The 56,086-nt window shown below is 51.6% G+C and carries 57 protein-coding genes and 3 tRNA genes (2 of these 60 cut by a window edge); 44 read left to right on the top strand and 16 right to left on the bottom strand.

Annotation, left to right across the window (positions count from 1 at the left end; all coding sequences use genetic code 11):
- Positions 1-867 carry the beginning of a transcription-repair coupling factor gene (mfd, locus tag FHS30_RS08320; protein WP_183909986.1) on the bottom strand. The gene continues 2,574 nt to the left of window position 1, outside the view, so the window shows 867 of its 3,441 coding nt (coding positions 1-867); the start codon lies at positions 865-867; its stop codon lies off the left edge, out of view.
- Between the two features lie 346 nt (positions 868-1,213).
- Between mfd and FHS30_RS08315 the strand changes: the two genes are divergently transcribed.
- The 10 genes from FHS30_RS08315 to sthA all read left to right on the top strand — a co-directional run bounded on the left by FHS30_RS08315 (position 1,214) and on the right by sthA (position 11,630).
- A complete protein-coding gene (locus tag FHS30_RS08315; RefSeq protein WP_221197238.1) occupies positions 1,214-2,602 on the top strand; it encodes a glyceraldehyde-3-phosphate dehydrogenase in 1,389 nt (462 codons plus the stop codon).
- A 458-nt stretch (positions 2,603-3,060) separates the two neighbouring features.
- Positions 3,061-4,407 (top strand): Na(+)-translocating NADH-quinone reductase subunit A, encoded by a 1,347-nt coding sequence (locus tag FHS30_RS08310; RefSeq protein WP_183909984.1) that lies wholly within the window; start codon positions 3,061-3,063, stop codon positions 4,405-4,407.
- A gap of 3 nt (positions 4,408-4,410) precedes the next feature.
- Complete coding sequence (locus FHS30_RS08305; RefSeq protein ID WP_183909983.1) at positions 4,411-5,616, top strand: NADH:ubiquinone reductase (Na(+)-transporting) subunit B; 1,206 nt, start codon at positions 4,411-4,413, stop codon at positions 5,614-5,616.
- On the top strand, positions 5,609-6,370 hold the full coding sequence (locus tag FHS30_RS08300) for a Na(+)-translocating NADH-quinone reductase subunit C (protein ID WP_183909982.1): 762 nt from the start codon (positions 5,609-5,611) through the stop codon (positions 6,368-6,370). The genes FHS30_RS08305 and FHS30_RS08300 overlap by 8 nt, the downstream gene beginning before the upstream one ends.
- Positions 6,371-6,373: 3 nt before the next feature.
- Positions 6,374-7,030 (top strand): NADH:ubiquinone reductase (Na(+)-transporting) subunit D, encoded by a 657-nt coding sequence (locus tag FHS30_RS08295; RefSeq protein ID WP_183909981.1) that lies wholly within the window; start codon positions 6,374-6,376, stop codon positions 7,028-7,030.
- Positions 7,031-7,033: 3 nt separating this feature from the next.
- Positions 7,034-7,648 (top strand): NADH:ubiquinone reductase (Na(+)-transporting) subunit E, encoded by a 615-nt coding sequence (nqrE, locus tag FHS30_RS08290; protein WP_183909980.1) that lies wholly within the window; start codon positions 7,034-7,036, stop codon positions 7,646-7,648.
- An 18-nt stretch (positions 7,649-7,666) separates the two neighbouring features.
- Entirely contained in the window at positions 7,667-8,890 is a 1,224-nt protein-coding gene (gene nqrF / locus FHS30_RS08285; RefSeq protein WP_183909979.1) for an NADH:ubiquinone reductase (Na(+)-transporting) subunit F, read from the top strand.
- 133 nt (positions 8,891-9,023) lie between these two features.
- Positions 9,024-9,932 (top strand): FAD:protein FMN transferase, encoded by a 909-nt coding sequence (locus tag FHS30_RS08280; RefSeq protein ID WP_246341222.1) that lies wholly within the window; start codon positions 9,024-9,026, stop codon positions 9,930-9,932.
- A 30-nt stretch (positions 9,933-9,962) separates the two neighbouring features.
- Positions 9,963-10,190, top strand: a complete 228-nt coding sequence (gene nqrM / locus FHS30_RS08275) for a (Na+)-NQR maturation NqrM (RefSeq protein ID WP_183909977.1) — start codon at positions 9,963-9,965, stop codon at positions 10,188-10,190.
- 39 nt (positions 10,191-10,229) lie between these two features.
- Positions 10,230-11,630 carry a Si-specific NAD(P)(+) transhydrogenase gene (sthA, locus tag FHS30_RS08270; RefSeq protein ID WP_183910276.1) on the top strand — a complete coding sequence of 467 codons (1,401 nt, stop codon included), beginning with the start codon at positions 10,230-10,232 and terminating at the stop codon, positions 11,628-11,630.
- A gap of 75 nt (positions 11,631-11,705) precedes the next feature.
- On the opposite strand, the gene FHS30_RS08265 is transcribed toward sthA, so the two are convergent.
- Positions 11,706-12,008, bottom strand: coding sequence for a phosphodiesterase (locus FHS30_RS08265; RefSeq protein ID WP_183909976.1), 303 nt, complete (start codon positions 12,006-12,008; stop codon positions 11,706-11,708).
- A gap of 10 nt (positions 12,009-12,018) precedes the next feature.
- On the bottom strand, positions 12,019-12,597 hold the full coding sequence (locus FHS30_RS08260; protein WP_183909975.1) for a PilZ domain-containing protein: 579 nt from the start codon (positions 12,595-12,597) through the stop codon (positions 12,019-12,021).
- A gap of 96 nt (positions 12,598-12,693) precedes the next feature.
- Here FHS30_RS08260 and FHS30_RS08255 point away from each other — a divergent pair, with 96 nt between their 5' ends.
- The 3 genes from FHS30_RS08255 to FHS30_RS08245 are packed head-to-tail and all read left to right on the top strand — an operon-like array spanning position 12,694 to position 15,842.
- On the top strand, positions 12,694-13,932 hold the full coding sequence (locus tag FHS30_RS08255; protein ID WP_183909974.1) for a lipoprotein-releasing ABC transporter permease subunit: 1,239 nt from the start codon (positions 12,694-12,696) through the stop codon (positions 13,930-13,932).
- Positions 13,925-14,620: a lipoprotein-releasing ABC transporter ATP-binding protein LolD gene (gene lolD / locus FHS30_RS08250; protein ID WP_183909973.1), complete on the top strand. Its 696-nt coding sequence runs from the start codon at positions 13,925-13,927 to the stop codon at positions 14,618-14,620. The genes FHS30_RS08255 and lolD overlap by 8 nt, the downstream gene beginning before the upstream one ends.
- Positions 14,613-15,842, top strand: coding sequence for a lipoprotein-releasing ABC transporter permease subunit (locus FHS30_RS08245; RefSeq protein ID WP_183909972.1), 1,230 nt, complete (start codon positions 14,613-14,615; stop codon positions 15,840-15,842). Before lolD ends, FHS30_RS08245 begins: the two co-directional genes overlap by 8 nt.
- Here the strand turns inward: FHS30_RS08245 and FHS30_RS08240 are convergent, their stop codons facing one another.
- Positions 15,843-16,382 carry a DUF2062 domain-containing protein gene (locus tag FHS30_RS08240; protein ID WP_183909971.1) on the bottom strand — a complete coding sequence of 180 codons (540 nt, stop codon included), beginning with the start codon at positions 16,380-16,382 and terminating at the stop codon, positions 15,843-15,845.
- 96 nt (positions 16,383-16,478) lie between these two features.
- Complete coding sequence (locus tag FHS30_RS08235; protein ID WP_183909970.1) at positions 16,479-17,066, bottom strand: hypothetical protein; 588 nt, start codon at positions 17,064-17,066, stop codon at positions 16,479-16,481.
- A gap of 395 nt (positions 17,067-17,461) precedes the next feature.
- On the opposite strand from FHS30_RS08235, the gene adk reads away from it, so the two are divergent.
- From adk to FHS30_RS08180, 11 genes are all read left to right on the top strand, one after another.
- Positions 17,462-18,106, top strand: a complete 645-nt coding sequence (gene adk, locus FHS30_RS08230; RefSeq protein ID WP_183909969.1) for an adenylate kinase — start codon at positions 17,462-17,464, stop codon at positions 18,104-18,106.
- 73 nt (positions 18,107-18,179) lie between these two features.
- On the top strand, positions 18,180-19,157 hold the full coding sequence (gene hemH, locus FHS30_RS08225; protein WP_183909968.1) for a ferrochelatase: 978 nt from the start codon (positions 18,180-18,182) through the stop codon (positions 19,155-19,157).
- Between the two features lie 238 nt (positions 19,158-19,395).
- Positions 19,396-20,235: a hypothetical protein gene (locus FHS30_RS08220; protein ID WP_183909967.1), complete on the top strand. Its 840-nt coding sequence runs from the start codon at positions 19,396-19,398 to the stop codon at positions 20,233-20,235.
- 93 nt (positions 20,236-20,328) lie between these two features.
- Positions 20,329-21,018 carry a tRNA (adenosine(37)-N6)-threonylcarbamoyltransferase complex dimerization subunit type 1 TsaB gene (gene tsaB, locus FHS30_RS08215; protein ID WP_183909966.1) on the top strand — a complete coding sequence of 230 codons (690 nt, stop codon included), beginning with the start codon at positions 20,329-20,331 and terminating at the stop codon, positions 21,016-21,018.
- A gap of 27 nt (positions 21,019-21,045) precedes the next feature.
- Positions 21,046-21,840 carry an undecaprenyl-diphosphate phosphatase gene (locus tag FHS30_RS08210; RefSeq protein ID WP_183909965.1) on the top strand — a complete coding sequence of 265 codons (795 nt, stop codon included), beginning with the start codon at positions 21,046-21,048 and terminating at the stop codon, positions 21,838-21,840.
- A 40-nt stretch (positions 21,841-21,880) separates the two neighbouring features.
- Positions 21,881-22,759 carry an NAD(P)-dependent oxidoreductase gene (locus FHS30_RS08205; RefSeq protein ID WP_183909964.1) on the top strand — a complete coding sequence of 293 codons (879 nt, stop codon included), beginning with the start codon at positions 21,881-21,883 and terminating at the stop codon, positions 22,757-22,759.
- Between the two features lie 11 nt (positions 22,760-22,770).
- On the top strand, positions 22,771-23,145 hold the full coding sequence (locus tag FHS30_RS08200) for a VOC family protein (RefSeq protein WP_183909963.1): 375 nt from the start codon (positions 22,771-22,773) through the stop codon (positions 23,143-23,145).
- Positions 23,146-23,170: 25 nt separating this feature from the next.
- Positions 23,171-24,457 carry a M18 family aminopeptidase gene (locus FHS30_RS08195; RefSeq protein WP_183909962.1) on the top strand — a complete coding sequence of 429 codons (1,287 nt, stop codon included), beginning with the start codon at positions 23,171-23,173 and terminating at the stop codon, positions 24,455-24,457.
- Between the two features lie 23 nt (positions 24,458-24,480).
- Positions 24,481-25,491 (top strand): cyclic nucleotide-binding domain-containing protein, encoded by a 1,011-nt coding sequence (locus tag FHS30_RS08190; protein ID WP_183909961.1) that lies wholly within the window; start codon positions 24,481-24,483, stop codon positions 25,489-25,491.
- Between the two features lie 14 nt (positions 25,492-25,505).
- Positions 25,506-26,630, top strand: coding sequence for a tRNA-queuosine alpha-mannosyltransferase domain-containing protein (locus FHS30_RS08185; RefSeq protein ID WP_183909960.1), 1,125 nt, complete (start codon positions 25,506-25,508; stop codon positions 26,628-26,630).
- A gap of 71 nt (positions 26,631-26,701) precedes the next feature.
- Positions 26,702-27,709: a tryptophan--tRNA ligase gene (locus FHS30_RS08180; RefSeq protein WP_183909959.1), complete on the top strand. Its 1,008-nt coding sequence runs from the start codon at positions 26,702-26,704 to the stop codon at positions 27,707-27,709.
- Positions 27,710-27,776: 67 nt separating this feature from the next.
- Here the strand turns inward: FHS30_RS08180 and bioA are convergent, their stop codons facing one another.
- On the bottom strand, positions 27,777-29,057 hold the full coding sequence (gene bioA, locus FHS30_RS08175) for an adenosylmethionine--8-amino-7-oxononanoate transaminase (protein WP_183909958.1): 1,281 nt from the start codon (positions 29,055-29,057) through the stop codon (positions 27,777-27,779).
- A gap of 12 nt (positions 29,058-29,069) precedes the next feature.
- Between bioA and FHS30_RS08170 the strand changes: the two genes are divergently transcribed.
- Complete coding sequence (locus FHS30_RS08170; protein WP_183909957.1) at positions 29,070-29,891, top strand: DUF547 domain-containing protein; 822 nt, start codon at positions 29,070-29,072, stop codon at positions 29,889-29,891.
- Here FHS30_RS08170 and FHS30_RS08165 read toward each other — a convergent pair.
- Positions 29,876-30,634 (bottom strand): flagellar brake protein, encoded by a 759-nt coding sequence (locus tag FHS30_RS08165; RefSeq protein ID WP_183909956.1) that lies wholly within the window; start codon positions 30,632-30,634, stop codon positions 29,876-29,878. The two genes, FHS30_RS08170 and FHS30_RS08165, sit on opposite strands and share 16 nt — an antisense overlap.
- Positions 30,635-30,872: 238 nt before the next feature.
- Between FHS30_RS08165 and ttcA the strand changes: the two genes are divergently transcribed.
- Entirely contained in the window at positions 30,873-31,796 is a 924-nt protein-coding gene (gene ttcA, locus FHS30_RS08160) for a tRNA 2-thiocytidine(32) synthetase TtcA (RefSeq protein ID WP_183909955.1), read from the top strand.
- On the opposite strand, the gene FHS30_RS08155 is transcribed toward ttcA, so the two are convergent.
- The gene (locus FHS30_RS08155; RefSeq protein WP_183909954.1) at positions 31,793-32,221 is read right to left on the bottom strand and encodes a hypothetical protein; all 429 of its coding nucleotides are present in this window, start codon (positions 32,219-32,221) and stop codon (positions 31,793-31,795) included. The genes ttcA and FHS30_RS08155 overlap by 4 nt on opposite strands.
- 263 nt (positions 32,222-32,484) lie before the next feature.
- On the bottom strand, positions 32,485-32,973 hold the full coding sequence (locus tag FHS30_RS08150; protein WP_183909953.1) for an Lrp/AsnC ligand binding domain-containing protein: 489 nt from the start codon (positions 32,971-32,973) through the stop codon (positions 32,485-32,487).
- Between the two features lie 206 nt (positions 32,974-33,179).
- On the opposite strand from FHS30_RS08150, the gene ald reads away from it, so the two are divergent.
- Both ald and FHS30_RS08140 read left to right on the top strand, forming a co-directional pair.
- Positions 33,180-34,298, top strand: coding sequence for an alanine dehydrogenase (gene ald / locus FHS30_RS08145; protein WP_183909952.1), 1,119 nt, complete (start codon positions 33,180-33,182; stop codon positions 34,296-34,298).
- A 271-nt stretch (positions 34,299-34,569) separates the two neighbouring features.
- On the top strand, positions 34,570-36,927 hold the full coding sequence (locus FHS30_RS08140) for a putative bifunctional diguanylate cyclase/phosphodiesterase (protein WP_246341221.1): 2,358 nt from the start codon (positions 34,570-34,572) through the stop codon (positions 36,925-36,927).
- Between the two features lie 12 nt (positions 36,928-36,939).
- Here the strand turns inward: FHS30_RS08140 and FHS30_RS08135 are convergent, their stop codons facing one another.
- Together FHS30_RS08135 and FHS30_RS08130 are read right to left on the bottom strand one after the other, a co-directional pair.
- Entirely contained in the window at positions 36,940-37,656 is a 717-nt protein-coding gene (locus FHS30_RS08135; protein WP_183909951.1) for a 16S rRNA (uracil(1498)-N(3))-methyltransferase, read from the bottom strand.
- A gap of 21 nt (positions 37,657-37,677) precedes the next feature.
- Positions 37,678-37,754 (bottom strand) — tRNA-Arg (locus FHS30_RS08130).
- A 68-nt stretch (positions 37,755-37,822) separates the two neighbouring features.
- Here FHS30_RS08130 and arsS point away from each other — a divergent pair.
- From arsS to FHS30_RS08115, 3 genes are read left to right on the top strand one after another with little or no spacing between them, the layout of a single operon-like run.
- Positions 37,823-38,803: an arsenosugar biosynthesis radical SAM (seleno)protein ArsS gene (gene arsS / locus FHS30_RS08125; RefSeq protein ID WP_183909950.1), complete on the top strand. Its 981-nt coding sequence runs from the start codon at positions 37,823-37,825 to the stop codon at positions 38,801-38,803.
- Positions 38,796-39,602, top strand: coding sequence for a TIGR04283 family arsenosugar biosynthesis glycosyltransferase (locus FHS30_RS08120; RefSeq protein ID WP_183909949.1), 807 nt, complete (start codon positions 38,796-38,798; stop codon positions 39,600-39,602). Before arsS ends, FHS30_RS08120 begins: the two co-directional genes overlap by 8 nt.
- Entirely contained in the window at positions 39,602-40,243 is a 642-nt protein-coding gene (locus FHS30_RS08115) for a TIGR04282 family arsenosugar biosynthesis glycosyltransferase (protein ID WP_183909948.1), read from the top strand. Before FHS30_RS08120 ends, FHS30_RS08115 begins: the two co-directional genes overlap by 1 nt.
- 314 nt (positions 40,244-40,557) lie before the next feature.
- Here the strand turns inward: FHS30_RS08115 and FHS30_RS08110 are convergent, their stop codons facing one another.
- Positions 40,558-41,019, bottom strand: coding sequence for a flavodoxin family protein (locus tag FHS30_RS08110; protein ID WP_183909947.1), 462 nt, complete (start codon positions 41,017-41,019; stop codon positions 40,558-40,560).
- 77 nt (positions 41,020-41,096) lie between these two features.
- On the opposite strand from FHS30_RS08110, the gene FHS30_RS08105 reads away from it, so the two are divergent.
- The 13 genes from FHS30_RS08105 to FHS30_RS08045 all read left to right on the top strand — a co-directional run bounded on the left by FHS30_RS08105 (position 41,097) and on the right by FHS30_RS08045 (position 52,485).
- The gene (locus FHS30_RS08105; RefSeq protein ID WP_183909946.1) at positions 41,097-43,598 is read left to right on the top strand and encodes a DNA internalization-related competence protein ComEC/Rec2; all 2,502 of its coding nucleotides are present in this window, start codon (positions 41,097-41,099) and stop codon (positions 43,596-43,598) included.
- A 99-nt stretch (positions 43,599-43,697) separates the two neighbouring features.
- Entirely contained in the window at positions 43,698-44,324 is a 627-nt protein-coding gene (locus FHS30_RS08100) for a MotA/TolQ/ExbB proton channel family protein (RefSeq protein ID WP_183909945.1), read from the top strand.
- The gene (locus tag FHS30_RS08095; protein ID WP_183909944.1) at positions 44,325-44,762 is read left to right on the top strand and encodes an ExbD/TolR family protein; all 438 of its coding nucleotides are present in this window, start codon (positions 44,325-44,327) and stop codon (positions 44,760-44,762) included.
- A gap of 4 nt (positions 44,763-44,766) precedes the next feature.
- Positions 44,767-45,783, top strand: a complete 1,017-nt coding sequence (gene lpxK / locus FHS30_RS08090; RefSeq protein WP_183909943.1) for a tetraacyldisaccharide 4'-kinase — start codon at positions 44,767-44,769, stop codon at positions 45,781-45,783.
- A 38-nt stretch (positions 45,784-45,821) separates the two neighbouring features.
- Positions 45,822-46,586: a 3-deoxy-manno-octulosonate cytidylyltransferase gene (kdsB, locus tag FHS30_RS08085; protein WP_183909942.1), complete on the top strand. Its 765-nt coding sequence runs from the start codon at positions 45,822-45,824 to the stop codon at positions 46,584-46,586.
- Positions 46,587-46,638: 52 nt separating this feature from the next.
- Complete coding sequence (locus FHS30_RS08080; protein WP_343048950.1) at positions 46,639-47,136, top strand: low molecular weight protein-tyrosine-phosphatase; 498 nt, start codon at positions 46,639-46,641, stop codon at positions 47,134-47,136.
- A 38-nt stretch (positions 47,137-47,174) separates the two neighbouring features.
- Complete coding sequence (gene murB, locus FHS30_RS08075) at positions 47,175-48,143, top strand: UDP-N-acetylmuramate dehydrogenase (protein ID WP_183909941.1); 969 nt, start codon at positions 47,175-47,177, stop codon at positions 48,141-48,143.
- The gene (locus FHS30_RS08070) at positions 48,121-48,735 is read left to right on the top strand and encodes an alpha-ketoglutarate-dependent dioxygenase AlkB family protein (RefSeq protein WP_183909940.1); all 615 of its coding nucleotides are present in this window, start codon (positions 48,121-48,123) and stop codon (positions 48,733-48,735) included. The genes murB and FHS30_RS08070 overlap by 23 nt, the downstream gene beginning before the upstream one ends.
- Before the next feature lie 188 nt (positions 48,736-48,923).
- Positions 48,924-49,577, top strand: a complete 654-nt coding sequence (locus tag FHS30_RS08065) for a response regulator (RefSeq protein ID WP_183909939.1) — start codon at positions 48,924-48,926, stop codon at positions 49,575-49,577.
- A gap of 72 nt (positions 49,578-49,649) precedes the next feature.
- Positions 49,650-51,521, top strand: coding sequence for an excinuclease ABC subunit UvrC (gene uvrC, locus FHS30_RS08060; protein ID WP_183909938.1), 1,872 nt, complete (start codon positions 49,650-49,652; stop codon positions 51,519-51,521).
- A 46-nt stretch (positions 51,522-51,567) separates the two neighbouring features.
- The gene (gene pgsA, locus FHS30_RS08055; RefSeq protein WP_183909937.1) at positions 51,568-52,128 is read left to right on the top strand and encodes a CDP-diacylglycerol--glycerol-3-phosphate 3-phosphatidyltransferase; all 561 of its coding nucleotides are present in this window, start codon (positions 51,568-51,570) and stop codon (positions 52,126-52,128) included.
- A gap of 136 nt (positions 52,129-52,264) precedes the next feature.
- Positions 52,265-52,338 (top strand) — tRNA-Cys (locus FHS30_RS08050).
- Between the two features lie 60 nt (positions 52,339-52,398).
- Positions 52,399-52,485: transfer RNA gene (locus tag FHS30_RS08045), tRNA-Leu, on the top strand.
- A gap of 733 nt (positions 52,486-53,218) precedes the next feature.
- On the opposite strand, the gene FHS30_RS08040 is transcribed toward FHS30_RS08045, so the two are convergent.
- From FHS30_RS08040 to flgM, 4 genes are all read right to left on the bottom strand, one after another.
- Complete coding sequence (locus FHS30_RS08040; protein ID WP_183909936.1) at positions 53,219-54,166, bottom strand: hypothetical protein; 948 nt, start codon at positions 54,164-54,166, stop codon at positions 53,219-53,221.
- Between the two features lie 308 nt (positions 54,167-54,474).
- Positions 54,475-55,230, bottom strand: a complete 756-nt coding sequence (locus tag FHS30_RS08035; RefSeq protein WP_183909935.1) for a flagellar brake protein — start codon at positions 55,228-55,230, stop codon at positions 54,475-54,477.
- 2 nt (positions 55,231-55,232) lie between these two features.
- Entirely contained in the window at positions 55,233-55,709 is a 477-nt protein-coding gene (locus FHS30_RS08030) for a flagella synthesis protein FlgN (RefSeq protein ID WP_183909934.1), read from the bottom strand.
- 82 nt (positions 55,710-55,791) lie between these two features.
- A protein-coding gene (flgM, locus tag FHS30_RS08025) for a flagellar biosynthesis anti-sigma factor FlgM (RefSeq protein ID WP_183909933.1) crosses the window boundary here: on the bottom strand, positions 55,792-56,086 show its 3' portion. It continues 8 nt past the right edge of the window; the window shows 295 of its 303 coding nt (coding positions 9-303); the start codon falls outside the window, past its right edge; its stop codon occupies positions 55,792-55,794.

Below are 56,086 nucleotides of genomic sequence, written 5' to 3'. Positions count from 1 at the left end.
TATGAGCCTGGTGTTGCGCGGCAGGTAATCAAACAGAGTTGCGCATTGATCAAAAAAAAGCGGTAGATAGTACTCAATGCCGGAGGGTGCTAGACCGTCGCAAATGTCTCGGTAGAGTGGGCAGGCTTTGTGGTCCACCTCAAAGCGTTCGTGCCAGCGCAATCGAAAGTCGCTAATGGCGGTTTTGGTGAGTGGAAACTCTCGAGCGGGTAGCAGTTCGATGGCGTCGATCTGGGTTTCAGTGCGCTGGGTTTCGGGGTCAAACGTACGCAGGCTCTCGATTTCGTCGTCGAAGAGGTCTATTCGTAGCGGCCAATCACTGCCCGAGGGGTAGATGTCCATGAGTGAGCCGCGAATCGCAAATTCGCCATGTTCAAATACGGTATCTACCCGTCGGTAGCCAGTTGCCTCTAGTAAGCGAGCCTGCTCATTGAGGTCGAAGGTTTGGCCTTTTTTCAATACCAATGCATTGCCGGTTACGAAGGACACGGGCGCTAGTCGATAGAGCAGGGTGGTAATCGGGGCGACTAAGATGCCTTCGGAGGTTGTGGGCAGTTGATACAGCGCCCGCATGCGGTCTGAAATGATGTCTTGGTGTGGGCTAAAGGTGTCGTAGGGCAGGGTTTCCCAGTCGGGAAGCGTCAAAATTTGGGTGCCGGGAGCTGCGAAGAACACGAGTTCGTCTTTGAGCTGCTGTGCCGAGGCGGAGTTGGGTGTGACCACCAGTGTTAAGCCCCGATGCTTGGCTGCGCCCTGGGCAATGGCTAAGGCCGCGGCGGCGCCGGGCAGCTGCCCCCAGCGTTGATTAAATTTGGTTGAGTCTGAAAGGTCTGGGGAGAGGGCTTTAAGTGCGCTTGAGATATCCATGAATACCCGAAATACGACGTTGGCCGGGGCCAGTCAGTAGCAAAAAAGGGGGGACATTGTACCGGCTTGGGACTGCTCCGCCAGCCCCGTAGCGTAAATAGTGACTATGGGGGGTATTTTGTTCGTGCTTGTCTTGCGTGGTCCGGAGCGAGAAAGGATAATAGCCGGCCTCTCTACATAGAGATAAGTGATTTCAACAAGCCTGCCAGTAGAGCCGGCGTAGCGGTAGGGCGACTGTCTTACTGAAACTTTACTTAGACTTTATTAAAGGTGCATCCCCGTGAATCGTCCAAAGCCCGTCGACTTTTTCAAAGACTGGAAAGAGCGTGAAGCCCTCGCCGAAGCCATGATCCCCATGGTTGGCAAGCTTAATCGCGAGCAAAACGTAGGTATTTATATCTATGGCCGCTCGCTGGTAAACAGCTCGGTCATCGACATTATGAAAATCCACCGCTTTGTGCGTCAGGTGGAATCTAATGAGCTGTCTGAATTTGAAACCTTTCCCGTATTGAAGGCGGTTTGCGAATTGGATTTGGGGCGTGCCCATATCGATATTGGCCAGATCACCGTCAAGTACATGAAGGACTCGCGAGGCCTATCGGTACAGGACTTCGTCAAAGAAGAGCTGCGCGACGCCATTGGCTCTGAATTTAAGCCTTTGCCCCAGTCTCAGGACGTCGTCTTATACGGTTTTGGTCGTATCGGCCGTTTGGTGGCTCGCCTGCTTATTGAAAAAGCGGGGAGTGGCGATGTGCTGCGTTTGCGTGCCATTGTCGTGCGTAAAAGTGGCCTGGATAACGATTTGGAAAAGCGTGCCTGCCTGCTGCGTCGCGATTCAGTACACGGCCAGTTCAAGGGCACAATTCGCGTGGATGAAGAGACCCAGAGCCTGGTGTGCAATGGCAACGTGGTCAAGGTCATTTACGCCAACAATCCCGCCGAAGTGGATTACACGGCCTACGGTATCAATAATGCTCTGCTGGTGGACAATACCGGTGTATGGCGGGATGAGGCCGGCCTCAGTCAGCACTTGAAGGCCAAAGGTGTGGCCAAGGTCATGCTGACTGCGCCTGGCAAGGGCGATATCAAGAATGTTGTGTATGGCATCAACAATGAAGTCATAAAGCCGGAAGATACGATTATATCTGCTGCCTCCTGCACCACCAATGCCATCGTACCGGTCTTGAAGGCAGTGATGGATAAGTACGGTGTGCAGCACGGGCATGTCGAAACTGTCCATTCCTACACCAATGACCAAAACCTCATTGATAATTTCCACAAGGGCGAGCGTCGTGGCCGCAGTGCCCCGCTAAATATGGTGTTGACAGAGACGGGTGCCGCTAAAGCAGTGGCCAAGGCGCTGCCCGAGCTGGCAGGCAAGCTGACGGGTAACGCTATTCGTGTCCCAACGCCTAATGTGTCCATGGCCATCCTGAACTTGGTGTTGGATCAGGACGTCACTAAGGACGATCTTAATCAGTACATGCGCGACGTAGCGCTCCACTCGCCACTGCAGCAGCAGATCGATTACACCAATTCCTCTGAAGTGGTGTCATGTGATTTTGTGGGCTCCCGTCACGCCTGTGTTTACGACAGCGTTGCCACCATTGCCGATGGCAACAATGTGGTTATTTACTGCTGGTACGACAACGAATTTGGCTACAGCTGTCAGGTGGTGCGTTGTTTGGAAGATATGGCAGGGGTTAAGTACGACTTTTATCCAAAGATTGGCTAGGCCTTTCGCTGCCTATGAAAAACCCGCTTCGGCGGGTTTTTTTATGGGCATGATCGGCGTTTGGCTAAAAAATGAACTATTCTCGAGGCTTTGGTCGTAACAGTCTGAGATATCAGGGTTTTTTACCCCCAAATAGATGTAGAAAAGCGCCAGATCGCTGGCATGTGGGCGGGTGCCTCTTTATAATTGCCGCCGTTTGCCCAGAGCCGAATGCGTTTCTAGTGCTTTCGACTAAACTAGAACAAGTTTTTGGTGCTTGAATTTAGCGGGTTGCAAGCCCGCTGCGTCAACCCGTTCTGGCAGTACAGCGATTATCGCATAAGCATTTTTGGGGGGTCGGATTCCCGGCGCTCAAGTAGATTTTGTGTTTACAAATGTAAATTTTTAAAACTACCAAGTAACTATTTTAAAACTACCAAGTAACTATCTTTAAACTACCAAGTAACTAGGCAGGACGTATGATTAAGATCCGTCGGGGATTGGATTTACCTATATCCGGTGCTCCCGAGCAGACCATTCATGACGCCCCTAAAGCCAGGTCGGTTGCAGTTATTGGCGTGGATTACCACGGCATGAAACCAACCATGGCTGTAAAGGAAGGCGATAAGGTCAAGCTAGGGCAGCTGCTGTTTACTGACAAAAAGACTGAAGGTGTCCGCTACACAGCGCCCGCCGCCGGTACGATTGCCGCCATTAACCGTGGTGAAAAGCGTATGCTGCAGTCCGTTGTCATTGATGTCGAGGGCGACGAGGCAGAGCAGTTTGCCAGTTTCGCTCCGGCCGAATTTGCCACGCTGGCGCGTCAGCAAGTAGTGGACAACCTCGTGAATTCTGGGTTGTGGACTGCACTGCGCACCCGTCCTTACAGCAAAGTACCTGCAATTGATGCCACGCCACATGCAATTTTTGTGACCGCAATGGACACCAATCCGCTGGCGTTAGACCCCGCGTTGGTCATTGGCGAACAGGTGGAATCGTTTAATCAGGGCCTGCAGTTGCTGACCCGGTTGACCGAGGGACAGGTGCATGTGTGTAAGGCAGCAGGTAGTGCATTGGACGTGCAAACCGCTGACCGAGTCGCTGTGCACGAGTTTGGTGGGGTTCACCCTGCGGGCAACGCCGGTACACATATCCACTTCATTGAGCCCGTTAGCGCGAGCAAGGTCGTTTGGACTATCGGCTATCAAGATGTCATCGCCGTGGCAAAACTGTTTGCCACGGGTCAGCTGGCTACCGAGCGCGTTGTAGCCTTGGCTGGACCACAGGTCGCTAACCCGCGCTTGTTGCGTACTCGACTGGGCGCGAGTCTTGACGAGCTGACTGCTGGAGAGCTGAAGGACGGTGAAAACCGCGTCGTTTCAGGTTCGGTTTTCGGCGGTCGCAAAGCGCATGGTGCCTACGCCTATTTAGGCCGTTACCACAATCAAGTCACTGTATTGGCAGAGGGGCGAGACCGCCCGTTCCTGCACTACATGAGAGCCGGCTTCAACTTGTTCTCTACGACGGGCATCTATATCTCTAAGCTGATTGGTGGTGGTAAGAAATATGATTTCACCACGACTACCGCGGGTAGTGAGCGCGCAATGGTGCCGATCGGCACCTACGAGCGCATTATGCCGTTGGATATATTGCCCACACACCTGCTGCGTGCATTGATTGTTGGTGACACCGACATGGCACAAAAGCTGGGCGCACTGGAATTGGACGAGGAAGATTTGGCGTTGTGTACCTATGTTTGCCCCGGCAAATACGAATACGGCCCAATTCTCCGCGATAACCTTACCCGTATTGAGAAGGAGGGCTAAGGCATGAAAGCATTACGCAATTGGTTCGATAGCCTCGAGCCCCACTTCCACAAGGGTGGAAAATACGAAAATTGGTATGCCCTTTACGAAGCCATCGATACCGGCTTGTTCCGTCCAGCCGATGTGACTAAGACCACGGCGCACGTGCGCGACGGTATCGACCTCAAGCGCATTATGATTACTGTGTGGGCCTGTACTTTTCCTGCGATGTTCTACGGTATGTACAACCTCGGTTGGCAGGCAAATACCGCCATGGCCGACATGGGTATCGCGGCAGTTGAAGGTTGGCGCGGTGGCTTGATTGAGTTGTTTGCCGGCTACTCTGCTGACAGTATTTGGGACAACTTGATCCACGGTGCGGCTTATTTTCTGCCCATCTACATGACTGTGTTTATCGTGGGCGGCTTCTGGGAAGTGCTGTTTGCCATGAAGCGGGGCCACGAGGTCAACGAAGGATTCTTTGTTACTTCAATCCTTTTTGCACTGATCTGCCCTCCAGACATTCCATTGTGGATGGCGGCGATGGGTATCTCCTTTGGTGTCGTCATTGCCAAAGAAGTCTTCGGTGGTACGGGTAAAAACTTCCTCAACCCAGCACTCGCGGGTCGTGCGTTTTTGTTCTTCGCCTATCCCGTTGAGATGTCTGGTGACCAGGTTTGGACCGCCGTTGACGGCTTCTCTGGCGCCACGGCCTTGTCCGTTGCCTATTCCGACGGCATGTCGGTACTGACCAGCCAAATGACCTGGTTCGATGCCTTCTTCGGCAAGATGCAGGGCTCGATCGGCGAGGTGTCCACCTTGGCAATTTTGATCGGTGGTGTCGTGTTGGTGGCCTGCAAAATAGCGTCCTTGCGCATTATTATCGGCGTGATGGCAGGCATGATGGCAACATCCTTCCTGTTTAATCTGACCGGAAATCCTGACACCAACCCCATGATGGCTATGCCTTGGTATTGGCATCTCGTGGTAGGTGGTTTTGCGTTTGGCATGGTGTTCATGGCAACTGACCCAGTGTCCGCGGCAATGACAGAAACTGGCAAGCTTTGGTTTGGTTTCTTGATCGGCTTTATGGTGGTGGTGATTCGCGTGGCAAACCCGGCATTCCCGGAAGGTATGATGTTGGCCATTCTATTTGCCAACCTCTTTGCGCCTTTGATCGACCATTTCGTGGTTCAGGCAAACGTTAAGCGGAGGCTGGCACGTGGCTAATAACGATACTATCAAAAAGACAATTATCGTCGCCTTATCCCTGTGTATTGTGTGCTCTGTGGTGGTGTCTACCGCTGCAGTGTTACTCAAGCCAATGCAGATTGAAAATAAGGAATTGGACTTCAAGCGCAACATCTTGATGGCTGCCGGTCTGATGGAAGACGGTAAAACAGTTGACGAGTTATTCGCGCAAATCAATACCCGTATGGTCGATCTCAATACCGGTAAATTTACGGATGCCGTAAAAGCCGAAAGTTACGATCAGCGCAAAGCGTCAAAAGATCCAAAGCGCTCTACCGAGCTGTCTGCGCAAGAAGATGTCGCAAAAATTGGACGTCGTGAAGATATTGCCAAGGTATACCTGCTCAAAAAAGACGGTGTGATTGAGAAGGTAATTTTACCCATTAAAGGCTACGGTCTTTGGTCAACTTTGTACGGTTTTATCGCGTTGGAATCTGATTTCAACACTGTAGTGGGGCTGGGTTTTTACGAGCACGGAGAAACCCCTGGACTCGGTGGTGAGGTAGATAACCCGAAGTGGAAAGCTTATTGGGTTGGTAAAGAAGTTTACGCAAACGGCGATGTCGCTATCGATGTGGTTAAGGGCTCTGCCCCCGCAGGCGATAAGCACAAGGTTGATGGCTTGTCTGGTGCAACATTGACCAGTGTAGGTGTTGAGAACTTGGTGAAATTCTGGATGGGCGAAAATGGCTACGCCAATTTCCTCGACAACCTGAAAAATGGGGAGGCTTAAATCATGAAGGCAAAAGAGCTTCTGTTTAAACCCGTTATTGAGAACAACCCAATTGCCTTGCAAATTTTGGGTATTTGTTCGGCTTTGGCGGTAACCACCTCACTGAAGGTGACCTTGGTAATGTGCGTGGCGTTGACGCTAGTGACAGCGTTCTCGAACCTGTTTGTGGCGCTGGTACGTAATCATATACCAAACAATATTCGTATCATCGTTCAGATGACGATTATTGCCTCTCTGGTAATTGTGGTTGATCAAGTTCTGAAAGCGGTGGCTTACGATATCAGTAAGCAGCTGTCTGTTTTCGTAGGTTTGATCATTACCAACTGTATTGTTATGGGGCGTGCGGAAGCGTTCGCTATGAAGAATCCGCCAATGCCAAGCTTTTTAGATGGTATTGGCAATGGCCTTGGATACAGTGCATTGCTCATTGTGCTCGGCGTTATTCGCGAACTGTTTGGTTCCGGTTCTTTGCTCGGTTACAAGATACTGCCTTTGGTTACTGAAGGTGGCTGGTATGTTTCTAACGGTTTGCTGCTACTTGCACCTTCTGCATTCTTCTTGATTGGTCTGATTATTTGGGCGATTCGCGCCTATAAGCCAGATCAGGTAGAAGTCGAAGAGTTCAAGATTTGCGCCAATACCAAAGCGCAGGAGGCTTAAGTAATGGAAGCATTATTAAGTTTGTTCGTTAAGTCGATCTTCATCCAAAACATGGCGTTAGCCTTCTTCTTAGGTATGTGTACTTTTTTGGCAATCTCCAAAAAAGTTGAGGCAGCACTGGGTTTAGGTATCGCCGTTGTTGTGGTTTTGGCCATTACCGTGCCAGTGAACAACCTACTGTACACCTACTTGCTGAAAGACGGTGCTTTAGTCTGGCTGGGCGCTGACTTCGCTGAAGTGGATCTGAGCTTTTTGGGCTTGATCACCTATATCGGTGTGATTGCAGCGCTGGTTCAGATCATGGAGATGGTGCTCGATAAATATGTGCCTTCGCTCTACAACGCGCTGGGCGTTTTCTTGCCGTTGATTACCGTTAACTGCGCCATTATGGGTGCTTCGCTGTTCATGGTAGAGCGCGATTACAACTTCTCAGAGAGTGTTGTTTTTGGAATCGGCTCTGGTGTTGGTTGGGCGCTGGCGATTACGGCTTTGGCCGGTATTCGCGAGAAGATGAAGTACAGTGATGTGCCGGCTGGTTTGCGTGGTTTGGGCATTACATTTATCACCGTTGGCTTGATGTCGTTAGGCTTCATGTCATTCGGCGGCATTGATCTGTAATCGAGGTAAGGACAGAACATGGACATTACTATTGTAGCGGGTGTTGTCATGTTCACGGTGATCGTGCTTTTGCTCGTCGCCGTGATCCTGAGTGCTCGCGCGAAATTGGTCAATTCCGGCGATGTAACCATCATCGTCAATGACGAAAAAGAAATTACCGTACCTGCCGGTGGTAAGTTACTGCAGACTTTGGCGAATAGCGGTCTGTTTTTGCCTTCTGCCTGTGGCGGCGGTGGTAGCTGCGCACAATGCAAATGCATTGTAAATGAAGGTGGCGGAGAAATGCTGCCAACGGAAGAGTCGCATTTCACCAAGCGTGAAGCGAAAGAGGGCTGGCGTTTATCTTGTCAAACGCCAGTTAAGCAAAATATGAAGGTGCACGTTGAAGAAGACGTGTTTGGCGTTAAGCAGTGGGAGTGTGTGGTTGAATCCAACCCCAATGTGGCGACTTTCATTAAGGAGTTGACTCTGCGTCTGCCTGAAGGTGAGAACGTTGACTTCCGTGCCGGTGGTTATGTTCAGCTGGAAGCGCCTGCGCATCACGTGAAATTCAAAGATTTCGATATCGAAGAAAAATTCCGTGGTGACTGGGAGCACTTTGGGTTCTTCAAGCTTGAATCTAAAGTTACCGAACCGGTTATTCGTGCCTATTCCATGGCTAACTACCCTGAAGAGCGCGGTATTGTTAAGTTCAATATTCGTATTGCTACGCCGCCGCCACGTACACAGGGCTTGCCGCCAGGGCAAATGTCTTCCTACGTGTTTAGCTTGAAGCCAGGTGACACAATTACTGTTTACGGTCCCTTTGGCGAGTTCTTTGCCAAGGACACCGACGCAGAAATGGTGTTCATTGGTGGTGGTGCAGGAATGGCGCCGATGCGCTCGCACATCTTCGATCAGCTGCGCCGCTTAAAAAGCAAGCGCAAGATGTCGTTCTGGTACGGCGCTCGCTCATTGCGCGAGTTGTTCTACAAAGAAGACTACGACATGTTGGCCTCTGAGAATGAAAATTTTGATTGGCATATCGCATTGTCAGACCCGCAGCCCGAAGATGATTGGACCGGGTTGACTGGCTTCATTCACAACGTGTTGTACGAGCAATATCTGAAGGATCATGAAGCGCCTGAAGATTGCGAGTTTTACATGTGTGGGCCGCCAATGATGAATGCGGCAGTGATCAAAATGTTGAAGGATCTAGGCGTTGAAGACGAAAACATCATGCTTGATGACTTCGGTGGTTGATCGGATCTTTGCAATGTTTTCAAAAGCGAGGGCGCGCAAGCGCACCTCGTTTTTGTTTTTGTGGGTCTCCGTTTTTATACTGGCCGGATGTGCTTCAGATCGCGCTGAGCATTACCAATTGTCGGGATCGACAATGGGGACCACCTATCACGTAACCGTAGTCGGTAATGTGGTCGATCCAGAAGCGCTCAAAGCGAAGATTGATGCCGTATTGGTACAAGTTAATCGTGAGATGTCTACTTACGATCCACACTCTGAGTTGATGGCGCTGAATGGTTCGCCCATTGGCGTAGAATTCGATCTGTCCGAGGCGCTTGCGTTTTTATTGCAAGAGTCAGCAGCGATTCATCGTGATACAGGGGGCGCCTTTGATATCACCGTTGGGCCGTTGGTGAATCGGTGGGGCTTCGGCCCAGATGCAGATCAGGCGCCGCCGCGTCCACAAGAGGTAAAGGCACTGATGGCGCGGGTGGGGTTTCAGCACCTGCAATTCAATGACGATGGAACCCGAGTGACGCGAAAGCGCGATGTATTCGTGGATCTCTCCGCCATTGCTAAAGGTTACGGGGTCGATCAGGTTGCGCTCCTACTGGCCGGCGAGGGTTACCGCGATTACCTTGTGGAAATTGGCGGTGAACTGCGTTTGGCGGGAAACAACCCTCTGGGAAAACCCTGGCGGATTGCTGTGGAGCGGCCTCAATTAGTGCCCGGCAGCATGCAGGCAGCCATCAACGTGACTGAGGCTGCCGTAGCGACATCTGGCAGCTATCGCAATTTCAAGTGGGTGGATGGCAAGCAGTTATCGCATACGATCGATCCGGCCACTGGCTGGCCGGTAGATCATCAGTTGGTGTCGGTCACAGTCATTGCAAAAACCTGCGCGAGGGCGGATGCTTTAGCGACCGCGTTTAGTGTAATGGGGCCTGAAAAAACCTTAGCATTTGCAGAGCAACATGCACTGCCGGTATTTATGTTGGAACAGCAAGGGGGTGAGCTAGTCGAGCGCTGGTCCACTTCCTTTGCTTCCTATATCGACGATTAGGCAGCTATTTCGCTGCCAAGAGAGGATAAAATGGGAACGTTATTGATTACGTTCATTGTATTGGGTTTGGTTATTGTTGCTATGTCAGTAGGCGTATTACTGGGGCGTAAACCTATTAGTGGTTCCTGTGGCGGCATGAGCGCGCTGGGTATGGAAGTGGCGTGTGATATCTGCGGTGGTGACAAGGGCAAGTGTGAAAAAGAAACCAGTAAATCAGAGGCGCAGGCGCCTGATTTATCTTACGACGCCACTAAGTAAAAGCCGGTCGTCGACATTGATTTGATTGGAGTGAAATGCATGGCGAGAAAGTATCACTATGATGTATTGGTGATTGGCGCAGGCCCGGGCGGTGAGGGCGCAGCGATGGCTGCGGCGAAGGCTGGTAAGCGGGTAGGCGTGATAGAGAATCGGCAGGGGGTGGGTGGCGCCTGTGTACATAAAGGTACTATTCCCTCCAAGTCGCTGCGCCATGTTGTAAAGCAAATCATTCGGCATAAGATCAGTTCGCTGTTTCGCACTACCGGCGACGCACATATCTTTAGCTATCCCAAGGTGCTGGCTGAAGCATTGCGAGTCGTGCCGCGCTATGTGGATTTGCACACGGATTTTTATACACGCAACCGTGCCACCATTATTGTGGGTGAGGCGTGTTTTGTGGATGCCCATACGGTATCAGTGAAGCTCGTCGACGGAGCGAAGGAGCAAATTACTGCTGAGCACATCGTTGTTGCAACCGGCTCTAGACCATACCACCCGGCAGATATTGATTTTGATCACGCGCGAGTCTACGACAGCGATACCATCCTAGATATGAAGCACACACCGCGGCATATTATTATTTACGGCGCGGGTGTCATCGGCTGTGAATATGCCTCCATATTTTCAGGGCTGGGTATCAAAGTTGATTTGATCAATAGTCGAGAGCATCTACTGACTTTCCTTGATGATGAAATCTGCGATGCACTGAGTTACCACCTGCGCGATATGGGAGTTACTGTTCGACACGGTGAAGAGTATGAATCCTTAGAGGCGACCGATCGTGGCGTAACGTTACGCCTGAAATCCGGTAAACGAATTCACGGCGATGCTTTGCTTTGGTCAAACGGTCGCACTGGTAATACCGACAGCTTAAAACTTGATGCAATAGGTTTAGAGGCGGACGGCCGCGGACAAATTCACGTGAATGATCGCTACCAAACAAGTGTTGAAAATATCTACGCAGTAGGTGATGTCATAGGTTGGCCGTCTCTCGCTAGTGCCTCTTATGATCAAGGGCGTGCGGCGGCAACAAACATTCTTGGTCAGGAAAGTCGCTTCGTGTCTGATGCGCCGACCGGTATTTATACATTGCCCGAAATTAGTTCAATTGGACAAACTGAGAATGAATTGACGGCCGCTAAGATTCCCTATGAAGTGGGGCGTGCATTCTTTAAAAACACAGCGCGAGCCCAAATTTCAGGTGAAAAGGTGGGTGTGCTCAAGATACTTTTTCACGCTGACTCGCTGGAGATATTGGGGATCCACTGTTTTGGTGCAGAAGCCGCAGAGATTATTCACATTGGTCAGGCAATTATGAACCAGGCGGGGGAGGCGAATAGTATTGCCTACTTCGTAAATACGACGTTTAACTACCCCACCATGGCTGAAGCTTATCGGACGGCTGCATTGGATGGTTTAAATCGCGTCAAACGAATTTAATTCTGCATGCGAAAAAGCCCTGCGGACGAAGGTTTGCAGGGCTTTTTATTGATTCGCGGTAATGTTTTGTGACGATTAATTCGTTGTAGGTGTTTGAAATTCTGCTCGAGGTTTGTGGCGCAATACTGAATGGATTACGTGCTCGCCCTCAAAGTAGACCATGAAGTTGCTGTATTCCCAGCGGGTGATTGGCGGTTGCCCCCGTGCAGGGTGGCGCTTTGGGGCTTCGCCAAAGGCTGTTTCTACCTGCGCCATGGTCATACCTTTCGATGGCAATTCTAGGCCATCTATTCCTTGTTGGCCGACGGGTATCTGCAATTCGTCGGCAAAGGTGCAACAGGATATTGCAATAAAAACTATGCAGGTAAGCAGTTTCATATAGATTCTCCTAGCTCCGTGGTTCGCGTTGCGATGTGCTCGCCTGGCGAAATGCCGGTTTGCGCTGTGCGGCCAGAATGTGTCTCGCTATTAGCTGTTGATCCGCTTCTGGCAGCGAAATAAATTTACAAGCCAAGCGCCAGCCATCACTCAGTTTTTCACACCGTATCACCTGAGCGTAGCAAAATAGCGAAAAACCACTCGCTAAAAACGTGAGCGACATCGCTAGGGTATCCGATACGTTGTGTTGACTTGTCGAGATAAATGCCAGACCGCCTTCACTCAGGTTAACGGATTGTTGACTCGTCTGGCAATGGTCGGAGAATAGGAGGTTGGCGAGCAGGTCTAGTCGCTTTTCTTGGAGTTTAAGCGCTTGGTGGATTGACGGGTCCAAATTGGCCAGCAGGCCATTTAATTCATGGCCGAGCTTCTTATATTCTGAAAATAACTGCAGTGGCGCCTGATCGGGAAAGTGTTGCTCAGCTGGTGTGTCGGTATTGTTCACGGCGCGAAAGTGTAGCGCCAGGGTATCACTGATCCGAAAGGCATCGCGCTGGTCTTGCTGTAGAGGGTCCCTACCGGTGGTCATGTTGCTTCTCCAGACTGTGTTTTCTGTTATATCACGAATTGGGCGCCTGTGCGTGCGGGGCTTGTGTGCCGCGGGCTGCTCAGGTTTAATGCGCCCATGAAATCCATGCCTTTATTTATCGGTCTGCGCTATATCCGCGCTCGACGCCGCAATCAATTTATCTCGTTTTTGAGCGGCTTTGCCATGCTTGGCATGTTGCTGGGTGTGGGGGCTCTAATCATTGTGCTGTCGGTGATGAATGGTTTTGATCGAGAGCTAAAAGGGCGACTTTTATCGGCCATCCCACACGCGAGTATTTTAGATGCCCAAGGCATGGATGACTGGCTGCCACTTGCCAGTCAATTAGCTAATCGCCCGGAAATTGTTGCACAAGCGCCGTTTGTAGAGGGTTTTGCCATGCTGGGCTACGGCCGAGCGCTTCAGGCTGTGGCATTTAAGGGCGTTCAACCCGACCTTGAAAAAGAAGTTTCAGAGATTGCCGAGCACATGGTCTTAGGATCTTTAGAGGCATTGACTCCCGGCGAATACGGCATCGTGATGGGGCGATTGCTTGCGCGCCAGCTGGGTGTGATGCCCGGCGATAAAATAATGATGACGCTGCCCCAGCTCAATGTCACTCCCGCGGGAATATTTCCGCGCGTTAAGCGGTTTACGGTGGCTGGGGTTTTTGAGGTTGGCGCCCAAGTGGATCAGTCTTTGGTGCTGCTACACATTAGTGATGCCCAAAGGTTGCTGCGAAGGGGTGGCAAAGTCGACGGAGTACACCTGCGTCTGGTAGATATGTTCGCTGCTGATCAAGTGGCACATTCCATAGCGGCGAGCCTGCCAAGCACATTAACTGTCCGCAGTTGGTCGCAAACGCAGGGGAGTTTGTTTCAAGCTATAAAAATGGAAAAAACGGTCATTACGGTGTTGTTGCTGATTATTGTATTAGTTGCAGCCTTTAATATTGTTACCAGTTTGGTGCTTATGGTTGCGGATAAACGTGCCGATATTGCGGTATTACGCACCTTGGGTTTGACTGCCAAAGAGGTAATGGCAATTTTCGTCGTGCAGGGGAGTGCGGTTGGTGCCATCGGCATTGTGCTAGGTGCCATCTTGGGCTCGATTGTAGGGATTTATGTCGGTCCAATTGTGCAGCAGCTAGAGGCCCTGACAGGGCTCTACATGTTTGATCCATCCGTCTATTTTATCAGTCACTTGCCCTCCTATTGGTTGTGGCAGGATGTCGCCTTGGTGTCTGGTGTAGGGCTGCTGTTAAGCCTCGTCGCCAGTCTCTATCCGGCCTATCGTGCAGCCAAAATTGAACCCGCTGAGACACTTCGCTATGAGTAAACCAGAACAAGTGTTGAGCTGTTCAGCACTTAACAAATCCTATAATCAGGGACCATCCCACGTTGAAGTGTTGAAATCTATTGATTTTCAATTGTATGCAGGGGAGCGTGTGGCGATTGTTGGTGCTTCGGGTTCGGGTAAGTCGACGTTGCTCAATTTGTTGGGTGGTTTAGATACGCCGACTGCTGGCGGGGTAGTGCTAGCTGGGCAGCCATTGTCTGATTTGTCGGACAACGAGCGCGGCCGTCTGCGCAATCGCCATATGGGATTCGTGTATCAATTTCACCATTTATTGCCGGAATTTAGCGCGCAAGAGAATGTTGAAATTCCGATGCGTATTGCCAAGCTGCCGAATTCTGAATACACGCAGCGCGCCAAAGCGCTGTTAACGCAAGTTGGGCTTGACCACAGGTGCGACCACAAACCCTCCGAATTGTCCGGTGGTGAGCGTCAGCGAGTCGCCATCGCGCGTGCATTGGCCATGCAACCAGCCTGTGTGTTGATGGACGAGCCCACAGGTAACTTGGACAGTGACAACGCGGAAGCAGTACAGGCCTTGATGTTGTCGTTGAGTCGTGAGCATCACATTGCGTTTGTGGTGGTGACACACGATATGACCTTGGCCAATCGTATGGATCATGTCTATCTGTTAGAGAAAGGGCATTTGCGGGCACATAGTCATGGCTAATTTGCCGCTCTGGATAGGTTTACGCTACACGGGTAGCAAGCGACGCGATCAACTGGTGAGTTTCATTTCACTGATCTCTATTGCAGGCCTGGTGATGGGCGTTGGCCTGTTAATTATCGTAATGTCGGTGATGAATGGTTTTGATCGCGAGTTGCGTGAACGGATTCTTGGTGTCATGCCGCAAGCCACAGTATTGCATCGCCATGGCATCGAAGCGTGGCCGGCTTATGTGGCAGAGTTTCAACAGCACGCTAACGTGATCGGTGCTGCGCCGTTTGTCCAATTACAGGGGATGGTGAGTGTGGGCAATCGCGTCGCGCCGGTCAGTATTTACGGTATTGAACCTGAACTGGAGCGCAAGGTTTCACGACTGCACGAGTTTATTCAAACTTTGGCGCTATCGGAATTGCCTCCTCAAGGCATGTTGCTAGGCGCCGGTGTAGCACGGACATTGGGCGCAGATGTGGGGGATGCGCTGACGGTGATAATTCCCGACAAAGAAAATGCTACTCGCCTGCCGCATATTGCCACCTTTACCTTGGCGGCCATCGTCGACACCGGCACCGAAGTGGATAACGCGCTAGCGATTACGCGATTAGAGACTGCTTCCGAATTGTCAGAGTTTCCTGGGCGTGTTTCAGGCATTCGGTTGAAATTGAATGATTTATTTGCTGCTCGGCAGGTGGTTCGCGATCTAATGGATCAGTTGAGCTATGGCTTCTATGGCTCTGACTGGACGCGCAGCCACGGCAATCTTTTTCAGGCAGTGCAAATGTCTCGTCAGTTGGTTGGCCTGTTATTGTTTTTAATTATCGCAATAGCCGCCTTTAACGTGGTATCGACTTTAATCATGGTGGTCGTTGATAAGCAAAGTCAGATTGCGATATTGCGTAGCCTGGGTGCTAGCCGGTGGCACATTATGGGGATATTTATGGTGCAGGGCGCGCTAATCGGTGTGATAGGGACTTCGGTTGGGCTGCTGCTGGGCGCCATTGGCGCGCACTATGTAACTGATTGGGTGGCGGCGCTGGAAAATCTAATAGGCATGCAATTTCTTGCCTCTGATGTGTATCCCATCAATTATTTACCTAGCGATTTTCGCGTGTCCGATTGCCTTATGGTGGGTTCAATTTCATTGCTAATGAGTTGGCTTGCGACGTTATATCCCGCCTGGCGGGCAAGCCGAGTTGAACCAGCACAGGCGTTACAGCTTGATCACTAGCTAGGCGTCATTGTTGCGCTTACGAGCGAGGCGTTCAGCGCTGCGCTTGTGCCATACTCGACTGACATTCCAGCGCCAGAGTTGATTGATCGTGAGAAATGCCACGCAGGAAAAAAACAGAGCACACACCAATGTCCCGGTGAGCAGGGGCGGTAGCAAAAAGCCCAGCTCTGCCATTATCCATTCGATGCTCAATTCATAGTGAAACGGTCTTTGTGGTGCGTTTAGCAGCCAGAGACCGAGCTGATAGCAGGCGTAAAACATCGCCGGCATTGTAACGGGATTGCTAATCCAGACGAGCGCAACGCTGATCGGTAGATTTCCCCGTAGCCAGAGTGCACCTAGCGCCGCCACGGCCATCTGGCCTGGCATGGGCAGAAAGCACACAAAAATGCCCACTAAAAAGGCGCGCGAGACAGAGTGGCGGTTGAGGTGAAATAGATTGGGATCGTGCAGCAAAGTGCCCAGAAACTGCAGAGATGCGTGGCCTCTGATTTTGGCTGGATCGGGCATCCAGCGTTTCAGGAACTTCTTTGCCATCGACGTCGACCTTAATGCTTGATGGCGCGCATTATGCCCAAAATACAGAAGCTGAGCCAGCGTTGTTGCTGTTCAGCCTCTGCTGTTGGTATGCGGTTAGTGTGCGAGCGGGTTGTTGCCGCTAGGTTCCGTGGTTGGCGTGGCGGTCTCGGGTTTGGCTGCCGCGGGCATGGGGCTGGCGGGTTTTACAGGGGTCTTTTGGGCCTCAAGTGGCGGCTTCTTTGGCGCGGTCAGCTTGTTGGCCAGCTGTAATTGCTCGCGCACGCTGACGGTCTCTTTGTGGTCGGCCAGCAACTGGGAGATATGCTTATTGCGCGCAGCAATCTGTGCTTGAAGCTCTTTGATCTCTTTCTCTAATTGAGTGTTCTTATTTAATAGTCGTTCTTCTTTGTCTGTGGCATCGGCAATGATGTCGTCAATGCTGATGTTGGTGGACTCCAGTGTTTGCTTGACCACAGAGACAACCACTTCTGCATTGTCTTTAGGCAGTTTGCGCATCAAACCAATCGCGTCTTCTATGCCATAGCTAAGATTGCGCTTGGCAACTTTAGGGGCAGGCGAGGCGGCCGCAGTGGTTTCGGGCTCAAAGAAGTCGTTATTGAGATCCTGACTCGTTGGTAGCCCAGGGCTGTCTAGCAGGTCGTTTTCGTTGTCTTCTGGTTGACTCCGTGAAAAGAGGCCCATGACTCACTCCTATTAATTGGTTTTTAGACACCTAAGATAATAGTTGAAGAACAACCGTAGAATTCGACCCTTTGGCAATTAACGGTGTAAGTTATATAAGTATTTGGAATATAAATAGCTCTGCAAAGATGTAATCCCTATAGATATTGGGGCTTTTGCGGCCAAGATGGCCATCCAATTAACAACGAGGGTGCCATGACCGGTCAAAAAACACTCAGAATAGGGGTTTCACACTACGCCAGCCTCGATTGATTGCAGCCTTGCTTGAGTAGGTGGGGGGCAGCGTGTATCTTATGCGGCCCAAAACATGGGTGTACCTGCTGACGATTAGTTGATTGATGTCTGGTGGCAACATCTGGAACAACGCGAGACGAGAACTGTAGGAGCGAGCGAATATGCGCGTAATTCTTCTAGGTGCCCCAGGCGCCGGTAAAGGCACGCAAGCCAAATTTATTATGGAAAAATTTGGCATACCCCAGATTTCCACCGGTGACATGCTACGAGCTGCGGTTAAAGCTGAGTCACCACTGGGATTAAAAGTTAAAGACATCATGTCCTCAGGTGGGCTGGTATCGGACGATCTAATTATTGCCTTAGTAAAAGACCGAATTGCGCAGGCCGATTGCGCTAGTGGATTTTTATTCGATGGATTTCCACGCACCATCCCCCAAGCTGAAGCCTTAGTTGAAGCTGGCGTTGAAATTGACCACGTTATTGAAATTGATGTGGCCGATGAGGTCATCGTCGAGCGTTTAAGTGGCCGTCGCGTGCACGAGGCATCTGGGCGCGTATACCACACCGTATATAATCCGCCTAAAGTCGCCGGAACCGATGACGAAACAGGTGATGAGCTGGTCCAGCGTGCCGATGATCAGGAAGTGACTGTCCGCAAGCGCTTGGCGCTCTATCATGAGCAAACTGAACCACTGGTGGGCTTTTATGCCGCTCGCCAAGCCACCGGCTCGGTAAAATGCAGTAAGATCGCTGGCGTGGGTACAGTGGATGAAATACGTGCGCGTGTGTTCGACGCATTAGCGTAATCAACGCCACCGACAAAACCCGCTTCGGCGGGTTTTTTTCTGCCTGCTTAATTATGAACCAGAAGGTCCAGCTATGAGTCGTGATGCGGTTATTTTTGTCAATTTGGGTACCCCCGAGTCACCAACCCCTCAAGGCGTTCGTCGATTCTTACGGGAATTTTTATCCGATCGACGCGTGGTAGAAATTCCCCGCCTGATCTGGTGGCCAATTCTGTATGGTGTGATCCTTCCGTTTCGCCCAAATCGCGTGGCTCACGCGTATCAGTCAATTTGGACCGAAGCAGGCTCCCCCCTCAAAGTGCTCACAGAAAACTTGGTCGACCAGGTCAAACAGAGTCTTTTGGAAGTGCTGGGAGAAAAGACGCCAGAGGTTTATTGCGCCTATACCTATGGCCAGCCCTCGATCGCGCGCCAGATTGCACAACTTCAGAATCAGGGTGTAGAACGCTTTTTATTGCTTCCGTTGTACCCTCAGTATTCTGCGACGACCACGGGATCTGTATATGATCAATACGCCCGCATTATAAAATCCAGCCGAAATGTGCCGGATGTCCGGATACAAAAATCTTACTATCAGAGGCAGGATTACGTAGCGGCACTTGTTCAGAGCGTAAAGGCGCACTGGCAGGAACACACGCCGGCGCAAAAGTTGTTATTTTCCTTCCATGGGATACCCAAACGCAATGTCGAGTTAGGTGACCCCTATCAGGCACAGTGCATTGCAACTGCAGAATCTGTCGCGCAGGCCTTAGATTTGCCTGCAGATCGTTGGTTGGTGAGTTTTCAATCTCGATTGGGTAAGGCTGAATGGCTCAAACCATACACAGATGTGGTGCTCAGTGAATGGCCGGCTGAGGGCGTTGAAAGTGTTGATGTGATCTGTCCCGCCTTTGCGATCGATTGCCTAGAAACGCTAGAAGAGATTGATGTTGAGAATCGCGAACTCTTTTTGGCCAGTGGCGGCAAACGCTATCAATACATCAAATGTTTAAACGACAATTCTGCGCACGTGTTTATGTTTTCCAATATCGTGCTCGAACATTTCGCCTGAGTTTTTAGCGCGGCGCGGGTCAAAATTCCGAATTCTCAGGATTATTTACAATAATATCTCTCTAATAGCCCATTTTCGATTAAAAAATGGGCAAAAAACTCGCAAATTTTCATTTTCTTTCTTAATATCAAAAGCGATACCGATGCGTTCGCTGTTTTAGCGCTGGTGTCATGCACGAAGTTGTGCTCAAAACGTGTAATAACAATCTACGTTTGAATCATGTTCGAGGAGATGACACATGGCACGAGTAGCAAAAAAGACCGCTGCTAAGCGCGGTGCGAAAAAAGCACCTGCAAAGGCGAAATCCGTACGCACTTCAAAACCCGCTTCACCCGCAATGACCAAAGCGCAAGCTACGGTAGACAAACTCACTAAAGAAATGGCAGCGCAAGCCAAAGCTATGGCAGCGGCTCGTAAAAAGGCAGCCGCAGCAAAGAAAAAGTCCGCTAAATCGGGCAAAGCAATGGACAAGAGAGCCGCTGTTACCGCCGGTAATGCAGTTTCTAAGATGTCCAATGCGATGCAGTCTGCAAAGGCGAAGATGTCCGATGCCAAAGAAAAGCTAGCAAAGTTGAAGGCAGAGGCGAAAGCTCAAGCTCGAGTCGATGCTGCTATGGCTAAGGTTGAAACCTTAAAAGCGTCGCTAGCGGCCAAGGCTGAGGCTGATTTAGCCAAAGCAATGAAAGCCTTTGAAGGCAAGTGGCTGAAGAAGCGCGCTGCCGCCAATGCGAAAAAGGTTAAGGCCACAGCCAAGAAGGTTAAGGCAAAGTTAGCGGCCATTGAGAAGAAAGAAAAGGCAAAGGCCGCAGCAGCAGCTAAGAAAGCAGCCGCCAAGGCCAAGGCAGCAGCCAAAAAGGCCGCAGCCAAGGCCAAGACCGCCGCCAAAAAAGCGGCAGCAAAAGAGAAAGTAGCAGCGCGCAAAGCGGCAGCGAAAGCAAAGGCAGCGGCCAAGCGCGCAACGGCCAAACCCAAGGCTAGAAAAGCGAAGGCCAAGGCAAAGCCTAAAGCGGCAAAACCGAAGCGGGCGCCGGCTCGTAAAAAAGCGGCTACGCGCGGCCGCAAGAAGAAAGCGAAGTAACACTGAATCCCCCGCAAGGGGGATTTTTTTTGGGGTGCGCAAAGGCCTGTTTTCTGGGAAAATGCGGTTCCGTATTCTTTGTAAAATATCATCATGCGCCGCATTCTCGCACTCGATACGTCTTCAAATGCCTGTTCCGTGGCCCTAGCTCTCGGAAATCACCGTATTCATCGGTTTGCCCTGACCCCAAGAGGTCATATGCAGCGACTGTTACCCATGGTTCACGAGGTGTTGGCTGAGGCCGGCATTGGCGCGTCTGAACTGGATTGTTTCGCCTTCGGCCGCGGCCCTGGCTCGTTTACCGGTTTGCGCGTTGCAACGGGTGTTGTGCAAGGTCTGGCATTTGGCGCCGATCGCCCAGTCATCCCGGTTTCTAGCTTGGCCACTATCGCACAGGGATTTGCACGCTCTCACGCTGAGTTTTCAGGTACATTGGCGGTGGCAGTGGATGCTCGCATGGACGAAATTTATGGCGCGCGATTTAGTGTTGATGGCAATAGAGTCACGGCGCTAGGGGATGAGTTGCTGGTTGCGGTAGATCAATGGCCAGCAGCATTGTGTGAAGCAGATGCTATATGTGGCAGTGGCTGGCAACTGGCACCGTCAGGCATTGAACGAGCCAGCGTGTGTCAGATTGACATTGAGCCCGATGCTCAGGATGTGTTGACGCTCGCATTGCAGGGCGACGTCATGCCAATCTGTGCAACCCAAGCGTTGCCGGTATATTTGCGCGATAGCGTCAGTTGGCAAAAGCGCACCCGCGTGCGTACTACTTCACTTTAAGTCCCCCATTAATATTTTGGAGTAGGCATGGATTGGCTACAGGTTTTACTGCTGGCACTTATTCAGGGATTGACTGAGTTTTTGCCCATTTCCAGCTCGGCTCATTTAATTTTGCCACAGGCCTTGCTGGGCTGGCCCGACCAAGGGTTAGCATTTGATGTGGCGGTGCATTTCGGCAGTTTGTTGGCGGTGGTTACCTATTTTAGGCGCGATTTGTTGGTGCTGGCGGGCGATTGGTTTTTGTCTATCGGAGGTCGGCGCAGCCACAACAGCGATTTGGTCTGGATGCTGGCCGCGGCTACACTACCGGCAGGTATTGCGGGTTTCCTTGGCAAAGATTATATCGAGATGCACCTGCGCTCGGCGTGGGTGATTGCTTGGGCGACGATTGTGTTTGGTCTTTTACTCGGTTTCGCAGATCGGCGAGGCGGTGGCTCGAACACTTTGCTGCAAATGACGTTGTCATGTGCCGTGATAATTGGTTTTGCTCAGGTGTTGGCTCTGATCCCCGGCACTTCACGCTCAGGGATTACTATGACAGCGGCATTGCTGTTGGGTTTTAGCCGGGTCGATGCCGCGCGCTTTTCGTTTTTGCTTTCCATACCTATTATCGCCGCCAGTGCCGCTTATCTTAGCTATCAATTGATCAGTGTGCCTGAGGTGGATTGGCCGGTGCTTGGTGTCGGTTTTGTGCTGTCGGCACTCAGCGCCTATGCATGCATTCATTTCTTCATGCAGTTGATTAGTAGAATTGGGATGATGCCCTTTGTTTGGTACAGGTTGATATTGGGCACTTTGTTGCTTGTGCTTTTTTGGCAATAGAACTTTTTGTTTAAGTTGAAATAGATATTAAGGAGAGCCGATGAAAGCTGCGTTTATCGGATTGGGTGTCATGGGCTATCCCATGGCCGGTCATTTGCAAAAAGCGGGCGTTGAAACCACCGTCTACAACCGCACCTTGGCGAAGGCCGAGAGTTGGGTGCAGGAATTCGGCGGTGTATTGGCAGAAACGCCCATGGCCGCGGCTACATCCGCCGACGTTATTTTTGTGTGCGTCGGCAATGATGACGACCTGCGTTCTGTGATGCTTGGCAAAACCGGTGTTCTAGCTGGCTCGAAGGCGGGCGCTATCGTAGTAGATAACACCACAGCATCAGCAGAAGTTGCCCGCGAGCTGGCTGTATTGGCACAGGCTCAAGGCGTCGAGTTTTTAGATGCGCCCGTCAGTGGCGGTCAGGCCGGTGCCGAAAATGGACAGTTAACGGTAATGGTTGGCGGTGATGGGGTGGCGTTTGATAAGGTACGCCCCCTCATTCAACACTTTGCGCGCTCGGTAAAAAGATTGGGGCCATCCGGCAGTGGACAGCTGTGTAAGATGGTGAATCAAATTTGCATCGCCGGTGTCGTCCAAGGGTTGGCCGAAGGGTTACACTTTGCGGAGGCCGCGGGCTTAGATGCCGAGGCAGTCATTGAAGTGATTTCCAAAGGCGCTGCACAGTCTTGGCAGATGGAAAACCGCTATAAAACGATGCTCGCCAACGAGTATGAGCACGGCTTTGCGGTCGATTGGATGCGCAAAGATCTGGGAATTGTGCTCACAGAGGCGCGTAACAATGGGGCGCGTTTGCCGGTAACAGCACTGGTAGATCAATTTTATGGCGATGTTCAGGCTATGGGCGGCAATCGCTGGGATACTTCCAGCTTATTGACGCGCTTAAAAGCGTCGACTCAAAAAAGCTAGCCGGAGGTGGTATGGGGCAGGTACTTGGTTTAGGTGGTGTGTTTTTTAAGGCAAAAGATCCCAAAGCATTGATTGATTGGTACAACGCGCATTTGGGGATGTCTATGGCAGAGTGGGGCGCACAGCTCGATGTCAAAGCGCTGCCGCCAGGCGCCTATAATGTGTTTTCCCCATTTAAGGAAGAGACGACCTATTTTGAGCCCAGCCGTAAAGATTTCATGATCAATTTGGTGGTTGATGATGTGAAAGCTTGCCTAGATCAGGTGAAGCGTGGGGGAGCAGCGGTGATGGACGACACTGAATCGAGCGAATACGGCACCTTTGGCTGGTTCATGGATCCCGCCGGCAACAAAATTGAACTGTGGCAGCCGCCCGAGCCTGCCTAGGCGTATAAACGAGGAAAATGTAGCTATGGCGAATCTAGCCATCACTCAAAAGCTGATTGATTTTTTACAAGCGTCTCCGACGCCATTTCACGCGGTGCAATCGATGGTTGTGCAGTTGGAAGCGGCGGGTTTTAAGCCCTTAGACGAAGGCGACACCTGGACGTTTTCACCGGGTGGGAAATACTATGTAGTGCGCAATGGGTCGTCACTGATCGCCTATGTGCACGGTGATAACCCGGTAAAAGATGGCATCCACATGGTCGGCGCCCACACCGATAGCCCATGTTTGAAGGTTAAGCCCAACCCAGAGATCAACAGTCAAGGCTATTATCAGCTTGGCGTGGAAGTCTATGGCGGAGTGTTGCTTGCCCCGTGGTTTGATCGCGATTTGTCCTTGGCGGGCCGAGTGAATTACCTCGATAAACAAGGCGAGCGCCGTGCTGCGTTAGTGAATTTTGTCAGGCCAATCGCCACCATACCCAGTCTCGCTATTCATCTAGATCGCGAGGTCAATAAAAGTCGATCTATCAATCCCCAAACCGATATTCCGCCGGTGTTGGCACAGTTAGCTGGCCCTGACACTAAACCCGATTTTAGAAGTTTGCTGGCGGAACAGCTGGTGGCTGAAGGCTGTGATGATCTAGCTCAAGTACTCGACTATGAGCTGAGCTTTTTCGACACCCAGCCGGCAGCCAACCTTGGTTTGAATCAAGAATTTTTCGTGGGCGCGCGCCTAGACAACTTGTTGAGCTGTTTCGTAGGGTTAGAAGCGTTGCTCGCGTCTGAGCCAGGCCAGAGTCAATTGTTAATTTGTAATGATCACGAAGAAGTCGGCAGTATGTCTGCGTGTGGTGCCCAGGGCCCCATGTTGCGTCAGTTTCTGGAGCGTCTGCTGCCAGACTCGGATGCCCGCAATCGTGCAATTGATCGATCTATGATGATCTCTGCAGACAATGCTCATGGGATCCATCCGAACTATGCTGATAAACATGATCAAAATCATGGGCCGCTGCTGAACAAAGGGCCGGTGATCAAAGTAAATGCGAACCAGCGCTACGCCAGCAATAGCGAAACCAGTGCATACTTCCGACATTTGTGTCAGCAGTTAAATGTTCCCGTGCAAGCATTTGTGGTTCGTTCAGACATGGCTTGCGGCAGCACAATTGGGCCTATTACGGCCGCTGAAATTGGCTTGCGAACACTTGATGTGGGTATGCCTACCTGGGGAATGCACTCCATCAGAGAAACGGCCGGAACAACCGATATGGTTGATCTGATCAAAGTGTTGCGCGCACATTTTTCTGCCCACTAACGCGAAATCTATCCGGAGTTGTCATGTCGTTTGACCTAGAAGCATTGGCCAAATATGAGCCTTTTAGCACATTGAGTGAGGAGTATCTCCAGCGCTTAATGGATCATTTGGAACTGTTTGAACTAGAGCGCGGAACACTCGTATTTAAGCGCGGCAAACCCTTGGCCGAAAATTACTATTTAGTTTCGGGCAGTGTAGATCTTATTGCGGCTGACTTTGAATCGGAAGTTATTCAGGCTGGCACCGAACGCGCAAGGCAGCCCTTAAATTTATTGTCGCCTTCTCCTGTCTCCGGTGTGGCAAAAGAGCCAGTTGTGGTATTTCGCATCGATAAGGAATTTCTCGATTTGGTCTTGGCCTATACCGAATCGACGGTGGAGAAGAAAGTCGAGCAGGCAGGTGAAGAGCATCAAGATTGGATGTCTTGTCTGTTGGAGTCACCCCTGTTCAATAAAGTCCCGCCCGCTAACTTGCAGGAATTGTTTGCCAAATTTGAATGGGTGGAATTTGAGCCCGGCGATGTGTTGATTCAAGAGGGTGAGCAGGGCGACTATTTTTACGTGTTGGAAAAGGGCCGGGTGGCGGTCGAATCGCGCAGCCAAACCTTAGATGTGGTGTTGCGCCCCGGTCATTATTTTGGTGAGGAAGCACTCGTCGGCGATGCCGTGCGCAACGCGTCGGTGATCGCCCAGTCCAGCGGTGGCGTTATGCGCTTAACCAAAGAAGACTTCCGCGTTCTGTTGCAGGAGCCGATTTTGCAATTTGTGGACGCCAAGGCTTGGGCCTCGTTGGAAAAGCAGGGTGCTTTTAAACTAATCGATGTGCGGTTGCCCATGGAATACCGTTGTGGGCACGTGGCTGGCGCGGCGAATATGCCCCTCGGAGGCCTGCGTGGCCGCTTGGATCGTTTGGAGACCGGTATCAATTACTTGATCACCGGCGACGGTGGCCGCCGCGCTGAGGTGGCCGCCTATCTCTTCAATCAGGCGGGGCTCGATTGCTCTATTTTGTCCTGTGCAAATGAATTGTATTAAGGCGTTAAGTCAGCGTGCGCTGCCTGTTAATCTCGGCTTATCACGCACAAAGTCACGCTTTTTGGTGTTCTGGCGTTATCAGCGCCTTTGCCAGCTGGGACTGGCAATTGCTTACCTTACCCGCGCGCTATTTCAATTGGCGAATACGTGGCAACGCGCTTTCACTGGTAGATCGCTACCAGGACCTATTAGCGCAACCCTATGACTTGATCCTCGCCACGTCGATGACGGATGTGGTGGGGCTCAAAAGCTTTGTGCCTTCACTGGTCAATGTCCCCTGTGCACTGTATTTCCATGAAAATCAATTCGCCTACCCCGGAAATGCCATTCAGCAAGAGCGCCTAGAGCCCCAAATGATGACGCTTTACAGCGCGGTCGCCGCTGATGCCTTGGTATTTAATTCAGAGTTTAACCGCGCTTCGTTTCTAGATGGCGTACAGAGTTTGGCAGATCGTCTGCCAGACGGTGTGCCAGCGGAATTGGCGTCCAGACTCCGTCAAAAATCACGGGTTTTACCTGTGCCGCTGCCGCCATCGGCCTATGTTCCAATAGCCCAACGCGGCCATTGTCCAACGATTATTTGGAATCATCGCTGGGAACACGATAAAGCACCAGAACGGCTTTTTGAGGCGCTGGCGCATTTGCGCGGGCGAGTGACGAGGTTGAAAGTACATGTGGTAGGTCAGCAATTTCGGCGTGTGCCACCCGTATTTGACGGATTAAAGCAGCTGTTAATTGAAGAGGGTTGGTTGGGTACTTGGGGATACCAAGTAGACCTATCGACATATCACCGACTGCTAGACGAAAGCCATTGGGTGGTGTCCACCGCAGTGCATGATTTCCAAGGGTTGTCTGTATTGGAAGCGGCAGCAAGGGGCTGTGTGCCGGTGCTGCCAGCACGCTTGGCCTATCCCGAATGGTTTGAACCTGACGCCGCAAAATTCTACCCGTCTTACCCTCAGGATTCGGCGCGAGAGACGCAAGCACTGGCGGAATTATTAGGTGAGCAGATTGCTGATTTTGAGCGTCGCGACCAATTGGTCGAGTCTCACCAGCAGGCATACCGCGCCGCACTGGCCCTCAGTTGGGATCAGTTGCAACCCAAGTATGCATCCCTGTTTCGGGACTTGCTGACCTAGCCGGGCTCCACCTGTAGGGTATTTGCAGGTATCATACGCGCCCTTAGCCAACAGCCAGAGTTTTTAGCACTATGACCAAGCAGCGGATTTTGACCGGCATCACCACAACGGGAACCCCCCATTTAGGTAATTATGTTGGCGCCATCCGCCCAGCCATTGAAGCCAGCCATGACACGAATAACCTGTCGTTTTATTTTCTGGCGGATTTCCACGCGCTGATTAAATGCCAGGCGCCTGACCTTGTTCATCAGTCCACGCGTGAAATAGCCGCAACTTGGCTGGCCCTGGGTTTAAATACCGATAACGTTGTGTTTTATCGTCAGTCGGATGTGCCGGAAATTCCAGAGCTGTGCTGGGTGCTAACTTGCATGGCGGCCAAGGGCTTGATGAATCGTGCACACGCCTACAAAGCAGCCGTCGCCGCCAATGAAGAGGCGGGCGAGGATACCGATTTTGGGATCACCATGGGGTTGTACAGCTACCCCGTGTTAATGGCTGCCGATATCTTGATGTTCAATGCCCATAAGGTGCCGGTTGGGCGCGATCAAATTCAACATGTAGAAATGGCACGCGATATTGCAGCGCGCTTTAATCATCACTATGGCGAGATCTTCACATTGCCCGAGGCCGTGGTGGATGACCATGTGGCCGTTTTACAGGGCCTAGATGGCCGCAAAATGAGCAAGAGCTACGGCAATACCATTCCGCTGTTTTTGGAAGAAAAGCCGCTCAAAAAACACATCAATAAAATTAAAACAAATTTGTTGGAGCCCGGCGATCCAAAAGATCCAGACGACGCCACGGTATTTCAAATCTGGCAAGCATTTGCAACACCGGAGCAAACCCAGTACATGCGCGATGAGTTTGCAGCAGGTATTGCGTGGGGCGAGGCGAAGAAACAATTGCATGCATTAATAAACGATCAGCTCGCGGAGGCGCGAGAGCGCTATAAAATGCTGTTAGATGATCCGGTCCATGTTGAGCGTGAGCTACAAAAGGGTGCTGAAAAAGCACGCGCTTATAGTGTGCCGCTGCTGCAGAAAGTCCGCGAGGCGGTGGGAATCAAACCTATTCGATAGCGACATGTGAATAAACAAGGCCACGTAAGTGGCCTTTTTTATAGGGTCATGTGAGCGCGAGTAATGGTTAGGAGTTGGCGAGTACTCTGCACAGTGCGGAGGTCAATAGTGCGAGCTCTTTGTCATTGATGATCAGTGGTGGCATGACATAGACCAACCTGCCGAACGGACGAACCCACACGCCTTGATCGACAAATTTTCGTTGAATCACTGCCATGTCAACTGGCGCCGTCATCTCCACCACACCGATGGTACCCAGCACTCTAACCTCCGCTACCTCAGGCAAATCTCTGCAAGGCGCCAGCCCCTCACGCAATTGCTGTTCTATCGTTGCCACGCGGCTCTGCCAGTCTTGCTCTGTCAAAATGGTCAGGCTGGCATTGGCGGCCGCACAGGCCAATGGATTACCCATAAACGTCGGTCCATGCATAAACACGCCCGCTTCGCCATCGCAAATTCCCTGGGCAACCCGATCGTTGCAAAGGGTTGCCGCTAAGGTCATGTAACCACCGGTTAAACCTTTGCCCAAGCATAAGATGTCTGGGCTGATGCCAGCGTGCTCACAGGCAAACATTTTGCCCGTGCGCCCAAATCCGGTGGCAATTTCATCGGCGATCAGCAGTAGCCCATACTCATCACACAGCGCGCGCGCCGCTTTCAAATACTGCGGTGAATAAAACCGCATACCGCCGGCGCCCTGAACAATGGGCTCTAAAATTAGCGCGGCCAATGTCGTGTGGTGCTGTTGTATTAATTCGCGCAGTGGTTGAATGTGCTCGTCGTCGCAGGGTTCGTTAAAGCCACAGCTAGGCGAGGGGGCGAATAAATGCTGCGGCATGGCATCGGCGAATAAGTGGTGCATGCCGGTGACGGGGTCGCATACTGCCATGGCACCGAAGGTGTCACCGTGATAGCCGTTGTGAAGGGCGAGCATTCGCGTCTTTTGGGGTTGTCCTTTAGAGCGCCAGAATTGCAGTGCCATCTTTAGCGCGACCTCTACAGACACGGAACCGGAATCTGCCAAAAATACTTTATTAAGACCCTCGGGCGTTAACGCGACCAATTTTTGCGCCAGTGAAACCGCGGGTTCGTGGGTGAAACCGCCAAACATGACATGGGAAACTTTATCGACTTGATCTTTAATTGCTTGATTTATGGCGGGGTGATTGTAGCCATGCAGCACACACCACCAGCTGCTCATGCCATCAATTAATTTGCGGCCATCGCTGAGTTCAATGTAGACCCCTTGCGCAGCCCTTACGGGGTAGACTGGCGGCGGGTTATTAAATGATGAATAGGGGTGCCACAAAAGTTGGCGATCGAGCGCCAAGAGGCTATCAGTATCCATGGGGATCTTCACATGATGGGTTTAGAGCAGCGATTTTACGTGTCTGAGGCTTGCAGGGCTAGCCAATCATATTGGCGCAGGGTGTTGCCCCTATGGGGGATAATTTTCGCGCTTTATCTTGGCCCTGCCTGTGCTCAGGACGAGCCGGGCGAGGGCTATCGTCTGTTTCTGGATAACTACCGGCTCGACAGTGCGCGAGGGGCATTGGTGGACTATCGGGCGGTAACGCCGGCACACAAAGAAACGTTACAGCACTATGTGCGGTTTCTTGAAGCACAGCGTCCCACCGAAATGACGCCCAGTGAAGCAATGGCATTTTGGGTCAATTTGTACAACAGCCGCATGATCCTGCTGGTATTGGACGCTGGTGTGCCAGAATCGGTCAAAGACATTAAACCCAATATGCGCGCGTGGCTGGCGGGAGGGCCGTGGAAGTTACCGGTGGCTGAAGTAGAGGGCCGCACGCTAAGTTTTGATGATATCGAGCATGGCATTTTGCGCAAGCAATGGCGTGAGCCCCGCATTCATTTCGTACTTAACTGTGCGAGCCTTGGTTGTCCCGATCTGCCCCCGCGGCCGTTAAAGGCCGAACAGCTTGCCGAGCAGCTTGAACAGGCGGCTCACCAATTTATAAATAGTTCAAAAGGGGTCCAGCAGGTGAATGGTGCCTGGCAATTGAGCCGAATTTTTGATTGGTTTGGCGAGGATTTTGGAGCCAGCGAGGCTGAGCGGCTGGCGTTCATCAATGGTTATCGCGACCAGCCTATTCAGCTTGATGCAACATTGCACTATCGATACGACTGGGCGCTCAACGCGCCTCAGGCCGCGCGGTAGTTTTGCGCGAGTAGGGTGTCCACATAGTGGCTAAGCAGCCCGTATTGATCACTCGTTAAGCCAGTAAATTCAACGCTAATCTCAGTTTGACGCATGGGCCGGCGAATAAACCGGAAGCTGCGTATCTTGCCGTCGCATTGGATGCGCATTTGTCGGCTCAACTCAAATTGAATATTAGGCAGGCGGCTGCCCCGACTAATTTCCCGCAATTTGTCGCCATTGACCATGAGCCGCATGCCGCCGGCCGACAAATTGGACAAGGAGCCAAACCAATGGGATCGCCAAGGGGATTGGAGTTTTACTGGAATCACTTGCTCATCGAGCAATAAGCGAGGGTGCCTGCGCCTTTGTCGGTAACCCAGTGCCTCGGGTAGCGGCACCAAATAGCAAGGGCTGCCGGCGATAGTCTGTCGCTCCAGCACCGGCGCTTCGAATTGCATAATTTTGCCCATATGCTGGTGGGAAAGGTGTAAGCATTGGCCAATCGCCGGTTGCGGTGCGGTGGGGAATAACTCATCGAGCACCAGCAGGCGCTGACTAAAATTGATGTCCAAGATGAGAGATTGAAAGGATTGGCGGTGGTTGTCCATCTGCACGGTAATGAGCTGACGGCGACTTTGGAGGTCAATCAGTGCGGCATACTGGTCCATGAGGCCCGTGAGGCTGACATCTTGCGCTTCGGGTGTGGTCGGCAGTACTTCTGGGCTGCGAATTTTTTGCATTACTGCGTGCAAAAGGCTCATAAAATCATCTCTGCTCAGCGGGTGTGGAGGGTGCCATCGGCTTTAGTGATCGGCTCGTCTGGTAGTGATAGAGCAATCCCTGTGCCAGCCTGATGCGCCACTAATACTGGCGTTTGCAGCCTTGTGCGCTTGCGCCCTACGGCAGTGATTTGCCGCTCGGTGGCAGGGCTGCTACGACTGTTTCCCACGCCGCCTAAAATCCGTACAATGGCGCCCCCAAAACCGCAGGCCACCGACAATGCAAGATGTAGCGGAACGAAAAGACAAGCTGGAATTTAACAAGCTGCAAAAGCGGCTAAGGCGCCAAGTGGGCTCGGCCATCGTCGATTTCAATATGATCGAGGCGGGCGACAAGGTGATGGTTTGCCTGTCTGGCGGGAAAGACTCTTATGCCATGTTGGATATCCTGTTAAGTCTTCAAAAAACGGCCCCTATTCATTTTGACTTGGTTGCGGTGAACCTAGATCAAAAGCAGCCGGGCTTTCCAGAGCAGGTATTACCTGAGTATTTGCGCTCGGTGGGTGTACCCTTTCAAATTCTGGAAAAGGATACCTACTCCGTGGTGAAGGAGAAAATCCCAGAGGGCAAGACGACCTGTGGTCTGTGTTCGCGCCTGCGCCGCGGCACTCTGTATAGCTATGCGGAAAAGATCGGGGCCACCAAAATCGCCTTGGGACATCATCGCGATGACATTGTTGAAACCATGTTTCTCAACATGTTTCATGGGGCAAAACTATCGGCAATGCCACCCAAGTTGCGCTCGAGCGACGGGCGCAATATCGTCATTCGTCCACTGGCCTACTGCAAAGAAAGCGATTTGGCGGCTTTCGCCGAGGCGAAGGCATTCCCCATTATTCCGTGTAACTTGTGTGGTTCACAGGAAAACCTGCAACGTCAAAATATTAAGCACATGCTCAATGAGTGGGAGCGTGCGCACCCCGGGCGAGTAGAGCAGATTTTCGGCGCGATTCAAAATATTGCGCCATCTCAGTTGGCGGATCGAGACCTCTTTAACTTTACGGATTTGGCCATTGATCGTTCGGGCGAGCGCGCCGAGTACGCATTTGAAGATGCATCCATAACGGATTGGAGTGACGGTGACGGCGTAGAGTCAGCGAAACGCGAGCGCGGTGTGCAATATATCGACGCGGTAAACCTTTAAGCTGCGAGGTAGGGCTGGCGATTAAAGGCAATTGCCAATAGCTGTAAGTCATCCTGCGACCCTGTATCACTCGATTCCAAGGTGCTCTGAATCAGTAGCCAGGCAATGGCGGTGGCGTAGCGGAGATTGGTAATGAGCTCATCATCGGGATTGGCTAAAAACGCCCGCTGCGACGCAAGGCCACGCACGGTAGATGCCAGATCTGGATGGTTAACGAGGTAGGTGTCCCACACCTGACGGTGCTGGTAGGGGGTAATGCGATAGAGTCCAAGTTGCTTGGCTTTATCTGCGCAGAGATGGTGTCCGAGTTCTGAAGCGGCTGCAGCTTGAAGTAACAATTGTTCCGCACGGTCACTGTGCAGTCCCAGCTGTCGCAACGTAGGCCTAATGATCAGGCCAATCAATTCAGGTTCGTAGATGCCCATGGTGTATCTCCTGCAGGGGCGAAAATACCATCGTTTCGCCTGACCAAGTTGTAGACCTAATCAAATAGAAAAGCCAGAAATTCCTTAAAAATAGTAACTTGCGGCTGAAAGTTAAAAATTACTTGAGCTACCTCGATATCGAGATTTTTGACGCTTTAGGTCAAAGTCGCGCCTTTATGTAATTTCGATCAAGATTTGTGCCAGTTGGTAGGGGGGAAATCGGCGTGGAAAAACCAGTGGATTTCACTGGTCTTTTGGGCGGTTTAAGGGCGTTGGTATCGCACCGGCACCTCTAAAGTTTCTTTGACTTGCTCCATTACGACGTAGCTAGTGCATTCCTGTACCCCAGGCAGAGTAAGCAATGTTTCGCCGTAAAATTGTCGATAGGCTGCCATGTCCGCTACGCGGGCTTTAATTAAATAATCAAAATTGCCTGAAACCAAATAGCACTCCTGAATTTCTGGCAGGCTGGCGGCCGCTTTGCGAAAGTCATCAAATATATCTTGGGACGACCTGACCAAGCTGATTTGCACGAAGACGACGAGCGCGGCATCTAGGAATTCCGGGTTGACCATGGCCGCGTAGCCTTGTATCACGCCGTCACGCTCCAAGCGTTTTACCCTTTCCATACAAGGGGTTGCGCTCAAGCCCACCTGGCGTGACAGGTCTGCATAGGAGGTCCTGCCGTTCTTTTGCAGCACGCGAATAATGTTTTTATCAATGGTACTCAGCTCTTTGGCGCGCTTTTTCATAACTCACATTCGTCTAAATGGGTAAGGTCTGATAATTAACGGTAATAATAGTGAAATCAACCAATTAGTGGTTTTAACTAGCGTAATCGACTAATTTTGTGTCAAAACAGCAAAGGAATCACCGGTTTCGCCTGACTATACTGCGCTCCATCAACAACCACAATGGGTGCAGTAGATGCTGGCCCAGCGAGAGACTGAGGTGATTTATGCTAATCGGTGTACCTAAAGAAATTAAAAACCACGAATACCGCATTGGTTTGACCCCCGCCGGTGTAAAAGAGCTGGTGATGAACGGTCATCAAGTAATGGTAGAAAACAACGGCGGTGCCGCCATTGGATTCGAGAACGACCAGTATGTTGCCGCGGGCGCCAGCATTATCGACTCAGCCGAAGAAATCTTTGCCAAGGCTGAAATGATCATCAAGGTTAAGGAGCCGCAGCCTAATGAATGTCGCATGTTGCGCCCTGGTCAGCTGCTGTTTACCTACCTGCATTTAGCGCCCGATCCACAGCAGACTGAATTGCTGGTGGCGTCAGGTTGTACTGCAATTGCCTACGAAACCGTTACCGATCCACGCGGTGGACTGCCGCTGCTTGCGCCCATGTCAGAAGTTGCTGGCCGCATGTCCATTCAAGCCGGTGCGCATCACCTGGAGAAGGCTCAGGGTGGTCTGGGTGCGCTTTTGGGTGGTGTGCCTGGCGTTGCACCAGCCAAAGTGTTGGTTATTGGCGGCGGTGTTGTGGGAACACAGGCGGCGCGCATGGCGGTTGGCATGGGTGCTGACGTCACTATTTTGGATCGCTCTCTGCCGCGTCTGCGTCAGCTAGACACCGAATTCGATGGCCGTTTGCGCACGGTGTACTCCACCGCCGATGCCGTTGAGCAGTATGCAATCGAAGCTGATCTTGTGGTTGGCGCGGTACTGATTCCAGGTGCTGCAGCGCCCAAGCTGTTAACCCGCGACATCATTGGCCGCATGAAGAAGGGCGCCGTTGTGGTAGATGTTGCCATCGATCAGGGTGGCTGCTTTGAGACCTCGAAGGCCACAACGCATCAAGAGCCAACCTACGTTGTAGACGACGTAGTGCACTACTGTGTTGCCAACATGCCCGGTGGCGTAGCGCGCACCTCAACCATCGCGTTGACCAATGCGACGCTGCCATTCGCGGTTGCTTTGGCAAATAAAGGTGTTAAGCAGGCGCTGTGGGATGACGAGCACTTAATGAACGGCTTGAACGTTCACGCCGGCAAAATTACCTACAAGGCCGTTGCCGATGTGCTGGGTTATAGCTTCGTCGAGCCAAAGACTGCTTTGGGTGCCTAGTATTTGAACAATCTGTGAGACCTTAGCGAAGAATTTCGCGGCCGCCCACTGAGGCGGCTTTTTTTTGCCTGTCAGGTAGCCTAAAGACTTTGTCATCAAGGGTTTAGACGGCTACTCTTAGAAGCGTTGGATATATTGATCGCACCCTTTTCAGCCTAGGAAAATAAGAAAATCTATTGTGAATACACCGTTGGTTGACCACTCATTTAGAGGGATATCATTTCGCCTTGCGAAAGTGGGTGTAGTGCTTGCGTTCTGTTTGGGGCTAACCATGAGCTCTATTCAGCTGTATCTAGACTTTAAGGGCAACGAAGAATCCCTTGAAAACCTGATTAAACGGGTCATCGAGGTGACCACGCCGCCGGCTGCAAGAGCCGTACACACGCTCGATGACGACTTGTCGTTGGAGGTGGTCAATGGTTTGTTGGCCTACGATTTTATCTATGAAGTTACTATTTCAGATGAACTGGGTAGTGTACTTGCGTCCGGCAATGAGCCGCGGCCAAAGACTTCTACTCGCTGGATTACCAAGTTTATTGCCGAAGATAGTCGCACTTATGTCGCGCGCTTAACCATTCCGGGGTATGGCGATTCTGTGGCAGGGACCATTCGCTTCACCGTTGATGTGGACGTTGCCTTAGCGCCATTTTTTGAACGTTCGGGATTGATTCTCGGTGCGGGCATGTTGCGCAATGCATTTTTGGTCATTCTGCTATTTTTTGCCTTTCACATTATGCTCACGCGACCGCTCATACGCTTAGTGCGTCAAATGAGCAGTATTGACCTCGATAAGCCCGGCGCATCACGTATCGAATACGTGGCTGACCATCGAGACGATGAGTTGGGGCAGCTAGTATCAACGACCAATAAGTTGCTTGATTTAATGGAGCTGTCACTGGCAAAGCGCAGGGCTGTGGAGTTGGCGCTGCGACGCAGTGAAGAGCATATCCGCCAAATTATCGACAACTTGCCGGTAATGGTTGGTGCTAGAAATCGGGATGGTAACTACATTTTCGCCAACAAAGCACTGGCAAATTTTGTGGGCAAAAACACTGCCGAAATGCAAAATTGCCACGTGAGCGACTTGCTGCCTTTTTATCTCAACGATATTGCCCGGCTAATGGAGATCGATCGCAATGTAATCGAAGGTGAAGTGGCCAGTGAAGTCATGGAGGAAAATTTTAGATCTGCCGGCGGCAAGCAGGTATTTCTACAGACACACATAATGCCGATGGATTTCTACGACGAGCGCGTGGCGCTTGTGGTTTCCACGGACATCTCCGAGCGCAAGCAAGCGCAATTTAAAATGGAGTTCATGGCTTACCACGATGCGTTGACCAACTTGCCGAACCGTGTGCATTTGGTGGAGCGGCTCGAGCACGAGCTGCGTCGGGCGCGCCGTCATGGCTATCATGGCGCATTGTTGTTTATTGATCTGGATCACTTTAAGACCATCAATGACTCTTTAGGTCATCCCGTTGGTGATGAGGTGTTAATTCAGGTCGCCGATCGGCTGCTGAAAGCGGTGCGAGAGGAAGATTTGGTGGCGCGCCTTAGCGGCGATGAATTTGTTGTGGTGCTCACCGTGTTGGATCAAGATATTTCCGCCGCCGCATTGCGGGCGGCCGAGGTTGGCGAAAAAATACGCCAGCGTATCTCCGAGCCCTATCTATATGATGAAATGGAGCTCCGGGTTAGCGGCAGTGTGGGAATTGTTGTTTACCCCGAAGCTGATAGCACGGTCCATGAGCTGATTCGCTTTGCCGACACTGCCATGTACCAAGTGAAGGAGCGTGGGCGAGATGCTATCGAGTTTTTCAATACGGAAATGGCAGATAAAGTCAGCCAGCAATTGTTGATGGAGGGCGATCTGCATCGCGCCCTTGAAGTCGGGCAATTTGAGCTTTATTACCAGCCAAAAATTGATTGCACAACCCTCAAAACCATCGGCGCTGAAGCGCTATTGCGCTGGCCTCACCCAGAAAAAGGGTTTATTTCTCCCGTAGATTTTATTCCTGTGCTGGAAGCGTCCGGATTAATAGTCGCCGTGGGGGAGTGGGTGCTGGAAGAGGCCTGTAAAAGCTTAGTGGCGTGGTCCGAAGCTGGTTTGTGGCAGCCAGGCATGCGGTTGAGTATAAATATCAGTCCGCGGCAATTTAGGCGCAAAACCTTTGTGCAAGATGTGAAAGCCATCCTGGATCAATATAACTTGCCAGAAGAATCGTTGGATATGGAGATTACCGAGGGTGTGGTGATTCAAAATATCGATGAAACTATTTCCACCATGGGGAATCTTGCCGAAAGTGGCGTCAGTTTTTCACTGGATGACTTTGGCACAGGCTATTCCTCCATTAGTTATTTGAAGTCTCTGCCTGTGTCAACGCTTAAGATAGATCGGAGCTTTGTGCGCGATATCGTCGATGATCAAAACGACCGAGTGCTGGTGGAAACAATTGTCACCATGGGTAGCCTGTTGGGCATGGATGTGGTGGCCGAAGGCGTGGAAGAAGAGCCGCAATTAGAATTATTAAAGAACTATGGCTGCCATTACTACCAAGGGTATCTGTCAAGCCCAGCTATCCCATTTGATAAATTTGAGGAGTGGCTGAAACTGGATGGCGATAAATAGCGAACAATACTGTTAAAAAAGTTTTGCGAGCAGAACGGGTAAGGCAGTTTCCACCCTTAAAATTCTAGCCCCCAAGCTAATCGGTTGAAATCCAATCTCCATTAATTTCTCTACTTCAAAGGGCACATAGCCTCCCTCCGGACCGATAGTCAGATAGCAGTGCTGTGATGTATCAATATTCGTCGGGCAGGGGCGGGCGTGGTAGGGGTGCGCCACAAAGTTTTGACAGCCCTTAGCGCGAGTGATTAGTTCATCTTCAACAAACGGTTTAAAGCGCTTAACCAACTCAACCCTAGGTAGCTGCGTGTCTTTGGCCTGTTCCAGCCCTAGTAGTAATTGATGCCGAATGGCATCGGGTTGCAAGAACGGGGTTTGCCAAAAACTTTTTTCTACCCGCGCACTGTTGATAAGAATAATCTCTTTCACGCCCATGGTGCTGGCCGTCTGGAAGATGCGGCGTAGCATTTTGGGGCGCGGTAATGACAGTACAAGTGTTAGCGGTAGTGCCTGCGGCGGGGCTTCGCTGAGCGTAATGTTTGATAATTTCACCACGCACGGAGTGCAATCTGTAACAACCGCACTGCCCATGAGTCCATTGAGCCTGCCCACTCTAACAGTGTCGCCAGGTAGGGTCTTTTGCACGTTATTCAGGTGCTCAGCGCGGCGACCGGTCAGCACAGCTTGATCAGTGCCGGTAAAATCCTCAGTATCGAGTATTATCAGATTCATGGGCACATAAAGCGGGTAAAATGGCGTCCCCGAGACGATTTGAACGTCCGACCTGCCGCTTAGGAGGCGGCTGCTCTATCCAGCTGAGCTACGGGGACTCGGGCGCCAATTGTAATGATATTCAGGAGGGGTGCAATCACTGCGCACCTATGAAACAGGTTAAAGCATGTTAGATACCAAACATTTACTCACTCCCTCAGACTTTCCGCAGATAAGCCGGGGGCGCCTTCATACCTTGCAGGTGAATTTGGGGTATCTGTGTAATTTGAGTTGTACCCATTGCCATGTGAATGCCGGCCCGCGCCGCACGGAGCTGATGGATCGCGCCACCGTGGACTTGGTGATTGATTACGCGCGTCAGCAGGGTATAGGTTGTGTGGATTTGACGGGTGGCGCACCTGAAATGAATCCCCACTTTCGGTATTTGGTGCAGGCGCTACGCGCGCAGAATATTCAAGTGATAGACCGTTGTAATCTGACTATTTTACTGGAGCCGGGCTTCGAATCTTTAGGCCAGTTTTTGGCAGAGCAGGGCGTACATATTGTCGCAAGCTTACCTTGCTATGAACCCAAAAACGTTGCAGAGCAGCGTGGCAAGGGCGTGTACGAGCAGTCTGTTGAGGCGCTACAAATGCTTAATGGGTTCGGATACGGGAAAGGCGAAGCGTTGAAGCTCGATTTAGTCTACAACCCCAACGGTGCATTTTTGCCGCCACCGCAGGCGGCACTGCAAGCCGATTACAAGCGCGCACTGGGCGATAAATACGGCATTCAGTTTGATGAGCTGTTAACGATCACAAATATGCCCATTAGCCGTTTTGGCAGTGTATTGCAGTCGAAGGGCGAGTTTGGCAATTATTTATCGTTGCTTAAAGAAAGTTTCAGCGAGCACAATCTCGACAATGTGATGTGCAAAGGGCTGATCAGCATCGATTGGCAGGGGCACGTGTACGATTGCGATTTTAACCAAATGCTGGAAATGCCAATGCGTCGCAACATGGCAGATACTATCGCCACTGATCAATCGCGCTTGCATTTGAGTGAGCTGGTAGGGCGCAATATTGAAGGTGACCCTATCGTTGTAGCCGAACATTGTTATGGGTGTACTGCGGGGCAGGGCAGTAGCTGTGGAGGCGCTCTTGGCTGATGCACCACCTGTAGCCAGCATCATAATACCCACCTATCGAGAGGGCGCTGGACTTATTGCACTGCTGGAAGACCTGCAAAGTGTTAGAACTCTTGGTATTGAAATCATCGTAGTGGATGGTGACGGGGCAGACGCAAGCCTGCCTGCATTGGCACAATTGTGTGATCAGGTGATCATCTCGGCGCCGGGGCGCGCGCACCAAATGAACACAGGTGCGCAGGCAAGTGAAGGTCGCTGGTTATTGTTTCTACATGCAGATAGTCGAGGCGCAGAAAAGTGTATGGCGCAGTGGCTGAATAGTGGATTGCCCTCTACTTCTGACGCGAGTGGCTGGGGCTTTTTCAAGGTCCAAATTGCGCCGCGGCAAAAGCTGCTTGATTTGGTTACTTGGTGTATGAATTTACGGGCTCGTGTTACCGGAATCGCGACCGGTGACCAAGGCCTCTGGGTCGCTAGAGCGCTGTTTTACAGAGTGGGTGGTTTTCCCGAGCAGTGGTTGATGGAAGATGTTGAGCTGTGTTCAATGCTGCGCCAACAGGGGCGCCCCACACAGCTTAGCGGGCCACTAATCACCTCCGCTCGGCGCTGGCAGTCGAACGGTTTGTTGGCCACTGTGCTGCAAATGTGGTGGCTGCGGTTGCGTTATTGGCTGGGTGTGCCCGCTAATACATTGGCTCGGGAATACTATCCCCAGCGTAGGTTTACCACGACCGACGCCAACTCGGGTCGAGCTGGCAATGCAGTTGTTCTCGATTGTGAAGCCAACAAAACTGCCCAAGATGCCTTCAGGGGCCATTGATGGACGCTGGATTTTTATTTCAATTTGCTAAGGCACCCATACCGGGCCAGGTAAAAACCCGCATGCGGCCCGCGTTAACCCCCGCTCATTCTTGCACACTGCATACGCAATTACTGGCGCACTGTTTTCAACAAGCGGCGGAATGGCGTCGCGCGCAGCCAAACTGGCAGCATTGGTTAGCGGTGTCACCGGCAGATCACGAGCATTGGTCTCAATTTTCTGCGTGCAATTTTTGGCCTCAACCCCAGGGTGATCTAGGCGCGCGCATGGCCGCAGCCGTGAATGAGGGGTTATCAACGCGCAAGGGCAAGTGGGTGATACTCATCGGCAGCGATTGCCCGGCACTGGATTGCGACTATTTCGATCAGGCTGCCGCAGCCTTGGCAGCGGGCGCCCCGTTGGTGGTTGGTCCCGCGCGCGATGGCGGCTATGTGTTGATTGGTATGTCTGTACCGCTGCCACTGTTTGAGGGCGTGTCCTGGGGCGGTGACTGTGTGTTTTCTCAAACATTGGCGAAAGCTAGAGCCGCGGGAGTAGAGCCGGTTATTTTGCCGACGCTGCATGATATCGATCGCCCGGAGGATCTGTCGTTGCTCGCAAAATGGCCGGCTTTGGCGTCGTGGATACAATTTGTTGAGTAATTGTTCGTTACTTTTATGCACACGGGTCGAATTTGATTAATCGCTGTGCAGTCGGGTTGCAAATCACCCTAAACGCTTGAAGTTTGTCTATCTAAGTTATTGAAATATATAGAATACATGGGTGGATCAAAAATTCATCACCTTGTAGGTGCGCCAGTGTTTGCCGCATATGCCGCCATCTACTCAAGGATTACCCCCAAAGTTATCCACAGATATTGGGGAAAACCTGCGGTATAAACTGATCGATTGCTCAGCTTTGTTACTTGCCTGTGCAGGCGCAATTATCGGTAATTTACATTGTTGTATTGTGCGGCTTAATAGATGCCGAAAGCCAAGCCCGCGGCCAGGGTCAAACCGAGTTCCTCCGCTTGGGCAAGGTGAGTAGCCGTTACTTTGCCTCGGCAAATCAAAGGTTGCACGACGGGTCGCAGGGGATAGCCCTTTGCGATGCGGTCAATTTCACGAATGGCACCGGTGCCATCATTGCCCGCGGACACAAACACTCCGTAGGGTTTATTGAGCGCGTAGGGTTCGGCGGGATAATAAGTGCGATCAAAGAAGTCCTTTAGCGCACCACTCATGTAGCCAAAATTTTCGGGTGTGCCAATGAGTAGACCGTCGCACCAAAGTAGGTCTTCTAGGTTTGCGTCCCAGGCTTTTACCAGTCGAGTCGTGCAGGACCCCTCGCCCATTGCACCCGTCAAGGCGGACTTGGCCAGCTTTTCAGTGTTGCCGGATTGGGAGTGATACACAATGAGGAGGTGCTTGTGAGTCATGAGCTTGGGTGACGAGGGATTCTTGCGCAGGTTATAGTTGAGCCTACTCGTCTCAGTGCGTCGAAACAAGGATCGTTATGCGCATTAGCTTGCTGTTGTTCAGCTTGGCACTGGCCAGTTTATGTCTATGGCCGAGGCTGTTGCCCGTGGAATTTCTTGTCGGCGCGTTTGGCCTATCGGTCTGCTACTGGCGCTGGGCTGCAAGGCTTCTAGCCCGTAAACGCGCTGTTCAGCCTCGCCAACTTTCCGGCCGGTTAATTCATTGGGTAAGCCTGTCTTCTCGCTACGGCGTGGCGCTGCTAGCCGGTTTGTGTTTTGCAAATTTTCACGGTGCGCGCACGATAAAATCACAATTGCCCGTCGCCTGTGATTACCAGCGCTTTAACTTGGTCGGTACGGTGATTGACCTGCCAGGATTAACCGAGGGCGGCCGCTTGCCTCGGCTTCGATTTGGTTTGCGCATTGAATCAATCGAGCGGGCTGAGCCTTCGCACGATTCAGCGCGCTTATCGGTGCAGGGGCAATGTCACACCGAGCAGCTGCGCAATGCACGGGTTCAGCTGTATTGGTATGACGACACGCTCATGAGCACGTCTGTGCTTGCGGGCAGTCGACTGGCACTGACGGCCACGTTGCGGCGACCGAGGGGGCTCGTCAATCCAGCGGGCATAGATTATCAATTGCGCCAACTTATGCAGGGCTGGGCCGCCTCTGGTTCGGTCCACAGTGCACGTGTTTTGACGCACGACGAGTGGTCAATAGGCAGGCTGCGCGATCGGTGGCGCCACTATTTGACCGAAACGGTCGCTGACCGCCAAGTTGCGGCAGTGTTGACCGCCTTGTCGGTGGGTGATCGGCAAGCGCTTTCTGATGAAAATAGACGCTTATTGCAACACACAGGTACCGCGCATCTGCTGGCTATCTCGGGCTTGCATGTGGGCTTGCTGGCCATGGTTGGCTACTGGCTGGGACGGCTTTTGTTTGCCGGTTGCGCGTTGATATTTCCACCTCGCTGGCTTGCGTATTTGAATGGACGAATTTTTGCGGCGGTGGTGTCAGTGGGATGCGCCGGCTTTTACGCCGCCTTGAGTGGTTTTGCGTTGCCGACACAACGGGCCCTGATTATGGTCTGCGCGGTGCACTTGAGCCAGTTGCTGGCGCGTTATTGGTCATTGATAGACGTTTGGTTGCTGGCATTGGCGTTGGTGCTGCTGGTTAACCCGCTACAGGCCGCCGACCCCGGCCTTTATTTATCGTTTGGTGCGGTATTGGTATTGCTGGTGCGGTTTTCGGCGCGACGTTGGGAGGGGCAGCAGGGGCTCGTTCGCCTTTGGCATTGGGTGATGCCGCAGTGGTGGGTATTTATTGGCTTGTTGCCGCTGGGTGCGGCGCTTTGGGGCGGCATCAGTCTTTCGAGCGTACTCGCCAATACGTTGGCGATCCCCTGGGTATCTATGGTCACGGTTCCCAGTGTGTTGATGGGGCTTGCGTTGCAGTGGGCTCAGCCGCTGGAGACATTTTTTGTGTCGCTCGCCGCTGCCAGTGTGCACGGTTTACTTGTGACTTTGATGGCCATTGCTCATTGGGCGGGAGCATGGGGTTGGTTGGAAATTTCGCCTAGGCCGCTGCAGTTGTTATTTGCGTTTATGGTCGTAATTATCGTGATGTTGCCGATGCCGAGGTGGCCTCGTGCGGTGGCGATATTGTCGGTATGTGCTGTCGCAGCATTACACAGTGGTTTACAGGGGATTACTGCGCCGATTGAGCGGCGAATTACCGTATTTGATGTGGGGCAGGGTCTGGCTGTATTGGTAGAGGCTGGCCCGGTGCGAATTTTATACGATACCGGACCGCCGCTTGGGCCACACAGCACCGCCACAGGCCAGATAGTGCTGCCGTATTTATTGAGCCGTGGCATTGAATCCTTGGATCTTTTTATTGTTAGTCATGCCGACGCCGATCATGCCAGTGGCGTATCCGAGATTTTGCAGCACATGACGGTGGCGCGGGGCTGGCTTGGGGAGTTTGATACAGCGGTTGCGACCGCAGAGAGCGGTTGGGTTACTCAACCTAGGGCTGCAACGGGACCGGTAAACAAGCCAGTGCTCTGTCACGGCAGACGTTGGGCAGTAGATAATTTGGGTATTGCGGCCATCGCAATAGCCGGTGGCGAGAGTGACGATGGCAATAATGCCTCCTGCGTGGTGTTGTTGCAGCTTCCCGAAGTGCAAATTTTACTGCCCGGCGATATTGGCAAGGGGCGTGAATTGCAATTGGCTAAAATTCCGGTGTTGTCCGATCGTCCGACGTTGTTAGTGGCGCCTCATCACGGCAGCAATAGTTCATCGAGCTTTGCGTTGTTAAGTCAGGTGGCGCCAGCGCAGGTCATAGTGAGCGCAGGGTACAAAAACCGATATGGCCATCCCCACGCATTAGTCACAAACCGGTTCGAGGTCTTCCAGATGCCAACGTGGAATACTGCGCACAGTGGCGCCGTGCAATATGTTTGGCTGCCCCGGGAGCGTGGGCAGATTCGCACTTGGCGGAATTTTCGCCCTCGCTTCTGGCATGATCGCTAAACAGCTTCAGAGCCTTGTGGTAGAGTGACGGGCAATTTCAGCGGGGTTTGCACGCTGGTAGTAATTATCCCTTACGGGACATGCGCTTAGGAGTGTTAAGTGATAGAGATTTTCCTGTCTGGCGGCCCGCTTATGTGGCCCATCTTATTATGCTCATTGGCCGTCGTCGGCATAACCTTGGAGCGCCTTTGGACCCTCGATGCCCAAAAAATTGCACCTAGACATTTGCTGGCGCAAGTGTGGGGCTGGATAAAAAACAACCAACTCGACGCCAATAAAATTAAAGAGCTTAAGCAATCCTCCCAGCTCGGAAAAATCTTGGCCGCGGGTTTAAGTAATTCCCGTCACGGTCGCGATATTATGCGCGATACTATCCAAGAGGCCGCTGCAGAAGTGGTGCACAGCTTAGAGCAATACCTTGGTGCATTGGCTACGATCGCTGCGGTGGCGCCCTTGCTCGGTTTGTTAGGCACCGTCATTGGTATGATCGATGTATTCAACACAATCACCGAGCAGGGTACTGGCAATGCCGGTGCGTTGGCGGGCGGTATTTCACAGGCCCTGATCACTACGGCAGCCGGGCTTTGCGTCGCGATTCCAGCAATGATTGCGCATCGTATTTTTATACGAAAAGTAGATTCTTTAGTGGTGATCATGGAGCAGGAGTCCATTAAATTAGTGGACGCATTGCACAGCGATCGTCGAGTGGAAGGCAAGGGATACTAAATGAGCAATGCCGTTCAATTTCGTCGCTCTAAGCGGGAGGAAGAATCGGTCAATTTAACGCCATTGATTGATGTGGTGTTTTTGTTGTTGATTTTTTTCATGGTGTCTACCACCTTTACCAAAGAAACCCATCTATCTATCGACTTGCCTGAAGCAAAAGGGGAGTCTGCGCAAACTCTACCCGAACAAATTGAAATTCTCATTCATGCCGACGGTAGTTACGCCATCAATGGTCAAACATTGGTGGATAAAAAGTTGCCAACCTTGCTGCGTGCGCTGCAATCAGTGGGCGGCGACAGTGAAAGCACACCACTTATTATTACCGCCGATGCTGCAACACCTCATCAAGCGGTAGTCACGGCCATGGATGCCGCGGGTCAGCTTGGGTTTGTGCACCTCAGTCTAACCACGCGTCGACCTGAAGTGCAGGACGAATAGTTGTATGCAGGCCTTTTTGTTGCGGGCCTGGTATCAGGGCGATTGGCGCTGGTGGTTAATAGTGCCACTGCTGCTGCCCTTAAACTGGCTTATGGCGGCTGTGACATCCTTCCGGCGCAAGTGGTTGACGTCACGGGCAGGTGCCGGCTTTAACGCACCCGTGATCGTGGTGGGTAATATCTCCCTAGGTGGTACCGGCAAAACACCGCTCATTATTTCGTTGACGGAATCTTTGATTGCGAAAGGTTGGCGCCCTGGCATCGTGAGTAGGGGTTATGGCGGTCAATCTAATTACCCACTCATGGTTAAACAGGGCACACCGACATCGGCCTGTGGCGATGAGCCGAAAATGTTAGCTGAGCGTACGGGGGTGCCGCTGGTTGTCGATCCCCTTCGTAGGCGCGCTGTGGAATTTTTACTGGCGCAATCAAATTGCAACATCGTTTTGAGTGACGATGGCCTACAGCATTACGCTTTGTATAGAGATGTTGAAATAGCGGTTCTCGATGGCGCGCGAGGATTGGGCAATGGTTGGTTGTTACCCATTGGCCCCCTGCGAGAATCGGCACGCCGGCTACAGGAAGTGGATTGTTTGGTCATCAATCAATCGGGGCCAATACACCCTAGCCTTGAGCCATTCGCCAGCCGCGCAATCCGCATGCAGTTAAGCCCTACAGTATTTATCAATGTTAGAACCGGGGAGCAGCGTTCGCTGACCTCGGTGGCGGAACATGAGTGGACTGCGGTATGTGGCATAGGAAACCCCGATCGTTTTTATCGCACATTGGCCGATTTGAGTTTGCAGTTCCAGCCCAAGAGCTTTCCCGATCACCATGCCTATAATGTGTTGGAGTTGCAGTCGCTGCTAAATGAACCCGTGCTAATGACAGAGAAAGATGCGGTAAAATGTCGCGCATTTGCTGGGGAAAATTGGTGGTATTTACAGGTCAGCCCCAGTTTTAGTGATGCGCTTGCAGAGCAAGTACTGGCCTGTTTGGCCACGAAAAATAGAGCACGATAAAGCTCATCGGATTTACCGATATATTGAGAAGGTTTGATATGAATTTTACCGTCGTTATTCCTGCGCGTTTTGGGTCCAGTCGGTTACCGGGAAAACCATTGGCGGACATTGCAGGCCAATCTATGATTGAGCGAGTAGTGCGACAAGCACAGCTGAGCGGTGCCAGTAACGTGGTGGTTGCCACCGACGATGAGCGAATTCAGGCGCACCTTGCTAACACTGGCGTCAAAGTTTGTATGACGCGCGCCGACCATGCCTCCGGCACTGATCGGCTGCAGGAGGTGGCCGCGCAGTTGAAGCTTCCCGAGGATGCCATTGTTGTGAATGTGCAAGGTGATGAGCCGTTAATACCGCCCGAAGTCATCGATCAAGTGGCGGCCAATCTGGCGGCCAATGGCCGGGCATCTGTTGCGACTTTGTGTGAAGCCATTGAGCATGCAGAAGACCTTTTTAATCCAAATGTTGTCAAGGTTGTCGCTGATCACTCCGGATTAGCTTTGTATTTTAGTCGCGCGCCCATGCCGTGGGCGCGCGATGAATTTATGGCCCGTGGTGCTGAAGTTCAAGGCGCTTTGCCTCACGCACCTTTTTTTCGTCATGTAGGTATTTATGCTTATCGCGTGGGGTTATTAAATCATTTTGTGAGCTGGCCTCAAGCGCCGTTGGAGCAAATTGAGTCTCTCGAACAATTGCGCGTCTTGTACTATGGCCATCGAATTCATGTGGCCGAAGCCTGTGCAGCGGTGCCCGGCGGTGTAGACACTCAGGCTGATTTAGAGCGCCTGCGCAAGTTGCTAGGCTGATTCTATAGGCAGCCATGCACCCGAAACACAGCAATATTTAAAGGGCGGATCAGTGAAAATTAAGGTATTGATGGTTTGTCTGGGCAATATATGTCGATCGCCGACAGCGCAGGGCGTATTTCAAGCGGAGTTACTTAAGCAAAATCTCTCACATTTGGTGGGCGTAGATTCCGCTGGCACGGCCGCATGGCATGTGGGTAAGGCCCCCGATGCACGCAGCCAGGCGCATGCAAAACGGAGAGGTTACGATTTCGATTTGTCGGCATTGTCTGCGCGGCAAATTCAGACACAAGATTTTCACGAGTTCGATTATATCTTGGCCATGGATCAGCACAATTTTGATGAGCTACAAGCGATACAGCCATCCGGCAGTCGGGCGACGCTGGATTTGTTTTTGCGGTTTGCGCCAGATGCAGAAAAGCGAGAAGTTCCCGACCCATACTATGGTGGCGACGCCGGTTTTGAAGAGGTGTTGGACCTAGTGGAGCGCGCGTCGTTAGGACTTATTAATCATTTGCGATCCACCGATTTGCGGTCTGCTGCACTGTGAATATGCTTAGTCGCGTTGAGCTACAAGACCTTTGTACTATGGCAACGCCGGCTTTGGCCGAACATTTCGTTTGTGTTTCAGATCTAGCATCGCTACTTGCTGCGCTCACAGTCGCAGAAAAAAGAAATTGGCCCGTCACTGTTTTGGGTGGTGGAAGTAACGTCATTTTTCGTAACGATGTGCCCGGTCTCGTGATTCAAATGGCCATCAAGGGAATTGCATCTAAGATCGATGTCGATGGTGTGCTGGTGACCGCGGGTGCTGGCGAGCGCTGGCAAGCGCTCGTGGACTTTTGTATTCAGCGTTCGCTATGGGGGGTGGAAAACCTCACCTTGATTCCCGGCACGGTTGGCGCTGCACCGATTCAAAATATAGGCGCCTACGGCGTAGAGTTGGAGTCGGTATTTCATGAGTTAACGGCACTGCGCCTTGCCGATCGGCAGGTGGTTAAAATGACGCGTGCCGATTGCCAGTTTTCCTATCGCCAAAGCCGATTCAAGCGAGACTTGGAACGCTACATTATTCTGGACGTGACCCTGCGTGTAAGCCGAACCGGCGAGCCCGTATTGCATTATCCAGGTTTGCAGGGGGCATGCGCTGATATCGAGCAAGCGTTGACGCCAGCAGCGGTAGCCAAGGCCGTTGCGGCCCTAAGGCGCGCCAAATTGCCAGACCCGCAGGTAATACCGAATAGCGGGAGTTTTTTCCACAACCCCGTGGTCGATCTCGCACAGGCCGCGGCATTAAAACAGCGTTGGCCAGAGCTGGTGAGTTATGCGTTACCAGACAGTAAGGTGAAGCTAGCTGCCGGGTGGCTGATTGAACAAGCTGGCTTTAAGGGGGTGTTGCGGGACGGTGTCGGCATGCACGCAGCACAAGCGCTGGTGATGACGAATCCCGGGCGCAGGGCAGGGGAGCAGGTGTTGGCGCATGCACAGGAGGTGGCAGCTAAGGTACAAGCTATGTTTGGAGTGAGGCTAGACATTGAACCTCAAATACTGCCCTGAGGTCATCGAACTTGTGGGTGGCGCTTTGGGCTATAAGCCCGATTATTTGGCGCCCGAAGCTGCTTTGAGACTTTTTGAGCACTGCCGGTCATTTTTAGACTGGGAGCAGTCGCTCGTTATGGTGTACGGAAAGGCGCATCCTATTCCCCGTTTAAATGCCTGGTACGGCGACGACAATATATCCTATCAGTACTCTGGTACTCGATTTCTCGCGCATGCATGGACCCCAGAACTGAAATCACTTTGTCTGAGCTTAAATGTGCAATTAGATGCGAATTTTAATAGTGTTTTGGCTAATTTTTATCGCAGCGGTAGCGACGCGATGGGGTGGCACTCAGATGACGAGCCTGAGCTTGGATCTGCGCCCGTTATCGCCTGTGTGAGTGTAGGGTGTGAACGGGTGCTTAGATTTCGTCACAAACAGCGGGCCGCCCCAAGTTTTGGGATGCCGCTGGAATCGGGATCGCTGCTCGTTATGGGAGCTGGACTCCAGTCTCACTGGCAGCATAGCCTACCAAGGAGAGCAACAGCGGGGCCTCGAATTAGCCTTACCTTTCGTCAGGTGTTCAAATCCGTCGATCATATTGCTTGACCCATCCGCAGTGAACTGGCTCACATTCACTGGTCAATTTTGGGTGCTGGTGGTACATTATTCCGTCAGAACAGCATGAAAGCCCTTAAAGCTGCGCGGCCTAAAGTGCAGCGATGGATGCAAGTGGCAATCAGTAGGGATAATAAAACGAGCACACGCTTGTTGTGCAGGTCTTTGGGGACTCACTTTTGATCAAAATACTGGTAGTCGACGACCATGATTTGGTGCGCACCGGGATTGTACGCATGTTGTCGGATGTAGAAGGGATTGAGGTTATTGGAGAGGCTGATAGCGGTGAAACGGCTATTACCCGGACCAAGGAATTATCGCCACACGTAATTTTGATGGACGTTAAAATGCCTGGCATGGGCGGGCTGGAAGCAACTAAAAAATTACTCCATTGGCACCCGGAAGTCCGCATTGTGGCAGTTACCGCTTGCGACGACGACTTATACCCACAGCGCCTCTTGCAGGCCGGTGCATCTGGCTATATCACTAAAGGTGCAGACCTCAAGGAAATGATTGAAGCTGTGCATACCGTAGTGCGTGGTGATATATACATGAGTAATAATATCGCCCGTCAACTGGCCATGAAAAACTTTGGTGGTCGCAAGGGTGAGCAGTCGCCTTTCGAGCTTTTGTCCGAGCGCGAATTGCAGACGGCCTTGATGATTGCAAATGGTCAGAAGCCTACAGACATTGCCGCCACATTTAATGTGAGCCCTAAAACCGTCAATACCTACCGCTATCGTATATTCGAAAAGCTTAATATTGGTAGCGATGTAGAGTTGACGTTGATGGCGGTAAAGCATCACGTACTGGATCCTGAATCGGTGGTGTAAAATTACGTAAGTTTTGCACCCATTCGCCCGGGCCTATCCCCCGGGCGTTTTTGTTTATAGCAACTAGAGTTAATGAGTGATCAAGGTAGTGCAGTGTCCTTAGACGAGCAGCCGAAAGAGCTTGAGGCAGAAGTTACTCCATTCGATTCGGCGGGCTTTGTTAAATCGTTACCCCATACGCCTGGCGTCTATCAAATGTACGGTGTGGACGGCCATATTCTGTATGTGGGTAAAGCAAAAAATTTAAAAGCCCGCGTTGCAAGTTATTTTAGAGCACAGGGGCTATCGGCTAAAACGGAAGCCTTGGTAAGGCGCATTCAAAGTATGCAGGTCACGCTAACCACAACCGAAGTGGAGGCGCTATTGCTGGAGCAAAGTTTAATCAAGGCCCAGCGCCCCCCCTATAATATTTTGCTGCGCGATGATAAGTCCTATCCCTACATATTTATATCCAGTCGAGATGAGTTCCCGCGTATAAAAGTGCACCGGGGTCTTAAAAAGAAAAAAGGCGAATATTTTGGCCCGTTTCCTGGCGCCAGTGCTGTCCATGAAAGCATTAATTTTTTGCAGAAAGCATTTAAGCTGCGAACCTGTGAAGACTCAGTGTTTTCAAATCGATCCAGACCCTGTTTACAGTATCAAATAGAACGCTGTTCCGGTCCCTGTGTGAAGCTCATTTCGCCCGAAAACTACCGAGCCGATCTGGCTAACGCTGAACGCTTTTTGCGCGGTAAAAGTACAGACTTAATTACTGAGCTCGCCGACCAAATGGAATCGGCGGCACACTCCTTAGATTTTGAGCGTGCAGCGCAGTTGCGTGATCAAATTGCAGCATTGCGCAGTGTGCAAACGGAGTCGACGGTCGATAATCAATCGGGTGATGTGGATGTAGTAGGGCTAGCAACTGAAGGAGAGCGCGTTTGTGTGCACTTTTTGTTTGTGCGCCAGGGGCGAATCCAAGGTAGTAAAAGTTATTACGTTAAGCACCACCTTGGCGAATCTGAGTCAGACTTATTGATGGCGTTTTTGGCCCAATGGTATTTAGCGGGAGGCGATCGTGATTTTCCGCGCGAGATTATTGTGCCGTGGGAGCTTGCCAGTGCATCGCTACTTTCTGACGCCATCGGCCAAGCGGCGAATCACAAAGTTGCTGTTGTGTGGCAGGTGCGATCCTACCGGCAGAGCTGGCAGTCGCTTGCGCTGTCAGCAGCCAAGCAAAATTTAGCCTCGGATTTGGCGGCTAAATCGAGCATGGTTCAGCGCTTTGAGGCGTTGCAAGCCATTTTGCACTTTGATGAAACACCGGAGCGATTGGAGTGCTTTGATATTAGCCACAGTAGTGGTGAAAAAACCGTGGCATCGTGTGTGGTGTTTAACCAAGAGGGGCCGCTGAAGTCCGACTATCGACGTTTCAATATTGAAGGCCATACGCCCGGCGATGATTATGCAGCCATGGCACAAGCGCTTACACGCCGGTATTCACGGGTACAAAGCGAGGGCGGCAGATTGCCCGATTTGTTAATCGTCGATGGCGGTAAAGGGCAGTTAAGCATTGCTCGTGACGTGCTGGAGGAGTTAGGGCTAACGCAGATGCGGCTCTTGGGGGTTGCCAAAGGCACGACCCGCAAAGCAGGCTTTGAGACTCTCATTGATGGCACGCGCGAGTTTGTCCTCGATAGTCAGCACGCCGCATTGCATTTAATACAATCCATTCGCGATGAGGCGCACCGATTTGCCATTACTGGGCACAAGCAGAGGCGCGACAAAGCCCGTAAAGTTTCAAAGCTAGAAGAGATTCCAGGAGTGGGTCCGCGGCGGAGAAGGGAGTTGCTTCGACATTTTGGCGGCTTCCAAGAAATCGCGGGTGCATCCGCTGCAGATCTGGCGAAAGTGCCGGGAATCAGTAAAAAACTGGCTGATGATATTTACACTGCACTACATTGAAGGTAACTTGCCCGCTTGCTCTAATCGGAAGTACTGCCGTATCCCTATGACTTTGGCCAATCAGCTCACTTTAGCGCGCATCGCACTCATTCCATTGTTTGTTGTGGTTTTCTACCTACCTTATAAGTGGAGCTACCCCGCGGCAGCAGTTATCTTCTCGTTAGCGGCAATAACGGATTGGCTAGATGGCTATATCGCCCGCAAATACGAGCAATCCACTGCGTTTGGGGCCTTCCTGGACCCCGTCGCAGATAAGCTTATGGTTGCGGTGGCGCTAGTATTACTTGTGGGTGCCCACGACAGCGCGTTTTTGTCGGTTGCAGCTGCGGTGATTATCGGGCGCGAAATTGTAATTTCGGCCTTGCGAGAGTGGATGGCGGAGCTGGGTAAGCGCTCAAGCGTTGCGGTATCCTTCTTGGGAAAGGTAAAGACAGCGGCACAAATGGTGGCCTTGGTCATTTTGCTGGCATTTGAGCCTGAATCTCACCCTGAAGCGCAGTTGGCTGGATACTTTTTGATCTATCTGGCGGCAGGTTTAACGCTGTGGTCCATGTTCATCTACCTAAAAGCTGCTTGGCCCCTAATGAATTTGAGCCACAAGCCTTAATCGCTTGACTCTGCGTGAGAGCGCAATAGAATAGCGCGCTCCCAATGATAGGTTGGGTTGGATATGGTGGTGATTTCACCTAAGTATCAGAAAATATTGCATTTTTTGTAAATGCTCGGCTACAATGCCGACCCTTGGCGCGATAGCAAAGCGGTTATGCCACGGATTGCAAATCCGTTGAGCCCGGTTCGACTCCGGGTCGCGCCTCCATTTTTCTGCTTCAATCAACCCTGATTGTGGCACCCGCAGGCAACATTTTGCCCGCCCACTGCCCGAGTGGTGAAATTGGTATACACAGGAGACTTAAAATCTCCCGACCTCACGGTCGTGCCGGTTCAAGTCCGGCCTCGGGCACCATTTATACTTCGCAAAAAATTCCGCAGTTCAACCTCTGTCAGTGCACTGTTGTCCCCGGGGACTTGAGCCGGAGAGGTTCACTAAATGCGGCCAGCATTTAGAACAAGGAGCGCCAGCGACGCAGCCCGCAGGGCGTTAATAGCCCTTAGGCTATTAGCGTTAACCCGGCCTCGGGCACCATTTATACTTCGCAAAAAATTCCGCAGTCCAACCTCTGCCAGTGCACTGTTGTCCCCGGGGACTTGAACCGGGGAGGTTCACTAAATGCGGCCAGCATTTAGAATAAGGAGCGCCAGCGACGCAGCCCGGAGGGCGTTAATAGCCCTTAGGCTATTAACGTTAACCCGGCCTCGGGCACCGTTTATACTTCGCAAACACTTCCGCAGTCCAACCTCTATCAGTGCACTGTTGTCCCCGGGGACTTGAGCCGGAGAGATTCACTAAAAGAGTTTGGGTAAGACCGGTGTAACCCCCCAAAAAAGCCATCACCAAAATTTATTCAACTAGAAGAAGCCTAAACTCTCTCAAATCGTATCTCCTAACGATCAGACTTCTGACGAATAGAGTGCTTTGTACCCCGTAGCATAAACAGAAATACCGGAGCATCCACACTAAGCCGCTGTGGATGCAGCTGCTTAAGGCGCACTGTGTTTCGTAGTGGGGGAATATTGACGCGTAGTTGAGCAGGGAGTGGATAAGCCCATCAGTGGTTGCTGATGGGCTGAAGGTTTTATCAGTCTAAAAGTGACTTGTTAAATACGGTAAAATCCGCTTTGTATTTATCCCGAGTATCATAGATCACTACGAAGGTGTTGCCGTCTTCTTCATCGGGCACATCCACGACAAACGTGCGTGAGCGAATTTTTATTTTGCTTTTGCCTTTGTCGAGCGTCACCTCTGCGTAGTACTGGTGATTGCCTAAAAATTCGAATTCCACCAGTTCACCTCGATCTATCCGCAGTGACAGGGTTTCGTATTGGCGCCAGCCATCCTTGTCTGCGCCTTTTATTCGTTCGTTAAGTTCGGCCATCTTTTTCTGTGCGTGAAGTTGGCGAGGGGTGGGGGGGATTTCTGTTTCAGTTTCTGATTCCGTCGCCGTATCCATAGCAACTGTCTGAGTAGGTGCTTGCGCAAGTAAGACGGGTTCGCTGATTTGTGCAGTTGGTGCCTGCACTTTAACGGCCGCAGGTTTTGGCGTTGGTTGTGCTGCAGCATTGGCTTTTGCTACCGCGGCTTGTTGCTGTTTTTTAACGATAAGCGTGGAAATGGCGTTGATTTCAGCTTCAGTGGTTTGCTTTTCAACGAGCAGGGCGGTGTATTTATCGCGGGCGCTGGCGAGTCGACTCTGCCGACTTTCGAGGGCGTTCTTTGCGAGGTTTACCTTTTTGGTGGCTAATGACTGCTGCGTTTCTGCTGCGTCCCCGGTGTTCTGTCTTGCTTCGGCCAGCTCTTTTGTTGCGTTAGCTAGATCTATGAGTGCTTCCTGCAGTTTTTCTTCTGCATCCAACTGGCGCTCGCTATAGCTGTGAATGCGGCTGTCTAAGGTCGCTAATGAGGCCGTCTTTTTTGCGAGGTTCGCTTCCAGGGCGGCAATGGATTGCGCCGCTGATAGGGTCGAAAAGCTCATTGCGACTACGGCTAGTGCCATGGTCATCAGGGTGTTCAGGGTAGGCAACTTCATGTACATCTCCGCTGCGTGATTTTGGGTGGTCGCGGATTTTACAGTATCGCCTCACGGGTTGTAAGAATTGGAGGTTTATATCGATAAAATAGTTTTTATTGGTGTATTGTTGCGCCAAGTGGCGAAAAGTTGCGTAATTCTGGATTCTATTAGCGGAATATATCAATAATCGTAAAGCGTTGGCGCCTGTGGACGATGAGCTTCGACAAATATTGAGGTATGGCACGGCTAAACTCGCCAAATAATGCGTCGAAACGGACATCCGATTAATGCTTAAGTATTGAAAAAACAGCTGGTGGCGAAAGTTGCTAGCGGAAGTTGCCTAATTTTGCCGGTCTTGGATGGCTGAGCCGGTGGCTTTTGCGGTGATGCCGCTGCAGTTGGATGACCCATTGATTGATGCGTTTTTCGTCAGCTGGCGTGAGCTTGTAAAAGCTGAAGCCACACCGGTATTTGTCGGTCATTTTGTCGTAATTCGGGTGCTTTGCGACCAGCGATTGAGTAAAGCTGTGGTTGTTGGCCGTGAATTGAGCATTGGTGAATAGCTCACTGGGTTGAATGGGCGGGTGTACAAACTTATCGAAGACAACCCCGAGGCCATCAATAGATACGTCTGAAATCCAGCCCTCTAGGGGCTCGCGTTGGTCGCTCTGTAGGCTAATGTGCACCGGTTCTGAGGTGACACTTGCCCGAAAAGCGGCGCGGCGTTGCCGGTGCAATACGCGATTTGGCAGAGCAAGTACTATTCGAAGGCCAAGGTCGTCTTGATTCAACGTTAACACGCGTGCTTCGCCGCTGACTTGAACACCGCCGTAGGCGGCGCGGAAAACCAGCTCAACGCCGGTTTTGATCTTGCTTTGCAGTAATTTTTCGTTGAGTTGATCGATAACAAAGTGGCCCTGCTCGAGATCTACCTCAATTACCATACTGCTGGCAACGCCGTTGACTTCGGGTAGTGTGACGGTTATCAAGCTGCGGTGCAGTTCCAGCAGTTTCAGTACGCGAAAGATATCTTCGATATCAGTTAACCGCTGAGTTGCTTGGGCTTCATGATCAACCGGCATCGCTATGCCTGCGCGTAGGTCAGGGTGCGCTTGCCTGCGTTGTGGTTGCCTTTTTGGTTGTAGAGGGAGGTGTCCGCAGACTGGCCTTTAAGCACTGCCGTCAAGCGGTCCAACACTCTTTGGCTGCGCGCTAGCAGCTTACCGTTGGTTTCATTTTCCATTTTGCACCGCTTGATGTTTTGCTCGAGTGATTGCCATAGTTGCAATAATTTTTCGTCACGGCAACGAGAGAGTAAAAGGCGCCAATGTTTGTCGTCAGCGGGCAATTTTTGCTGGGTCAACAGCGCGTGTCGCTGTTTGCCTGCTTGATCAAGGGTCACCAATTCTTGGCTTTTTTGCTCGATGATATTGGCGAGTTCGTCAATGTTACGTTGGCTCAGTGCAACAGATTCACGCTTTAAGAGCTGCAGTAGGTTGCTTGCCGCACGGCACTCTTGGTCGATGATTTTAGCGATTTGAAAGGGAAGGGGGGTGGCCATGGCGCTTGCTCCGTACCGGTGATAATGGCTGACTATCACACAATACGCTGCAAGCTTTGTGCCGAGAAACGAGTTGCGAGGGCTAGAAACCCTCGCTGCTTAAAATTTTGTCGGCCAAGCGGTCGGCATTTACAGCATAAGATCCGTCGGCGATGGCGGCTTTAAGTTGTGCCACTCGCTCTTCATTGACTTCCGGTGCTTTGGCGATATTGTCTTCCAGACGCTTGAGCCCTTGGGCTTGGTCACTGAGCTGAACGCTGTCACGCGGGGCTTGACCCTGATCAGCTTGCGTCGAGGCAGGGCGGTCCGGAGCACTTTTCTGCCCAGAGCGTTGGCTTTGTTGTGTGTTCAGGTTGTTTAAGCCTGATTTGGGGTCG

The organism is Simiduia aestuariiviva (genome assembly GCF_014192475.1).
In the GTDB taxonomy this organism is placed as follows: Bacteria; Pseudomonadota; Gammaproteobacteria; order Pseudomonadales; family Cellvibrionaceae; genus Simiduia; species Simiduia aestuariiviva.
This window is presented reverse-complemented; position numbering and strand designations above follow the sequence as displayed.

Excerpts from the sequence above, each read along its gene's own strand:
- FHS30_RS08105 (WP_183909946.1), top strand. The coding sequence starts at position 41,097 with ATGCGCATTAGCTTGCTGTTGTTCAGCTTGGCACTGGCCAGTTTATGT.
- uvrC (WP_183909938.1), top strand. The coding sequence starts at position 49,650 with ATGAGTGATCAAGGTAGTGCAGTGTCCTTAGACGAGCAGCCGAAAGAG.
- FHS30_RS08210 (WP_183909965.1), top strand. The coding sequence starts at position 21,046 with ATGGATTGGCTACAGGTTTTACTGCTGGCACTTATTCAGGGATTGACT.
- FHS30_RS08255 (WP_183909974.1), top strand. The coding sequence starts at position 12,694 with ATGAAATCCATGCCTTTATTTATCGGTCTGCGCTATATCCGCGCTCGA.
- tsaB (WP_183909966.1), top strand. The coding sequence starts at position 20,329 with ATGCGCCGCATTCTCGCACTCGATACGTCTTCAAATGCCTGTTCCGTG.
- FHS30_RS08180 (WP_183909959.1), top strand. The coding sequence starts at position 26,702 with ATGACCAAGCAGCGGATTTTGACCGGCATCACCACAACGGGAACCCCC.
- sthA (WP_183910276.1), top strand. The coding sequence starts at position 10,230 with ATGGCGAGAAAGTATCACTATGATGTATTGGTGATTGGCGCAGGCCCG.
- FHS30_RS08030 (WP_183909934.1), bottom strand. The coding sequence starts at position 55,709 with ATGGCCACCCCCCTTCCCTTTCAAATCGCTAAAATCATCGACCAAGAG.
- FHS30_RS08220 (WP_183909967.1), top strand. The coding sequence starts at position 19,396 with ATGGCACGAGTAGCAAAAAAGACCGCTGCTAAGCGCGGTGCGAAAAAA.
- FHS30_RS08235 (WP_183909970.1), bottom strand. The coding sequence starts at position 17,066 with ATGGGCCTCTTTTCACGGAGTCAACCAGAAGACAACGAAAACGACCTG.
- FHS30_RS08280 (WP_246341222.1), top strand. The coding sequence starts at position 9,024 with ATGGGGACCACCTATCACGTAACCGTAGTCGGTAATGTGGTCGATCCA.
- nqrE (WP_183909980.1), top strand. The coding sequence starts at position 7,034 with ATGGAAGCATTATTAAGTTTGTTCGTTAAGTCGATCTTCATCCAAAAC.
- FHS30_RS08110 (WP_183909947.1), bottom strand. The coding sequence starts at position 41,019 with ATGACTCACAAGCACCTCCTCATTGTGTATCACTCCCAATCCGGCAAC.
- FHS30_RS08245 (WP_183909972.1), top strand. The coding sequence starts at position 14,613 with ATGGCTAATTTGCCGCTCTGGATAGGTTTACGCTACACGGGTAGCAAG.
- FHS30_RS08305 (WP_183909983.1), top strand. The coding sequence starts at position 4,411 with ATGAAAGCATTACGCAATTGGTTCGATAGCCTCGAGCCCCACTTCCAC.
- FHS30_RS08295 (WP_183909981.1), top strand. The coding sequence starts at position 6,374 with ATGAAGGCAAAAGAGCTTCTGTTTAAACCCGTTATTGAGAACAACCCA.
- nqrM (WP_183909977.1), top strand. The coding sequence starts at position 9,963 with ATGGGAACGTTATTGATTACGTTCATTGTATTGGGTTTGGTTATTGTT.
- FHS30_RS08115 (WP_183909948.1), top strand. The coding sequence starts at position 39,602 with ATGGACGCTGGATTTTTATTTCAATTTGCTAAGGCACCCATACCGGGC.
- lolD (WP_183909973.1), top strand. The coding sequence starts at position 13,925 with ATGAGTAAACCAGAACAAGTGTTGAGCTGTTCAGCACTTAACAAATCC.
- FHS30_RS08170 (WP_183909957.1), top strand. The coding sequence starts at position 29,070 with ATGATGGGTTTAGAGCAGCGATTTTACGTGTCTGAGGCTTGCAGGGCT.
- lpxK (WP_183909943.1), top strand. The coding sequence starts at position 44,767 with ATGCAGGCCTTTTTGTTGCGGGCCTGGTATCAGGGCGATTGGCGCTGG.
- FHS30_RS08260 (WP_183909975.1), bottom strand. The coding sequence starts at position 12,597 with ATGACCACCGGTAGGGACCCTCTACAGCAAGACCAGCGCGATGCCTTT.
- FHS30_RS08310 (WP_183909984.1), top strand. The coding sequence starts at position 3,061 with ATGATTAAGATCCGTCGGGGATTGGATTTACCTATATCCGGTGCTCCC.
- FHS30_RS08140 (WP_246341221.1), top strand. The coding sequence starts at position 34,570 with ATGAGCTCTATTCAGCTGTATCTAGACTTTAAGGGCAACGAAGAATCC.
- FHS30_RS08315 (WP_221197238.1), top strand. The coding sequence starts at position 1,214 with ATGATCCCCATGGTTGGCAAGCTTAATCGCGAGCAAAACGTAGGTATT.
- FHS30_RS08200 (WP_183909963.1), top strand. The coding sequence starts at position 22,771 with ATGGGGCAGGTACTTGGTTTAGGTGGTGTGTTTTTTAAGGCAAAAGAT.
- FHS30_RS08165 (WP_183909956.1), bottom strand. The coding sequence starts at position 30,634 with ATGAGCCTTTTGCACGCAGTAATGCAAAAAATTCGCAGCCCAGAAGTA.
- nqrF (WP_183909979.1), top strand. The coding sequence starts at position 7,667 with ATGGACATTACTATTGTAGCGGGTGTTGTCATGTTCACGGTGATCGTG.
- FHS30_RS08205 (WP_183909964.1), top strand. The coding sequence starts at position 21,881 with ATGAAAGCTGCGTTTATCGGATTGGGTGTCATGGGCTATCCCATGGCC.
- ttcA (WP_183909955.1), top strand. The coding sequence starts at position 30,873 with ATGCAAGATGTAGCGGAACGAAAAGACAAGCTGGAATTTAACAAGCTG.
- murB (WP_183909941.1), top strand. The coding sequence starts at position 47,175 with ATGGCAACGCCGGCTTTGGCCGAACATTTCGTTTGTGTTTCAGATCTA.
- FHS30_RS08135 (WP_183909951.1), bottom strand. The coding sequence starts at position 37,656 with ATGAATCTGATAATACTCGATACTGAGGATTTTACCGGCACTGATCAA.
- FHS30_RS08155 (WP_183909954.1), bottom strand. The coding sequence starts at position 32,221 with ATGGGCATCTACGAACCTGAATTGATTGGCCTGATCATTAGGCCTACG.
- FHS30_RS08095 (WP_183909944.1), top strand. The coding sequence starts at position 44,325 with ATGAGCAATGCCGTTCAATTTCGTCGCTCTAAGCGGGAGGAAGAATCG.
- bioA (WP_183909958.1), bottom strand. The coding sequence starts at position 29,057 with ATGGATACTGATAGCCTCTTGGCGCTCGATCGCCAACTTTTGTGGCAC.
- hemH (WP_183909968.1), top strand. The coding sequence starts at position 18,180 with ATGAGTCGTGATGCGGTTATTTTTGTCAATTTGGGTACCCCCGAGTCA.
- FHS30_RS08150 (WP_183909953.1), bottom strand. The coding sequence starts at position 32,973 with ATGAAAAAGCGCGCCAAAGAGCTGAGTACCATTGATAAAAACATTATT.
- kdsB (WP_183909942.1), top strand. The coding sequence starts at position 45,822 with ATGAATTTTACCGTCGTTATTCCTGCGCGTTTTGGGTCCAGTCGGTTA.
- arsS (WP_183909950.1), top strand. The coding sequence starts at position 37,823 with ATGTTAGATACCAAACATTTACTCACTCCCTCAGACTTTCCGCAGATA.
- FHS30_RS08190 (WP_183909961.1), top strand. The coding sequence starts at position 24,481 with ATGTCGTTTGACCTAGAAGCATTGGCCAAATATGAGCCTTTTAGCACA.
- FHS30_RS08035 (WP_183909935.1), bottom strand. The coding sequence starts at position 55,230 with ATGCCGGTTGATCATGAAGCCCAAGCAACTCAGCGGTTAACTGATATC.
- FHS30_RS08240 (WP_183909971.1), bottom strand. The coding sequence starts at position 16,382 with ATGGCAAAGAAGTTCCTGAAACGCTGGATGCCCGATCCAGCCAAAATC.
- FHS30_RS08040 (WP_183909936.1), bottom strand. The coding sequence starts at position 54,166 with ATGAAGTTGCCTACCCTGAACACCCTGATGACCATGGCACTAGCCGTA.
- FHS30_RS08265 (WP_183909976.1), bottom strand. The coding sequence starts at position 12,008 with ATGAAACTGCTTACCTGCATAGTTTTTATTGCAATATCCTGTTGCACC.
- FHS30_RS08195 (WP_183909962.1), top strand. The coding sequence starts at position 23,171 with ATGGCGAATCTAGCCATCACTCAAAAGCTGATTGATTTTTTACAAGCG.
- adk (WP_183909969.1), top strand. The coding sequence starts at position 17,462 with ATGCGCGTAATTCTTCTAGGTGCCCCAGGCGCCGGTAAAGGCACGCAA.
- ald (WP_183909952.1), top strand. The coding sequence starts at position 33,180 with ATGCTAATCGGTGTACCTAAAGAAATTAAAAACCACGAATACCGCATT.
- pgsA (WP_183909937.1), top strand. The coding sequence starts at position 51,568 with ATGACTTTGGCCAATCAGCTCACTTTAGCGCGCATCGCACTCATTCCA.